Source organism: Spongiactinospora sp. TRM90649 (assembly GCF_029382225.1).
Classification (GTDB): domain Bacteria; phylum Actinomycetota; class Actinomycetes; order Streptosporangiales; family Streptosporangiaceae; genus Spongiactinospora.
In genome coordinates, this window is record NZ_JARLTC010000020.1 from 114,290 (window position 1) to 171,960 (window position 57,671).

47 protein-coding genes and 1 tRNA gene (2 of these 48 running past the window's edge) are annotated in these 57,671 nt (G+C 69.3%); 30 read left to right on the top strand and 18 right to left on the bottom strand.

All coding sequences use genetic code 11. From position 1 onward, the window contains the following. Positions 1 to 1,022, bottom strand: partial view of a zinc-dependent metalloprotease gene (locus P3X83_RS23340; RefSeq protein WP_277307309.1) — the 5' portion only. 292 nt of this gene lie to the left of the window's left edge; 1,022 of the gene's 1,314 nt are visible here — the first part of the coding sequence; it begins with the start codon at positions 1,020 to 1,022; its stop codon lies beyond the left edge, outside the window. A 79-nt stretch (positions 1,023 to 1,101) separates the two neighbouring features. Here P3X83_RS23340 and P3X83_RS23345 point away from each other — a divergent pair, with 79 nt between their 5' ends. The 5 genes from P3X83_RS23345 to P3X83_RS23365 all read left to right on the top strand — a co-directional run bounded on the left by P3X83_RS23345 (position 1,102) and on the right by P3X83_RS23365 (position 7,118). Further along, positions 1,102 to 2,175, top strand: coding sequence for an NAD-dependent epimerase/dehydratase family protein (locus P3X83_RS23345; protein ID WP_277307390.1), 1,074 nt, complete (start codon positions 1,102 to 1,104; stop codon positions 2,173 to 2,175). Positions 2,176 to 2,184: 9 nt separating this feature from the next. Beyond that, a complete protein-coding gene (locus P3X83_RS23350; protein WP_277307310.1) occupies positions 2,185 to 2,610 on the top strand; it encodes a molybdenum cofactor biosynthesis protein MoaE in 426 nt (141 codons plus the stop codon). Positions 2,611 to 2,639: 29 nt separating this feature from the next. Next, a complete protein-coding gene (locus tag P3X83_RS23355) occupies positions 2,640 to 3,686 on the top strand; it encodes a PDZ domain-containing protein (RefSeq protein WP_277307311.1) in 1,047 nt (348 codons plus the stop codon). A 385-nt stretch (positions 3,687 to 4,071) separates the two neighbouring features. Then, on the top strand, positions 4,072 to 6,960 hold the full coding sequence (locus tag P3X83_RS23360) for a UPF0182 family protein (RefSeq protein ID WP_346742738.1): 2,889 nt from the start codon (positions 4,072 to 4,074) through the stop codon (positions 6,958 to 6,960). An 81-nt stretch (positions 6,961 to 7,041) separates the two neighbouring features. Then, positions 7,042 to 7,118, top strand: a tRNA-Met gene (locus P3X83_RS23365). Positions 7,119 to 7,216: 98 nt separating this feature from the next. Here P3X83_RS23365 and P3X83_RS23370 read toward each other — a convergent pair. Next, positions 7,217 to 7,666, bottom strand: a complete 450-nt coding sequence (locus P3X83_RS23370) for a nitroreductase family deazaflavin-dependent oxidoreductase (protein ID WP_277307391.1) — start codon at positions 7,664 to 7,666, stop codon at positions 7,217 to 7,219. Positions 7,667 to 7,780: 114 nt separating this feature from the next. Further along, on the bottom strand, positions 7,781 to 8,176 hold the full coding sequence (locus P3X83_RS23375; RefSeq protein WP_277307392.1) for a RidA family protein: 396 nt from the start codon (positions 8,174 to 8,176) through the stop codon (positions 7,781 to 7,783). 135 nt (positions 8,177 to 8,311) lie between these two features. Between P3X83_RS23375 and P3X83_RS23380 the strand changes: the two genes are divergently transcribed. The 5 genes from P3X83_RS23380 to P3X83_RS23400 all read left to right on the top strand — a co-directional run bounded on the left by P3X83_RS23380 (position 8,312) and on the right by P3X83_RS23400 (position 13,257). Further along, positions 8,312 to 9,283, top strand: coding sequence for a WYL domain-containing protein (locus P3X83_RS23380; RefSeq protein ID WP_277307313.1), 972 nt, complete (start codon positions 8,312 to 8,314; stop codon positions 9,281 to 9,283). Between the two features lie 142 nt (positions 9,284 to 9,425). Then, the gene (locus P3X83_RS23385) at positions 9,426 to 10,802 is read left to right on the top strand and encodes a hypothetical protein (protein WP_277307314.1); all 1,377 of its coding nucleotides are present in this window, start codon (positions 9,426 to 9,428) and stop codon (positions 10,800 to 10,802) included. 667 nt (positions 10,803 to 11,469) lie between these two features. Then, positions 11,470 to 12,324 carry an NPP1 family protein gene (locus tag P3X83_RS23390; RefSeq protein WP_277307315.1) on the top strand — a complete coding sequence of 285 codons (855 nt, stop codon included), beginning with the start codon at positions 11,470 to 11,472 and terminating at the stop codon, positions 12,322 to 12,324. Positions 12,325 to 12,425: 101 nt separating this feature from the next. Beyond that, positions 12,426 to 12,842, top strand: coding sequence for a hypothetical protein (locus tag P3X83_RS23395; RefSeq protein ID WP_277307316.1), 417 nt, complete (start codon positions 12,426 to 12,428; stop codon positions 12,840 to 12,842). A 31-nt stretch (positions 12,843 to 12,873) separates the two neighbouring features. Then, a complete protein-coding gene (locus P3X83_RS23400; RefSeq protein ID WP_277307317.1) occupies positions 12,874 to 13,257 on the top strand; it encodes a nuclear transport factor 2 family protein in 384 nt (127 codons plus the stop codon). A gap of 30 nt (positions 13,258 to 13,287) precedes the next feature. Here the strand turns inward: P3X83_RS23400 and P3X83_RS23405 are convergent, their stop codons facing one another. After that, on the bottom strand, positions 13,288 to 15,390 hold the full coding sequence (locus P3X83_RS23405; protein WP_277307318.1) for a UvrD-helicase domain-containing protein: 2,103 nt from the start codon (positions 15,388 to 15,390) through the stop codon (positions 13,288 to 13,290). 131 nt (positions 15,391 to 15,521) lie between these two features. Between P3X83_RS23405 and drmD the strand changes: the two genes are divergently transcribed. Together drmD and P3X83_RS23415 are read left to right on the top strand one after the other, a co-directional pair. Beyond that, a complete protein-coding gene (gene drmD, locus P3X83_RS23410; protein ID WP_277307319.1) occupies positions 15,522 to 18,701 on the top strand; it encodes a DISARM system SNF2-like helicase DrmD in 3,180 nt (1,059 codons plus the stop codon). After that, a complete protein-coding gene (locus P3X83_RS23415) occupies positions 18,698 to 22,975 on the top strand; it encodes a DNA methyltransferase (protein WP_277307320.1) in 4,278 nt (1,425 codons plus the stop codon). The genes drmD and P3X83_RS23415 overlap by 4 nt, the downstream gene beginning before the upstream one ends. Before the next feature lie 8 nt (positions 22,976 to 22,983). Here P3X83_RS23415 and P3X83_RS23420 read toward each other — a convergent pair whose 3' ends face one another. Beyond that, the gene (locus P3X83_RS23420) at positions 22,984 to 23,175 is read right to left on the bottom strand and encodes a DUF397 domain-containing protein (protein WP_277307321.1); all 192 of its coding nucleotides are present in this window, start codon (positions 23,173 to 23,175) and stop codon (positions 22,984 to 22,986) included. Continuing rightward, positions 23,166 to 23,993: a helix-turn-helix transcriptional regulator gene (locus P3X83_RS23425; protein ID WP_277307322.1), complete on the bottom strand. Its 828-nt coding sequence runs from the start codon at positions 23,991 to 23,993 to the stop codon at positions 23,166 to 23,168. The genes P3X83_RS23420 and P3X83_RS23425 overlap by 10 nt, the downstream gene beginning before the upstream one ends. A 271-nt stretch (positions 23,994 to 24,264) precedes the next feature. On the opposite strand from P3X83_RS23425, the gene P3X83_RS23430 reads away from it, so the two are divergent. Both P3X83_RS23430 and P3X83_RS23435 read left to right on the top strand, forming a co-directional pair. After that, complete coding sequence (locus P3X83_RS23430) at positions 24,265 to 24,537, top strand: hypothetical protein (protein ID WP_346742739.1); 273 nt, start codon at positions 24,265 to 24,267, stop codon at positions 24,535 to 24,537. Further along, complete coding sequence (locus P3X83_RS23435; protein ID WP_277307323.1) at positions 24,530 to 25,213, top strand: DUF6879 family protein; 684 nt, start codon at positions 24,530 to 24,532, stop codon at positions 25,211 to 25,213. Before P3X83_RS23430 ends, P3X83_RS23435 begins: the two co-directional genes overlap by 8 nt. Before the next feature lie 198 nt (positions 25,214 to 25,411). On the opposite strand, the gene P3X83_RS23440 is transcribed toward P3X83_RS23435, so the two are convergent. Both P3X83_RS23440 and P3X83_RS23445 read right to left on the bottom strand, forming a co-directional pair. Further along, positions 25,412 to 25,603, bottom strand: coding sequence for a DUF397 domain-containing protein (locus tag P3X83_RS23440; RefSeq protein WP_277307324.1), 192 nt, complete (start codon positions 25,601 to 25,603; stop codon positions 25,412 to 25,414). After that, complete coding sequence (locus P3X83_RS23445; protein ID WP_277307325.1) at positions 25,594 to 26,421, bottom strand: helix-turn-helix transcriptional regulator; 828 nt, start codon at positions 26,419 to 26,421, stop codon at positions 25,594 to 25,596. The genes P3X83_RS23440 and P3X83_RS23445 overlap by 10 nt, the downstream gene beginning before the upstream one ends. Positions 26,422 to 26,903: 482 nt before the next feature. Between P3X83_RS23445 and P3X83_RS23450 the strand changes: the two genes are divergently transcribed. Together P3X83_RS23450 and P3X83_RS23455 are read left to right on the top strand one after the other, a co-directional pair. Continuing rightward, a complete protein-coding gene (locus tag P3X83_RS23450; protein ID WP_277307326.1) occupies positions 26,904 to 27,191 on the top strand; it encodes a hypothetical protein in 288 nt (95 codons plus the stop codon). Positions 27,192 to 27,259: 68 nt separating this feature from the next. Continuing rightward, the gene (locus tag P3X83_RS23455) at positions 27,260 to 27,745 is read left to right on the top strand and encodes a hypothetical protein (RefSeq protein ID WP_277307327.1); all 486 of its coding nucleotides are present in this window, start codon (positions 27,260 to 27,262) and stop codon (positions 27,743 to 27,745) included. Positions 27,746 to 28,051: 306 nt separating this feature from the next. Here P3X83_RS23455 and P3X83_RS23460 read toward each other — a convergent pair whose 3' ends face one another. After that, the gene (locus tag P3X83_RS23460) at positions 28,052 to 29,812 is read right to left on the bottom strand and encodes a hypothetical protein (RefSeq protein ID WP_277307328.1); all 1,761 of its coding nucleotides are present in this window, start codon (positions 29,810 to 29,812) and stop codon (positions 28,052 to 28,054) included. Positions 29,813 to 30,174: 362 nt separating this feature from the next. On the opposite strand from P3X83_RS23460, the gene P3X83_RS23465 reads away from it, so the two are divergent. From P3X83_RS23465 to drmC, 4 genes are read left to right on the top strand one after another with little or no spacing between them, the layout of a single operon-like run. Next, positions 30,175 to 30,540, top strand: coding sequence for an ATP-binding protein (locus P3X83_RS23465; protein ID WP_277307329.1), 366 nt, complete (start codon positions 30,175 to 30,177; stop codon positions 30,538 to 30,540). 51 nt (positions 30,541 to 30,591) lie between these two features. Beyond that, positions 30,592 to 34,095, top strand: coding sequence for a DISARM system helicase DrmA (gene drmA / locus P3X83_RS23470; RefSeq protein ID WP_277307330.1), 3,504 nt, complete (start codon positions 30,592 to 30,594; stop codon positions 34,093 to 34,095). Beyond that, positions 34,092 to 35,930 carry a DUF1998 domain-containing protein gene (locus P3X83_RS23475; RefSeq protein ID WP_277307331.1) on the top strand — a complete coding sequence of 613 codons (1,839 nt, stop codon included), beginning with the start codon at positions 34,092 to 34,094 and terminating at the stop codon, positions 35,928 to 35,930. Before drmA ends, P3X83_RS23475 begins: the two co-directional genes overlap by 4 nt. 9 nt (positions 35,931 to 35,939) lie before the next feature. Continuing rightward, positions 35,940 to 36,716 (top strand): DISARM system phospholipase D-like protein DrmC, encoded by a 777-nt coding sequence (drmC, locus tag P3X83_RS23480; protein WP_277307332.1) that lies wholly within the window; start codon positions 35,940 to 35,942, stop codon positions 36,714 to 36,716. 2 nt (positions 36,717 to 36,718) lie between these two features. Here the strand turns inward: drmC and P3X83_RS23485 are convergent, their stop codons facing one another. The 7 genes from P3X83_RS23485 to ctaD form a co-directional block, all read right to left on the bottom strand. Then, a complete protein-coding gene (locus tag P3X83_RS23485) occupies positions 36,719 to 37,870 on the bottom strand; it encodes a hypothetical protein (RefSeq protein ID WP_277307333.1) in 1,152 nt (383 codons plus the stop codon). Next, the gene (locus P3X83_RS23490) at positions 37,867 to 38,478 is read right to left on the bottom strand and encodes a DUF4365 domain-containing protein (protein ID WP_277307334.1); all 612 of its coding nucleotides are present in this window, start codon (positions 38,476 to 38,478) and stop codon (positions 37,867 to 37,869) included. Before P3X83_RS23490 ends, P3X83_RS23485 begins: the two co-directional genes overlap by 4 nt. A gap of 36 nt (positions 38,479 to 38,514) precedes the next feature. Next, a complete protein-coding gene (locus tag P3X83_RS23495; RefSeq protein ID WP_277307335.1) occupies positions 38,515 to 38,907 on the bottom strand; it encodes a hypothetical protein in 393 nt (130 codons plus the stop codon). A gap of 76 nt (positions 38,908 to 38,983) precedes the next feature. Then, the gene (locus P3X83_RS23500; protein WP_277307336.1) at positions 38,984 to 39,733 is read right to left on the bottom strand and encodes a class I SAM-dependent methyltransferase; all 750 of its coding nucleotides are present in this window, start codon (positions 39,731 to 39,733) and stop codon (positions 38,984 to 38,986) included. A gap of 65 nt (positions 39,734 to 39,798) precedes the next feature. Then, positions 39,799 to 39,927: a hypothetical protein gene (locus tag P3X83_RS23505; protein ID WP_277307337.1), complete on the bottom strand. Its 129-nt coding sequence runs from the start codon at positions 39,925 to 39,927 to the stop codon at positions 39,799 to 39,801. Beyond that, positions 39,914 to 40,417: a ribonuclease E activity regulator RraA gene (gene rraA, locus P3X83_RS23510; RefSeq protein WP_277307338.1), complete on the bottom strand. Its 504-nt coding sequence runs from the start codon at positions 40,415 to 40,417 to the stop codon at positions 39,914 to 39,916. The genes P3X83_RS23505 and rraA overlap by 14 nt, the downstream gene beginning before the upstream one ends. A gap of 76 nt (positions 40,418 to 40,493) precedes the next feature. Further along, the gene (gene ctaD, locus P3X83_RS23515) at positions 40,494 to 42,101 is read right to left on the bottom strand and encodes a cytochrome c oxidase subunit I (protein WP_277307393.1); all 1,608 of its coding nucleotides are present in this window, start codon (positions 42,099 to 42,101) and stop codon (positions 40,494 to 40,496) included. A gap of 444 nt (positions 42,102 to 42,545) precedes the next feature. Here ctaD and P3X83_RS23520 point away from each other — a divergent pair, with 444 nt between their 5' ends. The 10 genes from P3X83_RS23520 to P3X83_RS23565 all read left to right on the top strand — a co-directional run bounded on the left by P3X83_RS23520 (position 42,546) and on the right by P3X83_RS23565 (position 56,803). Next, complete coding sequence (locus P3X83_RS23520) at positions 42,546 to 43,412, top strand: class I SAM-dependent methyltransferase (RefSeq protein ID WP_277307339.1); 867 nt, start codon at positions 42,546 to 42,548, stop codon at positions 43,410 to 43,412. Positions 43,413 to 43,519: 107 nt separating this feature from the next. Further along, positions 43,520 to 44,188, top strand: a complete 669-nt coding sequence (locus P3X83_RS23525; RefSeq protein WP_277307340.1) for a response regulator transcription factor — start codon at positions 43,520 to 43,522, stop codon at positions 44,186 to 44,188. Continuing rightward, positions 44,160 to 45,224, top strand: a complete 1,065-nt coding sequence (locus P3X83_RS23530) for a HAMP domain-containing sensor histidine kinase (RefSeq protein WP_277307341.1) — start codon at positions 44,160 to 44,162, stop codon at positions 45,222 to 45,224. Before P3X83_RS23525 ends, P3X83_RS23530 begins: the two co-directional genes overlap by 29 nt. A gap of 171 nt (positions 45,225 to 45,395) precedes the next feature. Next, positions 45,396 to 50,288 (top strand): hypothetical protein, encoded by a 4,893-nt coding sequence (locus P3X83_RS23535; protein WP_277307342.1) that lies wholly within the window; start codon positions 45,396 to 45,398, stop codon positions 50,286 to 50,288. Beyond that, positions 50,288 to 51,511 (top strand): multicopper oxidase domain-containing protein, encoded by a 1,224-nt coding sequence (locus P3X83_RS23540; protein ID WP_277307343.1) that lies wholly within the window; start codon positions 50,288 to 50,290, stop codon positions 51,509 to 51,511. The genes P3X83_RS23535 and P3X83_RS23540 overlap by 1 nt, the downstream gene beginning before the upstream one ends. Beyond that, a complete protein-coding gene (locus P3X83_RS23545; RefSeq protein WP_277307344.1) occupies positions 51,504 to 53,192 on the top strand; it encodes a multicopper oxidase domain-containing protein in 1,689 nt (562 codons plus the stop codon). The genes P3X83_RS23540 and P3X83_RS23545 overlap by 8 nt, the downstream gene beginning before the upstream one ends. A gap of 7 nt (positions 53,193 to 53,199) precedes the next feature. Further along, positions 53,200 to 54,108: a multicopper oxidase domain-containing protein gene (locus P3X83_RS23550; RefSeq protein ID WP_277307345.1), complete on the top strand. Its 909-nt coding sequence runs from the start codon at positions 53,200 to 53,202 to the stop codon at positions 54,106 to 54,108. Next, positions 54,105 to 54,584 (top strand): hypothetical protein, encoded by a 480-nt coding sequence (locus tag P3X83_RS23555; protein ID WP_277307346.1) that lies wholly within the window; start codon positions 54,105 to 54,107, stop codon positions 54,582 to 54,584. The genes P3X83_RS23550 and P3X83_RS23555 overlap by 4 nt, the downstream gene beginning before the upstream one ends. Then, the gene (locus P3X83_RS23560) at positions 54,568 to 55,875 is read left to right on the top strand and encodes a S8 family serine peptidase (RefSeq protein ID WP_277307347.1); all 1,308 of its coding nucleotides are present in this window, start codon (positions 54,568 to 54,570) and stop codon (positions 55,873 to 55,875) included. The genes P3X83_RS23555 and P3X83_RS23560 overlap by 17 nt, the downstream gene beginning before the upstream one ends. Before the next feature lie 25 nt (positions 55,876 to 55,900). Next, entirely contained in the window at positions 55,901 to 56,803 is a 903-nt protein-coding gene (locus P3X83_RS23565; protein ID WP_277307348.1) for a threonine/serine dehydratase, read from the top strand. A 6-nt stretch (positions 56,804 to 56,809) separates the two neighbouring features. Here P3X83_RS23565 and P3X83_RS23570 read toward each other — a convergent pair whose 3' ends face one another. Together P3X83_RS23570 and P3X83_RS23575 are read right to left on the bottom strand one after the other, a co-directional pair. Beyond that, entirely contained in the window at positions 56,810 to 57,481 is a 672-nt protein-coding gene (locus tag P3X83_RS23570) for a response regulator transcription factor (protein WP_277307349.1), read from the bottom strand. Then, positions 57,478 to 57,671, bottom strand: the end of a protein-coding gene (locus P3X83_RS23575; RefSeq protein ID WP_277307350.1) for a sensor histidine kinase. The gene runs 973 nt beyond the window's last position; only the last 194 of its 1,167 coding nucleotides appear in the window; the start codon falls outside the window, past its right edge; the stop codon is at positions 57,478 to 57,480. Before P3X83_RS23575 ends, P3X83_RS23570 begins: the two co-directional genes overlap by 4 nt.

The window sequence follows — 57,671 nt, forward strand, 5'->3', positions numbered from 1 at the left end:
AACGTGCGCTCCGCGGGCCCGCCGGAGGCTCTGCGCCGCCGTACCGTCTCGGCCAGCGCCGCCGCGGACGGCAGCTTGCCCTCGGCCGCCTTGTCGACGACGGTCGCGACCCAGCCCTCGACGAGCGCGAGCGTGGTCTCCAGCCGCGCCAGGGCGGCCTTCTGACGCTCGGTCTCCTCGGGCTTCAGCAGCGCGCCGCCGCTCAGCGCCTGCTGGAGCTGCTCGGGGTTGCTGACGTCGAGGCCGCGGAGCTGCTCTTCCAGCGCCGATGCGTCGAGCGTGATGCCCCTGGCGTACTCCTCGACCGCGCCGAGCAGGTGCGCCCGCAGCCAGGGCACGTGGTGGAACAGCCGCTGGTGGGCGGCCTCACGCAGCGCCAGGTAGAGGCGGATCTCGTCGGAGGGCAGCTCAAGGCCGTCACTGAAGGAGGCGATCCCGCCGGGCAGCAGCGCGGCGGTGCCGGACAGCGGCAGCCCGATGTCGGTGGAGCCGACCACCTCACGGGCGAGTGACCCGAGGGCCTGCCCGATCTGGCTGCCGACCATCATGCCGCCCATCTGCTTCAGCATGCCCATCAGCGGACCGGCCATGGACTGCGCCTCAGCGGGCAGCCCGGCCGAGCCGAGGGTGCCGCCCATGGTCTCGACCATGCGCGCGGCGATCGGGTCGCAGAGCTTTCGCCAGACCGGAACGGTCTTTTCGATCCACTCGGATCGGCTCCACGCCGCCGGCGCGTCGACCCCGCTCGGCAGGGTGGTCGCCTCGTTGAGCCAGAGGTCGGCGAGGTTGAGCGCCTCCACGATCTGTCGGCGCTCACCCTCCATGACGCTCGGGTCACCTTCGGCGACTACGGCGTGTCGGGCTATGTTCTTGGCCATGTCCCAGTTGACTGGGCCTGAGCTCGGCGGTGCGGAGAGCATGTCGGCGAACTGGCGCATCGCCGCGGCGATCTGCTCCGGGTCACCGAACATGGCGAACGGGTTGTCGTTTGGGTCGTTTTCACGACCTGGCAGGTCAGTCACCGGTCTACCTCATGCAGGATGGAGGAGTCCACAACCGCCACGTTATCCGTCGAGGGGCGGATCAGTGCAAAGTGAGGACCTGGTGCCTACCTCGAAACGCCACCGGTCACCGGTCATAGCCGTCACCGGCGCGGCCGCCGGACTGGGCAGGGCATTCCTCGCCCACGTGGCCTCGTCTGCGGATTTCCGCAGGGTCGTGGCCATTGACGAACAGCGCGGCGATGTGTCAGATGTCACGTGGAGGGTGATCGACGTCCGGGATCCGCTTCTGGCGAACCGGCTCTCCGACATCGACGTCCTCGTCCACTTGGCCGCCGACTACGCCCTCGACGCCGACCCCGCCGAACGGCGCGCCTACAACCTGCGCGCGGCCCAGACCGTCTTGACGGCCAGCGCCGCCGCACGGGTGCGCCGGGTCGTCGTGGTGACCAGCGCGATGGTGTACGGCGCCGCCCCCGACAACCCCGTGCCCCTGCCGGAGGACTCCCCGGTGACCGCCGAACCCGACACCGGGATCGTCGGCGACTACCTGGAGATCGAGGCGCTGGTGCGCCGCTCCCTGCGCAGTCACCCCGGCCTGGAGGTGACCGTGGTACGGCCGGCGGCCGTGGTCGGCCCCGGCATCGACACCGTGGTCACCCGGCACTTCGAGGCCCCCCGGCTGCTCACCGTGAAGGGCTGCGCGCCGCGCTGGCAGTTCTGCCACATCGACGACCTGGTGACGGCTCTGGAACTGGCCGCGCTCGGCACGGTGAGCGGCACCCTCGCCGTGGGCTCGGACGGATGGCTGGAACAGGAGCAGGTCGAGGAGATCTCCGGCCTGCGCCGGTTCGAGCTGCCCGCCGGGCTCACCTTCGGCACCGCCCAGCGCCTGCACCGCCTCGGAGTGACTCCCGCGCCCGCGACGGACCTGCATTACGTGGTCTACCCGTGGGTGGCCGACTGCACCTCCCTGCGCGCGGCCGGCTGGAAGCCCACGTGGACCAACGAGGCGGCTCTGGAACGGCTGCTGGAGCTGCGCGAGGGCAGACACGCCGTGGTCGGCCGCCGCCTGTCCGGCAAGGACGCCACGATCACCGCCGCGGGCGCGACCGTGGCCGTGATCGGCACGGCGGCGATCGTGCGCAGGGCCAGGCGCAGGAGACGGTTGTAGGCTCAGGTCGTGGAAGCCATCCGGTTGCTGGGTATTCGCGACGGCGCGTTGTCGGTCGACGAGGTACTGGCCGTCGTCGGCGATGTGACCGCCGGCGGCACCACGATCTTCGTCGGCACGGTCCGCGACCACGACCACGGGAAACCCGTGGTCAAGCTTTCGTATTCGGCGCACCCGTCGGCGGAGGCCGAACTGCGGCGGGTCGCCGAGAAGGTCGCCGCCGATTTCCCGGTCACCGCGCTGGCCGCGGTGCACCGGATCGGCGACCTCGCGCTCGGCGACACCGCCGTGATCGTGGCTGTGGCGTGCGCGCATCGCCAGGAGGCGTTCCTGGCGTCGCGCCGGCTGATCGACGATCTCAAGGGCGAGGTGCCGATCTGGAAGCATCAGGTGTTCGCCGACGGCACGACCGAGTGGGTCGGCGCCTGCGAATGACGCGACGTTTCAGCGCATAGGCTGCGTTCATGTCCCGACGCTCGCTGACCTTGATGGTGGCGGCCATGCTCACGCTGATGCTCGGCGTGGCGGGTGCCCTGCTGCCGGTGCCGTACGTGGTCCTAAGCCCGGGGCCCACTGAAGACACCATCGGCCAGGTCAAGGGCAAGCCGGTGATCTCGATCGACGGGCGCGAGACCTACCCCACGACGGGCCGGCTCAGCCTGGTCACCGTGGCCTACCAGGGCGGGCCCGGCACCCGCATCGACCTGCTCACCGCGCTCCGCGGCTGGATCGATCCCACGATCGCCGTGGTGCCGGAGGAGACGATCTTCCCGAAGACCAGTACGGCCGAGCAGGTCGAGGAACAGAACGTCCAGGACATGACGAACTCCCAGGACGACGCCACGGCCGCCGCCCTGACCCAGTTGAAGATCCCCTACTCGTCGGTCGTGGGGGTGCTGTCCACGGAGAAGGCCAAGCCCGCCGACGGCAAGCTGAAGCCCGGCGACGAGATCGTGAACGTGGACGACAAGCCCGCGGGCGACGTCGAGAAGGTCGCCGCGACGGTCCGGGCGCGCAAGCCCGGCGACGAGGTCGTGTTCTCCGTCAGCCGTGACGGCCAGAAGGTCTCGGTCCCGCTGACCACGGTCAAGGGCATCGACGGCAAGCCGATGGTCGGCGTGGTCATGCAGTCCAAGTTCAAGTTCCCGTTCAAGGTCTCGATCAACGTCGGCGACGTGGGCGGCCCCAGCGCCGGGCTGATGTTCTCCCTCGGCATCGTCGACAAGCTCACCCCCGGCCCGCTCACCGGCGGCAAGTCCATCGCCGGCACCGGCACGATCACTCCCGAGGGCCGTGTCGGCCCCATCGGGGGCATCTCGCAGAAGATGGTGGGCGCCCGCAAGACCGGCGCGACCGTCTTCCTCACCCCCGCCGAGAACTGCGGTGAGGCGGTGAAGGCCGTTCCGTCGGGTCTTCGGCTGGTGCGGGTGGAGACCCTCAAGAACGCGGTTGACGCGCTCGACATGCTGCGCACCGGGAACGGCACGCCGCCGCCCTGTTCGGCGAACTGAGCGCCCAACCGGCGGATGCCCAGGAAACGGACGAAGTTTTTACGTTTTCCACAGGCCAGGCCAGGCAGGGTTGATCGCGCCCCGGTTTTCCACAGGAGCCGATTCCGGAACGCTAGCGCTCGGTCGCATGCCGTACGGTTTTTTGCGGGCCCCGCTTCGCGCTCGTCACGGGCACTCATGGCGAGGTCGGTGCGTTGGGCCATGTGGCGGGGCTCTGTGCCCGGACCGTGCCCGAGCGGCACACCGCGCACACGGCCCCTCCGGTGTAGGTTGCCAGACACGGACCGTTGCATTTGACGACAAGGGGTTGGCCTTGAGCTTCCGGACCCCCGGAGCCGGCAGGGCGGTGCGCCTGCCCCGTCGGCCGCGCCTTCTGCTGCCCGTCGTGATCGCGATCGTCGCGATCGTGGCGGTGTTCTTCCTTTTCTCCGGTATTTACACCGACTTCCTGTGGTACGACTCCACGGGGTACACATCGGTGTTCTCCAACGTGTTGCTGACCCAGGTGCTGATGTTCGTGGTCGGCGCCCTGCTCATGGTGGGCGTCGTGGGCGGCAACATGATGCTGGCCTTCCGGATGCGCCCGATGTTCGGGCCGTCGATGTTCGGAGGGTCGAGCGGAGCCGACCGGTACCGCATGGCCGTCGATCCGCACCGCAAGCTGATCTTCCTGGTCGGCATGGCGGTGCTCGCGCTGTTCGCCGGATCGACGATGGCCGGGCAGTGGAAGACCTGGCTCCAGTACATCAACGGTGCGTCCTTCGGGCAGCGAGACCCGCAGTTCGGCATGGACGTCTCGTTCTTCATGTTCACCTTTCCGTTCCTGCGGATGGTGCTGACGTTCCTGTTCACCGCCGTGGTGATCTCCGCCGTGATGGCGGCGATCGTCCACTACCTGTACGGCGGCTTCCGCCTGCAGTCGCCGGGCGTGCACGCCTCCCGCGCGGCCCGCGCCCACCTGTCCGTGCTGGTCGGCATCTTCGTGCTGCTCAAGGCGGTCGCCTACTGGGTCGACCGCTACGGCCTGGTCTTCTCCGACCGCGGGTTCGTCCACGGCGCCTCCTACACCGACGTCAACGCGGTGCTTCCGGCCAAGACCATCCTGGCCATCATCGCGCTCATCTGCGCCGCGCTCTTCTTCGCGGGAGTGGTGCGCCAGGGCGGCATGCTGCCCGGCGTGGCCTTCGGCCTGCTCGTGCTCTCGGCGGTGCTGATCGGCGGGGTCTACCCGGCCCTGGTCGAGCAGTTCCAGGTCAGGCCCAACCAGCAGGCCCGCGAGGCGGAGTTCATCAAGCGCAACATCGAGGCCACCCGAACGGCCTACGGAGTCGATGACAGCGAGGTCATCGGCTACAACGCGCAGGGCGATCCGAGCAAGGTCGACTTCAACGCCGACTCCTCGATCTCCGGTGTCCGCCTGCTCGACCCCAACCTGGTGTCCAAGACCTATCAGCAGCGCCAGCGCATCCGTGGCTTCTACGACTTCCCCGACCAGCTCGACGTCGATCGCTACCCCGACGCCTCCGGCAAGATCCGCGACACCGTCGTGGGCGTGCGAGAGCTGCTCGGGCCGCCGCCGGAGCAGGACAACTGGATCAACCGGCACCTCGTCTACACCCACGGCTACGGCCTGGTCGCCGCGCCCGGCAACGAGGTCGACTCCGAGGGCCTGCCCGCCTTCGAGGCCAAGGACATGCCGGTGACCGGCCCGCTGGTCGACCGCACCGGGCTCAAGGAACCCCGGATCTACTTCGGTGAGAGCTCCGACACCGAATACGTGATCGCCGGTGGCGACCCGTCGAAGAACCGGCAGGAGCTCGACTACCCGGAGAGCGGCGGCACCGGCCAGGAGAACACCACCTACCAGGGCAAGGGTGGTGTCCCGATCGGGTCGTTCTTCAACCGGATGCTCTACGCCGCGAAGTACAGCGAGATCAACATGCTGCTCTCCGGCGACATCAACGACAAGTCGCAGATCCTCTACGTCCGCAACCCGCGTGAGCGCATCGCCAAGGTCGCGCCCTTCCTCCAGATGGACGCGAACGCCTACCCGGCGGTCGTCGACGGACGCGTCCAGTGGATCGTCGACGCCTACACCCTCTCCAACGACTATCCCTACTCCCAGAGCCGCAGCTTCGGCGACATGGTGCGCGACACCGCCACCAACACCGGGGCCATCGCCCAGCAGCCGCGCGACCAGATCAACTACATGCGCAACTCGGTGAAGGCCACCGTCGACGCCTACGACGGCACGGTCAACCTCTACGCCTGGGACTCGAATGACCCGCTGCTGAAGACCTGGAGCCGGACCTTCCCCGGCATCCTCAAGCCGGTCAGCGCGATGAGCAAGGACCTGACCTCGCACCTGCGCTACCCGGAAGACCTCTTCAAGGTGCAGCGCGACGTTCTGGCCCGCTACCACATCGAGGACGCCGGGGCCTTCTACGGCGGCCAGGACTTCTGGAACGTCCCCAACGACCCGTCCCTGCGCGAGGGCGACGTCAAGCAGCCGCCGTACTACCTGTCGGTCAAGATGCCCGGCACCCAGGCGTCGTCCTTCTCGCTGACGACCACGTTCGTGCCCCGCCAGGGGCCCAACCTGGCGGCCTTCATGGCCGTGGACGCGACGGCCGGTCGGGGGTACGGCAAGCTGCGGATCCTGCGCATGCCGTCCAACACGACCATCCCCGGTCCCGGACAGGTGCAGAACAACTTCACCAACAAGTTCTCCGGCGAGCTCAACCTGCTCGGCCTGGGCAACGCGCAGATCCGCTACGGCAACCTGCTCACCCTGCCCTTCGCCGACGGCCTGGTCTACATCGAGCCCGTCTACGTCCAGACCGCGGCCGCGTCCGGCCAGGAGCCGTACCCGATCCTGCGGCGCGTCCTGGTCTCCTACGGCAACAAGGTCGGCTCGCACGACACCCTCGAAGGCGCCCTTGAACAGGTCTTCGAAGGCGCCAACCTGCAGAAGCCGAACAATCAGCAGCAGCAGCCCGCGGAGACCAGCAAGACGGGCCAGCTCAACTCCGCCATCGACGAGGCCCGCAAGGCCTACGACGACGCGCGGAAGGCCCTGTCCGCCAACCCGCCCAACTGGGTGGAGTACGGAGCGGCCCAGCAGCGTCTCCAGGACGCCCTGAACCGCCTCCAGTCGGCCCGTCCCGCGGACGTCGCCCCCACGCCGGCTCCGAGCCCCACGGGCTCATCGGCCCCGACTCCCGCGCCGACACCGACCACGACCAGCACCACATCCGCCGCGCCCAGCTCCTGAGCCAACTGATTTGCGTCCACCCCAAGTCCCGGATAGTCTTTAGACACAACGCAACGCGGAGTGAAAAACACCGCAGCGGGACGCGGGGTGGAGCAGTTCGGTAGCTCGCTGGGCTCATAACCCAGAGGTCGCAGGTTCAAATCCTGCCCCCGCTACCAGAGGAAACGCCCTCCGGGATTATCCCGGAGGGCGTTTTCGTTTGTTCGGTAACCGAAATGGCTACACGGCGGCCTGTAATCAGGCCGCCGGTAGCCGATCAGTTCCCGGTCGCCGGCTCCAGCACGAAGACCGGGATCACCCGATCGGTCTTCTCCTGGTATTCGGCATACGGCGGAAACGCGGCGACCGCGCGCTGCCACCACGCCGCCCGCTCGTCTCCGGTGATCTCACGGGCGGTCATGTCCTGGCGTACCGGCCCGTCCTGGAGTTCCACGTGCGGATCGGCCTTGAGGTTGAAGTACCAGACCGGGTGGCTCGGGAAGCCGCCCTTCGAGGCCACGGCCGCGTAGCGCCCCTCGTGCTCCACGCGCATCAGCGGGACCTTCCGGAGCTTGCCGCTCTTCGCCCCGCGCGTCGTGACGATGACGACGGGCATTCCCGTGTCCCAGAGCGTCGTCCCCTGCGTGCCGCCCGAGGTCTCGTAGAGCTCGACCTGCTCGCGCACCCACTGTGCCGGACTCGCCTCGTACTCGCCCTCAAGAGGCATCGCGTCCATCCCTTCGCCGCCTACGGATCATGCCGCGTAGCTCAACACCGCCACCGCGCGGATTCATCCTCACCGAAGGCCGACATGACGACACCGGCGACCTTCCCGGCGGCGTCACGCGACGGCGGTCCCCTCAAGCTCGACCATCAGGCCGGGGAGCGCCAGCCGCGTCACGCCGAGCATCGTGGTGGCCGGCGCCACCCCGGCCGCGCCCAGCCGCGACGCCAGCACGCCGTAGTGCTCGAAGAGCCGATCGACGTCGGTGGTGTAGACGTTGAGCCGGACGAGGTTCGCGAGCGACATGCCGCCCTCGCCGAGCACGGCCTCCAGGTTGTCGAGGCTCAGCGCCAGTTGCGCCGCCATGTCGTCGGCATGCAGGGGCTTGCCGTCACCGCTCATCGCGGTCTGCCCGGCGCAGTACAGGGTCCGGGTGTGCCCGGAGACGATCTCACCCTGGTTGTAGCCCAGCTCCATCGACCACGGCCACGGGTTGACCGCGGTTCGCTGCACTGTCATATCGGCTCCATTCGGTTCGTCGGAATCACGTGCGTCCATCGGCCCGGTGGCCACCGGCTCCTTGGACGCGGTTCTAGCCTCCCGGCAAATCACGACATCCTGTGTCGTGTATTCAAGTAGCGTTTTCGTATGCGCGCCGACCGGTTGGTCTCGCTGGTCCTGCTGCTGCGGCAGCACGGCCGGCTGTCCGCGGCCGCGCTGGCCCGCGAGCTGGAGGTGTCCACCCGTACCGTGCTACGCGACATCGAGGCGCTGTCCGCGTCCGGTGTCCCGGTCTACGCCGAACGCGGCCGGCACGGCGGTTTCGCGCTGCTACCCGGTTTCCGTACCGAACTGACCGGACTGAACCACGACGAGGCCCTTGCCCTGCTGGTCGCCGGATCACGGCGCGGCGCGCAGGCGTTCGGCCTCGGCTCGGCGCTCGCTTCGGCGATGCTCAAGGTGGTCGACGCGCTGCCAGAGAGCTATCGGGACACCGCGGCCGGCGCGGCCGAGCGACTGCTCATCGACCCGGAGACCGACCTGCTCTCGCGCCGCCTGGCCGCCGAGGAGGCGCCCGACACCGTGATGGCGGAGGTCCTGCGCGCGGTGCTCGCCGGGCGCAGGCTGCGCATCCACTACGCGGCCACCGGCCAGGCCGCGGAATGGCGCACGGTGGACCCGATCGGCCTGGTCACCGTGCGCGACCGGGGCTACCTGCTGGCCACGAGGTCCGGCGAGGACCGCACCTACCGGCTGTCCCGGATCTCGGCCGCCGAGGAGCTCGCCGAACCCGCGCAGCGCCCCGACCGCGTCGATCTGGACGCGGCCTGGCAGGAACGCAGCACGCGCTTCCGGACCGGCGGCGACCAGGTCACCGTGCTGCTCCGGCTGAACCCGGCGCGGCGGGAGGAACTGGTGGCCACCGCGCTGACCGTCCGCACGGAAGAAGCCGACGCGGACGGCCGGCTCCGGCTTGAGGTGACCTTCCAGGATCCGAGACACGCCGTATGGGCACTGTGGCAGCTCGGCACGGGCGCGGAGGCCTTGTCCCCACAGTGGTTGCGCGACTCCCTGCGCGACCGCGCCACCGCGATCGCGGCCCGCTACGGAGACGGCTGAGGACGCCGACCGTCGCTGGTCGTAGGACGGCGGGCGGGTCATACCAGGGTGGCAGGGGCGGGCCGGTCTTGAGAATGATGTTCTGGATTGGGCGGGTCGGCACGATGGGCGCATGGCTGTGGTGGCCTTTGGGCTGAATCCCGTGGAAGTCGTCGTGCTGGTGGCCGCCGTGCTGCTGATCATCGGGCCGTGGCTCCCGTACGGCGTGCGGCGCCCCGTCGTGCTCGGCGCGGGGGCGGTCTTCGTTCCGGCCGCCGTGGCGCTCATCGTCATGGGCATCCGCTGGCAGTGGCTGCCCGTGCTCGCCGGAGGAGCGATCGGCCTGGCGTTCGCCTTGCCGAAGCGGCAGCGGCAGCGGCGACGGCGGCTACGGACGATCGTGGGGTCGGTGACGGGCCTGCTGCTCGTGCTGGCGGGTGCGGGGACGGCATGGGCGTTGCCCGTGCCGGTGTTCCCCGCCCCATCCGGCCCCTACGCCACCGGCACCACCGTCGTGGAATGGGCGGACCCCGACCGTGAGGAGACCGCCACGGCGCGCCGCGACGATCGGCGGACGGTCGTCGTGCAGTTCTGGTACCCGGCGGCCGAGAGCCTGCCGGCCACCGAGCGGGCCTGGTACCTCGGCCGTACGCCGGAGGAGGCCCGCGTCGTCGCGCAGGGCGTCGCGGGCTACCTGGGCGCACCGGGCTTCGTGCTCGACGGGCCCGTCCGCGCTCGCACCCGTTCGGTGTACGACGCCCCGGCGGCCCAGGGCGCGGCCCGCTTCCCGGTGGTGCTCTTCTCGCCGGGGCTGGGCGGCGTGCGCACGCAGAACACCGCCTGGGCCGAGGAACTGGCCGCTCGCGGGTACGTCGTGGCGGCGCTCGACCATCCGTACGACTCCGCCGTGGTCGTCATGGGGGACGGCCGGGCCGTCCGCACGAAGGTGGCGGCCACCGGTGACGCGGCCGAGGACGAACGGCGGGCCGCCCGGTGGACCGCCACCAGGGCCGCCGACCTGAGCTTCGTCCTGACGCGTCTGGATCGCGGTGCGGCCCCGAAGCCACTGGCCGGGCGGCTCGACACCCGCCGGGCCGCCGCCACCGGGCACTCGCTCGGCGGGGCGGCGGCGCTGCTCGCCGTCCGGCAGGACACCCGATTCACCGCCGCCGTCGACCTGGACGGTTTCCCCCGGGACCCCGCCCCACGACCGTTCCACCGGCCGGTGCTCGCGGTCACGCACGAAATCACCCCCGGACAGGAACGCGAGTATCTCGACCGGCTCGCCCGCGTGCTCCGCCTCAGCACCGCCGCCGGCTACCTCCTGAAGGTCCCGGACACGGCGCATCTCACCTTCACCGACGCCCCGCTGTACCTGCCGCCCCTCCCCGGCCTGGTCGGCACCACCGGCCCACACCTCACCGCCCAGATCACGGGCGCCTTCCTGGACGCCACCCTCCGGGACGCCCGCGGCGACCTCCCGGCCCTGCTCGCCGGATACGGCGACCTGGAGGTCTTCGCCAAATCTCCTTTCGGATGATTTATCTCGAATGAGCGCGTGATATCCGGAAGAATGGCATCCGCCTCACCCCGCTTCGTCGAGCCAACGGGAAATGGGAAGAGACGGGATGCCGGACGACGACGGCGAGCTCCTGCGTGTCATCAAAGAGCTGGCCGAGATGACGGGAAAGTCCACCCAGGACGCCCAGGCCAGGCACTTAGGGATATCCGACACTTCCTTGGCGGGCTACCTCGCAGGGCGCCAGATTCCTCGCGAAAGCACCCTTATCCGGATGCTGGCCAGCGTGGGGATTCCAGCTGCGGAGCACGGAAAATACCTCAAAATACGCGAAACCATAGATAGTGCACCGCGCGACCGCGTGAACGGGCATGCTCCGGAAGAACCACCGCCCGCCGTCCCGCCCCGTCGGCTGGATGCCCGCGGCCGACCTGGCGCCGGACCCGCAACCGTGCGCCCGCCCAGGCGAACGCCGATGAGCGCACATTTCCGGCTTTCCCCGCTTCCCGCTTCCCGCTTCCCGCTTCCCGCTTCCCTTCCCCTGACCGGAAGCCGCAGGTCAGGCCGAGGCGGAATTCCGGTTTCCCGTTTCCCCTCCCCGCCGTACGGCCCGCCATGGACCCTTCGTTCGGTACGCCGAGTCACCGCAAGAACGCAGTTCGACAACCCCGACCAGGAGAGAGAACGCGTGGACAAGCACTCGTTATTCGGACACACCGACCGCCGGACCCGATCCAGCACGCACCCCCGGACGTCGCGGAGGATCCGGAGATCGGCGCTCGCGCTCGGCGCGGGCCTGGCACTCGCCGCCGCGTTCCCGGGAAGCGCGCTCGCGGCCCCATCGGTGGCGGCGTCCACCAATACGCTGGCGGCTCCGCCCCAGGCCCTTCCCGGCAACGCCGACGCACTGGCGCAGCGGTTCCAGCCCGCCTATGACTACGACAAGGACGGCTGCTACCCGACCCCCGCCATCGGCCGCGACGGCACCGTGGCCCCCGGCCTGAAGACCAGCGGCGCGCTGAACGGCCACTGCCGCGACCGCTGGGACCTGCGCAACACCAACGGCTACGCCCGCTACAAGTGCGACAACGGCTGGTGCGCCATCATGTACGCGTTGTACTTCGAGAAGGACCAGGTCAGCGTCCTGGGCGGCGGTCACCGTCACGACCTGGAGCACGTGGTGGTGTGGGTCCGGAACAACCAGGCGCGCTATGTCGCGACCTCTGCCCACGGGAAGTACACCGTGCGGCGTAGCGACCAGATCCAGTGGCAGGGCACCCACCCCAAGATCGTCTATCACAAGGACGGCATCGCCACACATGCCTTCCGGTTCGCGACACCGAACGACGAGCCCCCGGAGAACCACGACGGCCGGTGGCAGTTCCCCGCCCTCGTCGGCTGGAACGGCTTCCCGCCCGGCATCCGTGACCGGTTGGTATCGGCCGACTTCGGATCGGCGCGACTGGACCTCAAGGACGGCCGGTTCGCCCCCAACCTCGCGAAGGCCATGCCGTCCGGCATCCGCTTCAACCCCAACGCGTAACACCTGAGCCGGGGGAGGCGAGCCGACGGGGTTCGCCTCCCTTCCGTCGTGCGCACCATGGGCATGTCACGAAATTTGTAGTTCACAATGTCCATGTCTGCATGAGCGATGAAATCCGAGACAACCGAAAGAGCGGCGCGCGGCTCACGGCCAACGTGATCGCGGGCCTCGGGGCGGCGTTCTTCGTCATCAACGGCCTGTGGTCGTTCTTCTGGCCGGAGAGCTTCTACTCGACCATCGCCACCTACCCACCCTTCAGCCTGCACCTCTTTCACGACCTCGGCGCCTTCCAGTTGGGCATCGGCGCGAGCCTGGCGGGGGCCCTCCTGTGGCGGGACGTACTGTTCGTCGGCCTCTTCGGCGGAGTCGTCGGCGCGGTGGTCCACGCGATCTCCCACGTCATGGATCGCGACCTGGGTGGACGGCCGGGCGACCCCTGGACGGTGGGCGCGGTCGCCTTCATCCTGCTGGTCGGCATGGCGGCCCGGCTGCGCTTCCGGAAGATTCATATACGATGACGCATACAATCCTGTGAGGGGAGATCGACACATGGATCACGCCACGGCGAGCACGCCCGAGGAACTCGCCAAGCTCTTCATGGCCACCATGAACTCCGGCGACCTGGAGGGGCTGGTCTCGCTCTACGCCCCGGACGCCATCTTCAAGCCCGACCCCGGCACGACCGTGCGCGGCACCGACGAGATCAGGAACGCCCTGCGCGTCTACATCGACCGCGGCGCCCAGATCACCCTCACCCCGCGCAACATCCACAAGACCGACGACCTCGCGGTCATCGCCAACGACGCCACTGTCACCGGCTTCACCGACGACGGCACCGACCTCACGACCACCACCACCGAGGTCGTCCGCCGTTCCCCCGAGGGTCACTGGCACTACGTCGTAGACGACCCCTTCTTCTCCGCCACCCCATAGCCCTGCCGTCTGCCGTGACGAGGGCGCGCCCTAGCGGGGGAGGAAGGCGCTCGGGTCGCCGTGGTAGGACACGTACAGTGAGTCCCGCGCTCGCGTGCACGCCACGAAGAGCAGGCACCGCTCGCGTTGGAGATCCTGCCTGTGAGTGGTGCCATCCTCCTCCGCGGGAGTCACCGCCGAGGGGGACGGCAGGACATCGTGGTTCAGTCCCACCACTGCGACACAGCGGAACTCCAGGCCCTTCATCCGGTGCATGGATCCGACCCTGACCGAACGCGGGGAGGCGTCGGTGGCCGCCAGCGGAATGGAGTCGATCCCGGCGGAGCGGAGAGCGTCGGACACCCTGCCCGCGAGTTGAGATGTCCGCGCGGTGACCCCGATGGCGTGCGGCTCCACGCCGTCGTTGATCCACTCCTGAACCTGGGTGCTCAGGGCGGCGAGTTCGGTGTGTTTGTCGCCGAACCTCGCCACCGCGGGACGTTGCCCGTGCAGTGTGGAGTGATATCCCGTGAGCGAATCGGGCTCGCCGGTCAGCGAGGGCACGGGGTCCAATCCGAGCACACGGACCGCCCAGGTGAGGATTTCCTGCGTCGTGCGGTAGTTGAGCTTCAACCGGTGGCTGCGCCCTCTCACTGCGATGCCGAGACTGGTCAGTGACACCCGGTTGTCATAGATGCGCTGGTGTGGGTCGCCGACGAGGAAGATGTCGTCCGGTCCCGGCTCCACGACGGCCCGCAGCAGGCGCCACTGGGCCGGATGAAGGTCCTGTGCCTCATCGACGATCACATGCCGGTACGGCTTGACCGGCGTGGCGGCCATGATCCGCGCCGCGGCTTCGGCCACCTGACGATGAGTGTGATAGCCACTGCGCCGCAATTCCCCGGTGAACGCCTCGATCGCGAGCCAGACGCGCCTCCGTTCATCGGCCGAGAGTCGCCCGCCTCGCCCGCGACGGTCACAGGAGAGGTAGGTCCGCTCGTCGCGGATGTCCTGGCCGAGCACGATCTGGTCCCACTCCCACCGCAGGAAGGCCGGTCGGTGGTTCAGCCGCGCGTGCGCCGAGGCCGCGGCCCAGGTCGCCGCTTCCTCCGTGGGTCCAATGATCTTGATCGGCCGCCCCTGATCGGCGGTCGCGATGGAGTTGGCCAGCTTGTCCACGTGCGTCACGGTGATCTTTTCGCGCAGCCCCGGGTCGTCGACGAGCAGGTCCAGCTGCTGGGCCAACGTGGCGGCCAGGGTCTTGGTGAACGTGGTCACCAGGATCGGACCGTTCCCGTGGGCGGCCAGGTGCTTGGCGCGGTGCAACGCGGTGACGGTCTTGCCGGTTCCCGCTCCTCCGGTGACCTGGACCGGGCCCGAGTAGGACTCCCGGTAGGCGATCTTCCGCTGCGCGGGATGCAGGAAGACGCGCCACGCGGTGAAGGGGTGCTCCAGAATCCAGGCCAGTTCCTCGGAGCCCGAGACGAAGGCGATCTCGCCGGGCGTGCGCTCCATGGCCGCCACCAGGTCGCCGGCATCGACCTGCCGAGGCGGTCTGTCCGAGACGAGCAGTCTGCCGATCTCGGCGAGGGCTTCGTCCACGCTCATCCCGCTCGCCAGGGCAATGAGGGCGTCGCGTTGAGCGGCGGGGAGGATCCTTTCGAGGGCCATTAGATGTGCCTCCTCGGTCAGCAGCCGGACAAGGGGCATCAGGTCGTCGTCGATACCGAGCCGCCGCAGGTCTGCGTCGCCAATATGTGCGAACAGGCGGTCCGGCATTTTCCGGGCGGTCTCTTCCAGTGCCGGGCGCACCTGGTTCAGCGCGACCTCGTTGCGGACCTCCAGGACGCCGAGGGCCTGGTTGACGGTGAACCTCCGGCCTCTGGCGTATCTGATCGCCTCGTCGTGCGGCAGGACGGCGAGCATGCAGTAGACGTCGCCCTGATCCGGCTTGAGGATGACACCTCGCCAAAATCGGTCAATTCGGATTGTGCGGACATTCGGATCGACGGCGTTCTCCAACTTCTCCAGATGGAGGCCGGCGAAGGTATGCTCGCCGAACTTGGAGATCGTGGCTTTGACCAGCTTTCGCACGCGCTTCTCCAGTTTGTCGTATCCATCGAGGAACTCCCTGGAGAGTGCGAGCTCGGCCATCTGACCACCTTTCGCGGGGCGATTTGCAACACCGTCATCCGATGCGCCGATAGAGCATCGTAGAACGTCATCATGCCCAGAGCTCTATACGGCAAGATGACCGGGAAGAGATGAAGATATGGGGAGCGGCGATGACACAGGCGCCGGTTGAGGCATCGGCACCACCCGCGATCGGTCAGGTGGTGACCGTCCGGAACCGGCCCTGGGTGGTGGCCGACGTCCGCCAGGGCAGCGTGGCCAGTTCCGACGACAGATCGCTGGCGGCGCGGGCACCCCATGTGGTGAGCCTGGTCAGCATCGAGGACGACGCCCGTGACGAGCGGCTCCGGGTCGTCTGGGAACTTGAGCCGAACGCCACCGCCTACGAGCAGCACACGCTCCCGAGTCCCGCCCGGGGCTTCGACCCTCCAGGGCACCTCGACGCCTTCCTCGACGCGGTCCGCTGGGGCGCGATCGCCTCGGCCGACACCACCATGCTCCAGGCGCCGTTCCGATCCGGGATCAAGATCGAGGAGTACCAGCTCGACCCGGTCGTGCGCGCGCTGTCGATGCCGCGCACGAACCTGCTGATCGCAGACGATGTCGGCCTGGGCAAGACCATCGAGGCCGGTCTCGTCATGCAGGAGCTGATGCTGCGGCATCGGGCCCGCACCATGCTGATCGTCTGCCCCGCCGGGCTGACGCTGCAGTGGCGCGACGAGATGCGCGACAAGTTCGGGCTGGACTTCCGGATCGTGGACAGCGGGCTGCTCAAGGAGCTACGCCGCACCCGCGGTCTCTACACGAACCCCTGGACGCATTTCCCCCGGCTGATCGTGAGCGTGGACTGGCTCAAGCGCGACCGCCCCCGGCGGCTGCTGCGAGACGTGCTGCCGCCGGTGCCGAAGTATCCCCGGGCATTCGACCTGCTGGTCGTCGACGAGGTGCACACCTGCGCGCCCACGACCCGTGGCCAGTACGCCGTGGACTCCCAGCGCACCGAGGTCATTCGCGAACTCGCCCCGCACTGTGAGCATCGGCTGTTCCTGTCGGCCACCCCGCACAACGGTTTCCAGAATTCCTGGACGGCCCTGCTCGAACTGCTCGACGACCAGCGTTTCGCGCGCGGCGTCCCCCCGAAGGACGAACAACTCGCCCGGGTCATGGTCCGGCGGCTGAAGAGCGAACTGCCCCGCCGATGGGACGGCTCACAGCGTTTCGCCACCCGGGTCATCCACGACGTCGATGTGCGTTACTCCGAGCTGGAACGCCACGCGCACAGGCGATTAGCGGAATACGCCGCCTCCCGCCGGCACACGGCCGACGGCAGCGCTCAACGCACCGCCGCCGATTTCGTCACGATGCTCCTGAAGAAGCGAATGTTCTCCTCCCCGCACGCCTTCTTCACGACGGTGGACAAACATCTGGAGACCATGGCCCGCCGGGAGAACGGCGAGCGCCCCCTGCCGCCCAAGGCCAGGGAAAGCGTGCTCCGCCCCTTCGTGCAGCGCTTGGAGGAGACCGCCGAGGACGACGCGGCCTACGGCGAGGCGGAGGCCGGCGCGCTCACCGCCGCGCGCAGGCTCCTCCCGCCGCTGACCGCCCGGGAGAAGGAACTGCTCGGCGAGCTGCGCACCTGGGCGAGCGAGGCGAAGAACCGCGCGGACGCGAAGTTCGACGCGCTACGTGCCTGGATCGATCCTTTCGTCCGCCCCGGCGAGAAGGAGGACGGCGAGCGCGTCATCATCTTCACCGAATACCGCGACACCCAGAATTGGCTGCGCGACCGGCTCCTCCACGCGGGCTACCGCGCCGAGCAGATCGCGACCCTGTACGGCGGCATGGACGACAAGGAGAGAGACCGCGTCCGCAAGACCTTCCGCGACTCCCTGGACCTCGACCCGATGCGGATCCTGCTCGCCACCGACGCCGCCAGCGAGGGCATCAACCTCCAGGACCACTGCCACCGCCTGCTCCACTGGGAGATCCCCTGGAATCCCAACCGGCTGGAGCAGCGCAACGGCCGCATCGACCGGCACGGGCAGCCCGCGCCCCAGGTGGACGTCTTCCACTTCGTCCCCGACGGGTGGCAGGAGACGCCGGAGGGGAACTCTCTGGAGGACGAGCTGCACTTCCTCGCCGTGGCGGCCAGGAAGGTGGACCAGATCCGGGAAGACCTCGGCAGCGCGGGCGACGTGATCGCCGCCAACGTCGAGAACAAGATGCTGGGGCGTCCCGCCGACTGGAAGGCGGCCGAAACCGAGATCGCCAAACGGCGGCGAACCGCGGACATCAGGATCCGGCGTGAGCTGGCCGCCGAATTGGAGAAGCTGAGCGAGACCCTGCGCGGCAGCCGTACGAAGCTGAACCTCTCACCGGCGACGGTGGAGCGCGTGGTCCGCACGGCGCTGCGGCTGGCCCACGACAAGGACCTGATCGACGCCCAGCCGCCCAAGGGGGTGAGCGCCCGCTGCTTCCGCCTGCCCCCGATGTCGGGCGCGTGGGCGGACGCCCGAAACGACGGGCTGCTGCATCCGGTCACCTACGCCGAGCGAGTGGTGACCTTCGACGAGGCCGCCGCGGCGGGCCGTACCGACGTGGTGCTGCTCCACCTCGGCAGCCGGTTGGTGCAGATGTGCATGCATCTGCTCCGGGCCGAGCTGTGGAACGCCGGGGACGGCGGCGGCCAGGCGAAGCTGTCCAGGGTCACGGCACGGGTCGTGCCCGGAGATCTCATCGCCTCGCCCGCCGTCGTCGCCCACATGCGCATCGTCGTCACCGGAGACGAGGGCACCCGGCTGCACGAGGAGGTCATAGTCGGCGGCGGCTCTCTCGACGAAGGCAGGCTGGCACGCGTGAGCGCGGAGAACCTGGAGACCTGGCTAGCCGCCTCCAGCGACGAGGCGCCCCCCGGGCATGTGCTGGATCGGCTCGCGGCGGCCTGGGAGCGCATCGAACTGGAGCCGAAGATCGCCGCGATCCTCGCCGACCGGGCCAGACGGCGCACGAACCGGCACGCCACCGACCTGGCGAACCGTTGTCAGGAGGACATCGCCGCCATGACCGCCGTGCTGGAGGAACTGCGTCGCACCATCACCGCCGCGCTGGACGACGAGGGGTACTGGCAGCCCAGTCTGTTCGAGGGCGATGAGGAGCGCACCCAGCTCAGCAAGGACCGCGAGGCGCTGATCGAGCGCCGCGAGTCGATCCCACGCCAGCTCGCCGACGAGACCGAGGCCATCAGACGCCGCTACGCCAACCCGACCGTCCGGTGGTTCCCCGCCGCGATCACCTTCCTCGTGCCCGCCTCGATCGCCCACCAGGGGGCATGATGCCGCCGCGCCGCAGGTCCACCAGCCCGTCGATCGCCCGTCAGCACGCCGACTGGCTCGGCCTGCTCAGGCCCGACGGCCCCTTCGTCTCGGTCGGCGTGCTCGCCGACGCGCTGCCGCATGGCCTGGACACGCTGCCCGAAGGACGGCTGGCGCGTCTCATGCAGGCGTGGGGCGAGGTGCGGGCCGTTCCGGGTGAGCTGAACTTCGCCTGGCAGGAGTTCGTCCTGCGGGAGGTGCTCGGCCTGACCGGTCCGCTGCTGGCCGAGGGGGCGAGTCTGCCCGCCGAGCTGCGGGCGTTCGGGCCGAACGACACGCGGGCCCGGCCCGACGCCGTCGCCTTCGGGCCGGACGGTACGGGCGGCAGGGCCGAACGGTTGCACATCTACCGTCGAGGCTGGGACGAGCCGCTGACCAGGGCGGGCAAGGACCGCCGGTCGGCGGTCGAGGAGGCCGCCGAGCTGTGCCGCAGGCGCGGGGTGCCGCTGGCGTTGCTGACCAACGGCAGGCTGTGGATTCTCGTGCACGCCCGGGTGCAGGAGCCGTCCACGGTCGCGACCTTCGACGCCGATCTGTGGCTGGAGGAGCGTGACCTGCTCCGCGCCTTCACCACCCTGCTGGCCGCGACCCGCGTGCTCAAGCCCCCGGTGGACGCGGCCGGCAGGCCCACCGACAGCCTGGCCGCGCTGTTCTCGCGCAGCGCCGACGCCCAGGCGGAGATCACCGACACGCTGGGCAGGCAGGTGCTGCACGCCGTCGAACTGCTGGTCGGCGAGGTGGCCAGGCTCGACCGGGAGTCCGGTGGAGAACTGCTCGTGGGGGTGCCCGAGCGCCAGCTCCACCGGGGCGCGCTGACCGTGATGATGCGCCTGGTCTTCCTGCTCTACGCGGAGGACCAGCGGCTGCTGCCGGTCGATTCCGACCTCTACGCCGGCTCGTACTCGGTCGGCGGGCTGTTCGACGCCCTGGAGGAGGATCGCAGCCGGTACGGCGAAGCCGTGGGCGACCGGCGGCGGGCGGCGTGGCCCCGGCTGCTGGCCCTCTTCGGCGCGGTGTACGGCGGATGCGAACACGACGACATGCGCATCCCGCCCTACGGCGGCACGCTGTTCGACCCGGACAGGTTCGGCTGGCTGACGGCCGTCAGGATCACCGACCGGGTGGTCCACCAGATCCTCTCGGCGCTGCTGGTGCTGGTGGGCGAGAGCGGCGCGCCGGAACGGCTCAGCTACAAGGGCCTCGGGGTGGAGCAGATCGGGCATGTCTACGAAGGACTGCTGGAGTTCTCCTGCGTCCGGGTGACCGAACCGTATGTCGGGTTGTTCGGCAAGCTTGAGCCGGAACTGCCGCTCGCCGAGCTGGAACGCGCTCGTCAAGAGGAGCCCGACTTCGCCGCGTGGCTGGTCAAGGCGTGCGGGGCGACGGCGAACCGGGTCGCCAAGGCGCTGGCCGCCGAGCCGAAGCAGGCCGACCTCGAACGGCTGCGCACGGCCTGCGACAACGATGACGCCCTGGCCGGCCGGGTGGCCCCGTTCCTCGGCTTGCTTCGTCTCGACCTGCGGGGGTGGCCGACGGCCTTCCCTCGGCACTCGCTGATCATCACCCAGGTCGACGACCGGCGCTCCACGGGCACGCACTACACGCCGCGCAGGCTGGCGGAGGAGGTCGTGGAGCACACTCTCGCTCCGCTCTGTTTCACGCCGGGGCCCGCCGAGGGGGCCGAGCCGCATGAGTGGCGGGTCAAGCGCTGGGACGAACTGCTCGAACTGAAGGTGCTCGACCCGGCGATGGGGTCGGGGGCGTTCCTGGTCGCGGCCTGCCGATACCTGGCGGATCGGGTGGTCGAGGGCTGGGAACGGGAGGGCGTGCCGCGGGTGATCGTGGACGCGGTCGGCCCGGACTATGACCGTGACGGGCTGCTGCTGGAGGCCCGGCGCAGGGTCGCGGCGAGCTGTATTTACGGGGTGGACCGCGACGAGCAGGCGGTCGAGCTGGCCAAGTTGTCGCTGTGGCTGTTCACGCTGGCCAAGAACAAGCCGTTCTCGTTCCTGGACCACACGTTGCGGCACGGTGATTCGTTGGTCGGGCTCGTGGAGGACCGGCAGCTCACGGCGTTCCATCTCGATCCGAGGGAAGGGCGCTTCAGCAACGCCCGGCTGACGAACGCGCTGTGGGAGACGACGGAGACGATCCTGCGGGAGGCGGAGCGCCTGCGCGTGGAGATCGAACGGGAGCCGGTCCGCGACGCGGCCCACGGCCGGGAGCTGGAGGCCAAGTTCACCACCGTGCGCGGGCTCACCGAGCAGTTGCGGTTCGCAGCCGACGCCGTGGTCGCCGCCGCGCTCGCCGCCGTGGGAGACAAGAAGCGGAACCGCCCTCCGCACTGGGCGGAGCAGGAGGAGGGGGACGAATACGGCAGGCTGCTGGCCGAGCTGGCGGAGGACGTAGAGAAGGTCCTCGCCCCGCTCGCGGGGGCCATCGCGCTCGCGGGTGAGCCGGGGGAGGAGGGATACGGTACGCGCTTGGCCGCGCTGGTGGCCGAACCCGAGTTCATCGATGCCGAAGCGGTCATCGAGGCGCGGGAGGCGGAGCGGCGGGTACGGCGGTTGATCACGCCGATGCTGACGGGCGGCGGGCGCAGGCCAGAGCCGATCAGACCGTTGCACTGGCCTTTGGAGTTTCCTGAGGTCATGTTGCGCGGTGGGTTCAACGCGGTGGTGGGCAACCCGCCGTTCATCGGAGGTCAGCGGCTCACCGGGGCAATCGGAGAGGACTACCGAGAGTTCCTTGTCACGTATGTCGCTGAAGGGAAGCGGGGGAGCGCGGACCTATGTTCGTACTTCCTGCTGCGTGATTTGGCGGTGGCTCCGAAGGGGCGGGTGGGGATCATCGCCACCAACACGATCTCCCAGGGGGACACGCGAGAGGTCGGACTCGACCAGGCGTATGAGCGGGGTTGGCGGGTCTACCGGACGGTGAAATCTCAGCCGTGGCCGGGTACGGCGTCGCTGGAGGTTTCTCTGCTCTGGGCCGGATGCCCGGGGGAGCGGGAAATAGCGCTTCGAGACGGGCAAGAGGTCCCGGCGATCACGTCTTCACTCGACCCCGAAGGGCGGATGGATGGCCTGCCGTTTCGGCTCGCCGCTAACGCCGATCAGTCCTTCATCGGCTCGTATGTGCTTGGTTTGGGGTTCACCATGTCCCCAGCGGAAGCTGAAAGATGGATTGAGAGAGATCCGCGGAACCGTGAAGTACTATACCCCTATCTTAATGGAGAGGATCTGAACTCCCGCCCCGACTGTTCGGGTCGTCGCTGGGTGATCAATTTTCATGACTGGTCGATGGCGAGAGCGAAAAGTTATGCGGATCTATTCGCTATCACAGAACGCGAAGTGAAACCTTTTCGAGAGAAAAATAAGCGTCAGGCTCGTCGAGAAAGGTGGTGGCAGTATGCGGAGCGAGCGCCTGGATTATATGCAGCTATTACAGGCCTTGGGCGACTTCTGGTTATTGCACGTGTCAGCAAGACCGGACTGCCTGTGTTTGTGTCGACTGGTCCAGTGATAAGCGAGGCAACTGTTGTCTTTGCTACTGACCGCCATGCGGACATGGCTCTTTTGTCTAGCAGTTTTCACTTCACATGGTGGACAGTAAAGGGCCAGTCCACTTTGAGGAATGACACTCGATACACGCCATCCGATGGTTTTGAGACCTTTCCTCAGCCTGGGCGGACCAGGCGGATGGACCGAGCGGGGAGGGAACTGCATGAGTATAGGAGCAGCCTGATGCTGGAGTGTGAACTCGGTCTGACCAAGCTTTACAATATGGTAAATGATCCCGCTGAATCTGCCCCGGCGATTCAGCGCATCAGAGATCTGCACACCGAGATCGACGAAGCGGTCCAAGAAGCGTACGCGCTGGACGAGCAGAGCGAGCCTGCCATCCGCGGTTACGAAGCTCGGAAGGCCAAGGCTCCCTTGCCCGCCTGGTCCGATGTCGTTCTCGATCACGGGTTCCACGACCACGGCCAAGGGATGCGTTGGACGGTCGGGCCTCAGGCGCGTCTCGACATCCTCGACAAGCTTCTGGCCCTCAATCACTACCGCCACCAACAGGAGTCGGAGACGGGCACTCAAGGCACCGCGAAGGCCGCCAGGCGGGCGAAGGCGCGCCCGTCGGCGACCTCCGCCACCGCAGGTGTGGAGAATAAGGGGGACGAGGAGGACACGTTTCTCGGAGACGGTCTGTTCCCTCCGGACGGTGCCCTCTTCTGAGACTCCTGCTACAGAGTGGACTTGAGGGTGGTCACAAATGCCGCCCACTCACCGGGGCTGAAGACCAGTTTCGGGCCCTCAGGGTCCTTGCTGTCACGGACGGCGACCATACCTGGCAGGTTGGTGGCTACTTCCACGCACTGGCCACCGTTTCCTGATGATCGTGATGACTTCTGCCACGCTGCGTTACTCAGGTCCATTCGTGCCTCGCCTTCTCGACCATTTGGAGGGACGTCCTTTCAGGATAGGCCCATAGTCGAATCGTTTCATAGCGCTCCTGAATGGCAGCGACGTGCTCGTAGTCGGTGGTGACATGTCCCTGGGCTGGTGAATCCGCATTGACGGTGATCGGTCGGCCATCGGGGAGTTCGGCGATCATGAATGCGCCCGCCAAGCCGGGAAGACACTCCGGATCGACGAGCTGTATGGAAATCGACGGCGAAGATGCCGCTTCCAGCAGACGGCCGAGTTGTTCGCGCATTACTTCAGGGCCACCCACGCTGCGCTGTAGGACACCCGCCTCGAAGAGCACGATGACACGCGGAGGGTTGTCGCGAACCAGGATTCGCTGTCGTCGCATGCGAGCCTCGACGCGTTGCTCCACAGTCTCGAACGTGGCACGGGGTTCCAGCGTGAAGATGGCCCGCGCGTACGACTCGGTCTGGAGGAGTCCTGGGACCAGCATCGGATCCCAGGATCGGATGACTCGGGCCGTCGGCTCGATCTCCTCGGCCCAGTCACGGAACCAGACCGGGCCGCCCGGCTGAGCGTGGATCTGCTGGTACATCCTGATGAAGGACACGCCGTCGGACTCGCCGAACAACCGCTCCAGCCGTTCCGCGTCGGACCTCGACGGGCTGCGGGTCGCCTTCTCCAAGCGGCTCACCTGAGTCTGCGTGCACCCGAGCCGCGCCGCCACAGCGGACTGCGAGAGCTGCGCGGCCTCGCGGAGCCGACGCATCTCCGCACCGAACCGCACCCGAGGAGATCCCGGATCGAGAGACGGCACGATATTCATGACATTTCCTCTCGATCCAGAGAAAATGGCCGGCTCACCATGGGATCACCCATTGGGTCAGCGTCCGATCACCAGTCTAGGCATGCGCATGGCATGGGCGACTCCGAACGGAAAGATGGTCCGACGCCTTGGCGTAAGTGTAAATCCGGCAAATGCGGATCAAATAGTGAGATGACCTGCAACCGGTAGATCGATCCGACGCTATTGGTCATGGAATTCGGTGTTCCGGAGCTATCGTAGGGAGACTCATCGGCAGACCGAACTTTAGGATGTGCTATGGATCGAAAATATGATTCAAATGCCCTGTATCCATTTTATGTCGAATCGGGAAGTCTCCAGCGGAGCTCGGCACACCGGCGGTCGCGATGACCGCCCAGACATCTGGGAGCTCGACATCGGCGACATTGCCGTGATCGGACGCGATCTCACGTTCACATACGGGGACCGCCTGCCGGCGGATGTACGGGTGGCCGCGGGCGAGCGAGTAGTGATCACCCCCCGTCGCACGCTCATCGCTGCCAAGCCGGATATTCCCGATGCCTGAGCCGTATCAGCTCGATGACTCGGCCGGTATCCGGCTCATGCGAGATGACTATCGAGCCGACTTCCGTACTCGCCAATGGACGATCAGCGGGCAACCGTCCTGGAAGCTGGAACGGCGACAGCACTTCCGGGAGCTAGGTTTCGCGAGCTGGGAGGCGTTCGCAGTCGGCGACTGGGACGAGGCTCTGCGTCTGATCGAAGCCGAGCGGGATTTCCTCATAGAGTTCTCCTCCGAGGCGGAGAGCAAAGAGATTCCCCTCTACCGGCTCCGGGTGGTCGAGCGACCGATCGACCCCTATCTCCAATGGGAGTTGCACCTGCTCAATCTGCGAGCGGAGTGCGGGGAGCTCATCCGGGTAATCGAAGCGGAGCAGATCCGCGAACAAGAAGCGGAAAGGCCGCTTCCAGAGTTAGTGACGCTGGGACGATCCACCCTGTACCGGGTGCTTTACAACGACGAAGGCGAGTCGGCGGGTGCCGTCCGCTTCTCAAGTCCCGATGTTGTATGGAAAGCCGAGCGGTTCATCCGTGAACTCTACGAGCAAGGGGAAGACCTGACTGTCTTTTCCAGCGTGAGATCGTGTCGCTGCCACCACCGCTGGGAGAAACGACGCACAAAGCCTGACGGACAACCAACCAAAGTAGAGACCTGGCCAGATCTCTCCGGGTGTCCGTGATGTCGTCAAGGCGGGCAACTCTCGGCAACAGCAGGATCGAAGACGCCCGCCCACGGAGCTGCGAAGGCCGCTAGGCGGGCGAAGGTATGCCCGCCGGGCGGCCTTCGCCAGCCGGATCGGCGATAGGAGTTATGAGGAGGGCGTGTTTCTCGGAGATGGTCTGTTTCCTCAGGGTGGTGCCCTCTTCTGAGGCTCTTGTTACTGAGCGGGCTTGAGGGAGGTCACGAATGCGGCCCACTCGCTGAGGCTGAAGACCAGTTTCGGGCCTTCGGGGTCCTTGCTGTCGCGGACGGCGACCATGCCTGGCAGATTGGTGGCCACTTCCACACACTGGCCGCCGTTTCCGCCAGAGCGTGATGACTTACGCCAAGCGGCGGTGCTCAGGTCCAATTCCGCCTCGCTTCCTCGATCATGTGCAGGGATACGTGCTCAGGATATGCCCAAAGTCTTATTGCTTCATAGCGCTTCCAGATAGCGCTCACGATCTCCGGGTCTGTGGTGATCTGCCCATGGGCCGATGAATCAACGTGGATGACATCGGGCTGTTCGCCTGAGAGTTCGGCGATCATAAACGCGCCCATGAGCCCCGATAGGCTCTTCGGGCCGACGATCTGGATGGAGACGGCCGGACGTGTGGCGGATTCCAGCAGGTGGGTGAGTTGTTCATGCATCACTGCGGCACTGCCTACCTCGCGTGCTAGAACATACGCCTCGATGAGGATGAGCAACGTGGGAGGGGCGTTCCGGTCGAGAACCCGCTGTCGTCGCATCCGTGCCTCCGCTCGTTCGGTCACCTCGTCAGGGGTGATCTGAGGCTCCTGATTGAAGATGCTTCGGGCATAGGACTCGGTTTGGAGCAGTCCTGGAATCAGCAGCGGATCCCAGGAACGAAGGATGCGCGCGGTCGGCTCAATCTCCTCCGCCCAGTCACGGAACCAGACCGGGCCGCCTGGCTGGGCGATGATCCGCTCGTACATCTTGGTGAACGACACCCCCTGGGCGTCGCCGAACAACCGATCTAGGCGTTCCGCGTCGGACCTCGACGGGCTGCGGGTCGCCTTCTCCAAGCGACTCACCTGAGTCTGCGTGCACCCGAGCCGCGCCGCCACAGCGGACTGCGAGAGCTGCGCGGCCTCGCGGAGCCGACGCATCTCCGCACCGAACCGCACCCGAGGAGATCCCGGATCGAGAGACGGCACGATATTCATCACATTTCCCCTCGATCCGGAGAAAATGGGTCGCTTGGCGTGGCATCGCCAATCGATCTTACGTCCAAAATCCAGTTTAGGGGTCACATGCCATTGGTTGACTCCGAACAGGAGGTGCCTGGACGCCTTGGCTCAGGCGTAAATCCGGAAAATGCTGATTGGGTGATGGCAGATCCCGTGTGGCTCGGTGCGCCGGATTCCGTGTCCTCCGCTGGGCGGAAACCGTGATCGACCGCACGGCCGGGATGCCGGGGGAAAACCAATGAATACCAATGCCAGGCGTCGGCCGATCTCGACTGGATTGCCTAGCCGATCGCCGTTGGAGCGCTGAACGGGCAGGGTGAGCACACGGCCTTCTCGATCGAGATGCCACTGAAAGGAGCTCGCCCGCCATTTCCGCGAACAGAGATATGTCCGCTTGGTGGACTTGGTGGTGTCTCCAAACCTGGACAATGCCCGCGAAACCTCAGGAGGCGGAATTCATGTCGCCGGACAAGCAGTACGAAGGCTTCGATCATCTGGTCCGGCTGACCCGGGATCTGCACGGGCTCGGTCACTCGACCATGCTCGTCGTCCCCGCCGTCGGGCCGCCCATCCTGGAAGTCGTCTCGGCGGCCGGGACCTCGGTACGCATCGCCGCCGTGAATCGCCGCTGCGGCTGGGTGTTCACCTGGCGGCCGTGGTGGGCACTGCGGTGGCCGCGCAACCGGTGGGTGATCGCCCACGCCGACAACGCCGCCGCGCTGATCATGACACGAGTGCGGCTATGAGACGTCGGCATTAGAACACCGGTCGGCTTCGGAGCACAAAATCAGGGGAATTGGGTAGGCTTCGGGATGTGAATCTCGTCGTGAGGGTCGCGGTGGTTCTGGTCTGTGTCGCCACGTTGACAGCGTGTTCGGAGGCCGCACCCGAACCTCCGAGTTTTGATACGGCGAAACAAGCCCTGATGGAGGACGCCGCAGCGATTCTCGCATCGGCCGAGGTCAAGGCGTCTGCCATCATGGAGATAACCGATCGAGCGGAAAAGGATGACACAGGTGATTGCAGGCCGGGGAAGGTCCAACGATTCTTTCGCGCTAAGGGGAACCTGCGCGAGCCTGCCCGGCAGTCCCCTGGCATGGTCGTTGGCTGGATAGGCTCCCGGTTGGGCCTGAAGTATTACGATCCAGTGGTCGATAACCTTGACCTCTGGGACGATAATCTTTCCGTTGAGGTGCTCCGTAAGCCATCGGTTGCCGTGACGTTCGTGATCGCCGCCCGTACCACCAAGCCGAATCTCCTGATCGTGGGCAAGACCGACTGCTTCAGTCTAAAGAAGTGATTTCACTGGGTCAGGCGGGTGCCTGTGCTGCTTCTTTACGAAGCAACTGCGCAGTCCTGCGTAGGTTGTGCGCAGTCGCGGAGCAGTGCTCAACAAGGTCGGCGACCCCTTTGTGAAGCGCGCCTGCCTGTATGACAAACCGAGTCGCTGCCTCTCCCGTCCAGTAATTGGCGCATGCTTCTGGTCGGGTGGGAATAGCTTCGAAGGTGTCGGAGAGTCGCCGTGCATACTGATCGAACTCCGCGGCAAGGAGTTCCTTTTCCGCTGCCTGCCGAAGAAGAACCTGTCGGCGGTCCAAAGCGGACATCATCCTCCACGCGCCTTCAGTGCGTCGGTGAGTGCGCTGGACAACTCCCCCATAAGGGCATCTCGTAACAGTTTCAGCTCCTCGTTGGTAAAGGGAGGATGACCGTTGATCGCATAGGAGTTCTGGACCCATTCCAGTTGGGCCCTGACGAGCCGGTCCGCAACGGTCTCGGCGTCGTCCGGCGTCTTCTTGTCGAAGTAGTCCTGGATTATTTCGCCAAGCTCACCCTTGGGGCGGTCGCCCAAATAGCCTGCACCCGTCGTCAGCGCCGCACCACCAGGGAGCTTGCCTAGCACGAAGTCGATGGGAAGGAGTATGACTTCCGCCATGAAGGCAGCTTTCTCATCGTGGTGCAGCTCAGCGTAGGTCGATCCGCCGAGCAGCAGGTTGGCGTGGGCCCCTGCCAGAGTCAGGGAGCGGATGAATTCGGCTCGTTCTTTGCTGTCAGTGCTGAACAGATACGCCTTTCCGATATCGATCTTGAGCAGATGATCGCGAAACCCCTTTTGCAGGGTGTTCATCGCGGTGCGATTCTGTATTACGGCTCCGAGGAATCGGGCCATCACATCTGGATGCAGGCCGGTCCACGGTTTCTGTGGGCCCATGCCGAGTTCGGGGTTCTTGGCGTGCACTTGGGCGAGCGTTAACTCGTCGAGGTACGGCACCAGTCGCTTGGCGAGCACCCGGTTGATCGGGCTGTTCTCCAGTGTCGAGAAGTATCCGGTCAGCCTCTCCGAGCCCGCAGAGCCCAGACCTTTGATCAGGTTGACCCAGGCGGCCTCCCTGGTGAACGCGGTGCCGGTGTTCTCACTCAGCGCCTTGTCCAGCAAGCCGGACAGTGTCTTCCCGTACTCCGGCGTCGCCTTGGCCAGGTCGGGATCGAACAGCAGCGCCGGAACTTCCGCCTGCTCCGCGAGGAGCCGTTGCAGGCCCTCGGGGTCGGATTCATAGCTTTTCAGCAGCCAATAGGTGTTCCAGTCCCGATCGACGGAGTCGGCTCGATAGCCGGCCGTGGGCAGCTTGAGCAGATTCGTGGCGACGAGGTTGCGGAAGGACTGCGACTGCCTGGCCAGTGCGACGACCGCCGACAAGGTGGCCGGATTGGCCTTCTCCAGCAGTTCCTTCCGCCACTGCGACGCGAGCCGCCCGGTGCGGTCGGCGGCGGCGAACGCGGCGGCGAGCGGCCCGAGCGATGATTTCGCCTGTGCCATCTCCTTCGGGGGCAGGCCGCGGCGTGGACCGCTGGAAGTGGCCGACATGTACTGGCCAAAGATGGTGCGGAAGGCGGCCGGGCCTCCGATGGCACCCAGGAGGGCCGCCGCGTACGCCGGGTCGTTGACACCGGCTCCGCCGGCCTTGAGGGCGGACTCCACCGCTCTCCAACTGTCCGGTGTCCCGGTCGCCTGGTGGTCCTTGACGGCCGACGCGACCGCCGTCCCGGCCTTGAGTCCGGCGGCGGTGGCCGCTTCCTCACTGGCGAAGGGGAACTTCGCCGTCAGCAGGTCGTCACCGGCCCCCGGCGCGGCATGGATCTGAGTGATGGCGTCGATTCGCCATTTCAGGTCCCGCTGGGAGTCCTGGAGGAAGGCGTAGGCCCTGTGCATGGCCGCGACGCCGCCGGATCCCTCCCAATCCGCCTCGGCGCGGGTGATCGCCGATTCAAGGCCGGGACGGGTGGCGGCGAGGGAGCCTTTCGACGTCTCCATATGCCGGATGAGTTCGTGCGCACCGCTCGGATCGAGCCCGACGAACTCTCCCATCGTGCCTCCACGGCATTTGGCCATAGAACGCAGTCATCCAGGTAAATCATCATAAATCACATTGACCGGTTCTTGGTGGCGAACTTGCTCTTCCAGCCGGACGGCTCAGCGCTCCCGGCTATACCGGCCGGATGCCGGGCGCAGTCCAAGCCAGTCCGATGCCGGGCATCAGCCGTGCTCCGCTGGATTGCCGAGCCGGTCACCGATCCGGATCCCGCGAGGCAGTCTGAGGCGCATCTGCCTAATACTCTCGGGAGGGTGTCCGCATGACCGATGTTTTTCGCGTCTGGCCATACGCAGGGATTCCACACCAGGTATCTCCGAACGCCCCGCACCGCATTTGGGAACGCAGCTTTTCCGGCGTGGACGAATCCGTCCCCATCGCCCGAATGTGGGCGCGTACGGCACTGGCCGGACGGGTTCCGGTCACCGTCCTCGACGACACCCTGCTCCTGCTCAGTGAGATCGCCACGAACGCCGTCGCCCACTCCGACTCCGGGCCCAGCGGACACATCACCCTGCGCCTCACGCTCACCCCGGAAAGCGTCCGCGTCGAGGTGGCCGACGCGGGGTCGGCCACCAGCGTGCCCGCCGTACGTGTGGCGGAGATCGAGGACGAGAGCGGCCGGGGCATGTGGCTCGTGGACCGGCTCGCCGGCGCCTGGGGATTCGACCGCACGCTGGGCCGGGGATCGGTATGGTTCCGCATCTCGCTGTCCGGCCGATGAGCTACGCGCATGCGCTGCGGAATGTCATCGACACTCCCTAAAGTGAGCGCCATGAGCGGTGAGTCGGTGCTCGAACGCCCCAGCGAGGCCCGGATCCGGCGCGAGCTGGAACAGATGGTGATCCAAGATCTCCACGGCCCCTTCGGCGAGGAGGCCGAGGAGTTCAGGGAGCGACCCACCGACCGATACATCCTGGGACGGCTCGCTCCCGACGGCGAGATGATCGAACCTGACCTGCTCGACGACGGCGCGGAGACCGACGACGCCGACGTGGGGGAGGACGAGGCGGAGCCGTCCGCCCTCACCATGGCCAGCATGATGCCCTCCGCCCTGGGCTGCACGGTCCTCGTGACGGCGGACACCGCCGAGCTGAAGGTGACCGTGCACTGGGCGCGTTACAAGCGGGTCGAGCCCGCGGAGGGCAAACGTGTGTGGAAGCGTCTGCCCTTCTCCGATGAGGTTCGGCTCCCACTGCGCGAAGGGCGTCTCGAACCACGGCCGATGCCCCTGGACGAGCACGTGGTGGTCCGGGGCCGGGCACGTCGCCACGGCGGTGACTGGCTGATCTCCGTCTTCGTCGTCAACACCACCCCGAAGCCGGCGAACCTGGAGGGCGGGGCCTGGTTGTTCCAGGTGCGGATGAGCGTCACCGCCATGGACGGCGAGCCGATCTTCCTGCCTCGTCCCGACACCTTCAGCGGTGGCGACGAGATCGACCGGGGCGAGCAGCGGCGTCTGGCCATGGCCTACCGGTTTCGCCCGGAGTTCGCGACCGGTCACGGCGTGGCGGTGACGTCCGTGTCGGTCCCCGGCGATCCGACCAGGGCCGTCCGGGTCGAGACGCGGGCGGTGCCGTCCCACGAGATCCCCGCCACCGACGTCCCCGATCCCGAGAGCGATCCCGACCTGCCGGAACTGGCCGACCTGGTGCTCGACATGAAGGTGCTCGCCGAGCTCCCGGCCGATGCGCTCCGCGCGGGGCTGGTGCCCCTGGTCACCGGCTACCGGGCATGGATCGACCGGCAGGAACGGCGCCTGTCCGACCCGGCCGAGCTGCTGGAGCCCTATGACGGCACGCCGCAGGAGGTCCTGGCCGCGGCCCGCCGCGCGGCCGACCGGATCGAGGCCGGAATCGGCCTGCTCGGCGACGACACCGACGCGCTGCGCGCCTTCCGGTTCGCCAACGAGGCGATGTGCCTCCAGCGGGTGCACACCATGGCGGCGGCCTTACGCCGCAAGTCACCCGACGTGGCGCTCGACGAGGCGCTGCGGCGGGTCGATCTGCCGCGCAACCATCGCTGGCGTCCGTTCCAGTTGGCTTTCGTGCTGCTCAATCTGCCCGCTCTCGCCGATCCCGGACACCCGGAGCGCGGCGCGGGCGAGAGCGGCGGCGACGCCGTCGCCGACCTCCTGTGGTTCCCGACCGGTGGTGGCAAGACCGAGGCGTACCTCGGCCTGACCGCGTTCACCCTGGCCATCCGCAGGCTCAGCCCCGCGCACGGCGGTTACGACCCCTGCTCGGGCGTCGCGGTGCTGATGCGTTACACCCTGCGACTGCTCACCATCCAGCAGTTCCAGCGGGCCACCGCCCTGATCTGCGCCTGCGAGCATCTGCGTCGCCGCGACGAGTCACGGTGGGGCTCGACGCCGTTCAGGATCGGGCTGTGGGTCGGCGCGAGGGTGACCCCGAACCGCACCAAGGACGCCGACGAGTGGCTCAAGCAGCACCGGCAGGCGGACCGGCGCGGCCCCGTCCGCGCCACCGGCTCCCCGCACCAGCTCACCGGCTGCCCGTGGTGCGGCGAGAGCCTGGACGCCGGGGTGAGCATCGCGGTCGATCAGATCCGCCGCCGCACGCAGGTCTTCTGCGGCAACCTCTACTGCGAATTCGGCAGGCTCACCGACCCCGAGGGCCTGCCGATCGTGCTCGTAGACGAGGAGATCTACCGCCTGCTGCCCAGCCTGGTCATCGCGACCGTGGACAAGTTCGCCCAGCTTCCCTGGCGCGGTGAGACGCAGGCGCTGTTCGGCCGGGTCAGGCAGTGTTGCGAGCGGCACGGATACGTGACCGAGGACACCATGGCCAACGACTGGGAGCTGTCGTCGGCGTCGGCCCGCCATCCCGCCAAGGGGGCCATGCCGTCCGCCCGGATCACCGACGTGGCGACGATCCGCCCACCCGATCTGATCATTCAGGACGAGCTGCACCTGATCTCCGGCCCGCTCGGCTCCCTCGTGGGCCTGTACGAGGCAGCCGTGGACCGCCTGGCCACCTGGGAGTTGTCCGACGGCAGGCGGGTCCGGCCCAAGGTCATCGCCTCGACCGCGACCGTCCGCCGGGCGGGGCAGCAGATCGGCGCCCTCTTCGATCGCCAGACCGAGACCTTCCCGCCGCCGGGCCTCGACATCGCCGACACGTTCTTCTCCCGGCAGCGCCCCACCGACCCCGCCGAGCCCGGACACCGTCCCGGCCGCCGCTACATAGGCATCTGCGCGCACGGCACTAGAAACAGGTCCGTGCTGATCCGGGTCTACGTCGCGGTGCTCGGCGCGGCCCAGACCCTGCACGAGAAGTACGGTCGCAGTGCCGTCACCGACCCGTACATGACCCTCGTCGGCTACTTCAACAGCCTGCGCGACCTGGGCGCGATGCGCCGAATGGTGGAGGACGACGTCTCTACCCGCCTGTCCAAGGCCGACGACCGCGGTCTGTCCCGCCGCTGGGATCCCGTCGTGAAGGAGCTGACCTCCCGGCTCTCGTCATCCGACATCCCTCTCGTGCTCGACCATCTGGAACAGGCGTTCACCGACGACGACCGCAGGCGCCGCCCGATCGACATCCTGCTCGCCACCAACATGATCGCGGTGGGTGTCGACGTGTCCCGGCTCGGCGTGATGGTCGTGTCCAACCAGCCCAAGTCCACCGCCGAGTACATCCAGGCCACCAGCCGGGTCGGCCGTGCCGCCCCCGGCCTGGTCTTCACGGTCTTCAACTGGGCCCGCCCACGTGACCTGTCGCACTACGAGACCTTCGAGCACTTCCACGCGACCGTGTACCGCCATGTCGAGGCACTGTCGGTGACGCCGTTCGCCGAACGGGCGGTCGATCGGGGGCTCGCCGGGGTCCTGGTCGCCCTGGTGCGCAACCTGGAGCCCACCTACAACGGCAACCTGCGCGCCGGGCACTTCGACCGGGCCGGTGAGCTGGCCGACCACGTGGTGCGCCACCTCAAGCGCCGGGCCCAGATGGTCACGGCCGACAACCGGGTGGGCGTCGAGGTCGAGCGCCACCTGGACGCACGCCTCGACCAGTGGCACAACGAGCGGCGGGTACCCGGCCGGCGGCTCGCCTACAGCAACCGCGGCCCGGGGGCGTCCGGAGACGTCAACGGGCTGCTGCGCCGTCCCGAGGATGACGGCAGCTGGAAACCGATGACCTGCCCGACCTCGTTGCGCGACGTCGAGCCGGGGGTACGCCTGTTGCTACTGCCCGAGGGCGACCACCTCGACATCACCCAGGAGCCTCCCTTCACCTCCGCAGGAGCGTCGTCATGAGCGGATCGAGCATGCGGGTGGGCGAACTGCGGCCCAACCAGCTCCTGCACACCTACGGCGTGGGTGCGGTGGCCGACATGCCCAACCTGTCGGTCATGGTGTGCGGGCTGGACGACTGGAGCCCGAACGCCGGTCAGGCCATCCCCGAGGAACGCCTGCTGGCGGCCGTCCGGGCGAAACTGGGGCCAACGGTGCAACGGTTGCTGCCCCCGCCTTACGTACCGGAGACGGCCGACCCCTTCGGAGAGTGGACGCGCGTCGGTGTGCCCGTGACGCTGTTCCCGCGCTGGCTGCGTTGTACCAACTCCAAGTGCGGTCTGCTCGCCCCGGTGGAGACCGGCCTGTTCGAACTGCTGCCGCACGCGTTCTCCCCGGATCGGATCCGCTACGTGCACGGCTGCCGGGGGCGGGGCGGAAGCCGTCCCACCGCCGTGCCCGCACGGTTCGTCCTGGCCTGCCGTCGCGGGCACCTCGACGACTTCCCCTGGCTGTACTTCGTCCACCTGGGGGGTGTCCCCGAGTTCGGCGGGCACACGCTCACCCTTGAGGAGCAGAGCACCACAGGTGACGCCGCGAGCCTGTGGGTCATATGCTCGTGCGGCGCCCGGCGGTCCATGGCGCAGGCGATCGGCGAGACGATGGTCGGCAACCTGCCGCTGTGCCGGGGCCGGCACCCGCACTTGCGCGCCGAGCAGTTCCGGGGATGCGGCGAGGAGACGCGCACGATGGGCCTCGGCGCCACCAACGGCTGGTTCGGCATGCAGCTCAAGGCGTTCACCCTGCCGCGGGCCGACATCGAGATCGACCAGCGGGTCGCGGAGCTGTGGAACATGCTGGAACTGGTCTCGATGCTGCCGGAGGAGCAGGGCAGGCGGCTGCTGACCGACCTCCGTTGCTGGGGAGAGCTGGAACACTTCGGCGTGGACGAGGTCTGGAAGGCGATCCGCCGCCACACCGAAGACGGCACGGACACCGCCCAGCACGACGAACTCGACCTGATGACCCCCGAATGGAACGCGTTCACCCGCCCCGGCGCCGTCCGGCTGGACGACTTCACGACCGAGAAGGAGCGCCCGCCTGGCGAAACACGGCCATGGTTGCAGGAGGTGATCCTGGTCACCCGCCTGCGCCAGGTGTCGGCGCTGTACGGGTTCACCAGGATCGACGCGCCGGAATGGGGCGACGACACGGCGAGCCCCGACTTCGCGCCGCTCTCCGTCGCACCTCCCACCTGGGTGCCGTGCGCGGAGCTGCGCGGCGAGGGCATCTTCCTGCGCTTCCGGGAAGACGAACTGGCCCGGTGGGAGAGCCGCCCCGATGTGCGCGAGCGAGGTGCGCTCCTACGTGCCGGCCACGACCGGTGGCGGGCGCAGCGACGGCTCGAACCCGGACACTGGCCGGGGCTGCGCTACATCCTTCTGCACTCCTTCGCCCATGCCCTCATCCGCGAGTTCGCCCTGGAGAGCGGGTACAGCGCGGCGGGAATCGGTGAGCGGATCTACTCCGGCACCGGGGCCGACCCGATGGCGGGGGTGCTTCTCTACACCGCCGCCCCGGACAGTGAGGGCACCCTCGGCGGGCTGGTGACCCTGGGCCGCAGAGACCGTCTCGGCACGCTCATCGGCCAGGCGCTGGACGCGGCTCGGCTGTGCAGCTCCGATCCGCTCTGCTCCGAGCACGACCCGCGAGAACACGGACACCTCTACGGCTCGGCCTGCCACGCCTGCCTGTTCGCGTCGGAGACCTCGTGCGAGCGGGGCAACCACTATCTCGACCGGGCGCTGCTCGTGGACACCGTGCGAGACCTCGGCATCGCCTACTTAGCCGCCTCGTAGCCCGGCCCCATGGATCTCCCCGATGTCATCGCCACCCTCGGCAGGGAACTGCCCGACACCCATGTCCGCTCCTGGGCGCGGGTCCTCGGCGATTGTCCCGCTCCGCACCCAGCCGTACGGGGGCTGCTCACCGGGGCTCGCCCGGGAGCGTGGCTGGCGGCGAGAGCGGCCCGGCTGGTCGCCGCGTGGTCGGCGGCCGAACCGCCGCCGCCAGGACCCGCGCTGGCACTGGCGCTGGAGACGGCCTCCCGGATGCACGCCGAAACCCAGCGCCACCGCGCCGACATCGTGGTCAGCGGGCCGCGCAGCGACGCGATTCCGGTGCGCCTGACCGGTTCGGTCATCGTGCAGGTGATCCGTGCCAGCCGGGCGTCGCTGCTGGTGGTGAGCTTCGCCGCGTTCGGCGTCGCCGAGGTCGTGCGTGAGCTGGTGGCCGCCGCCGGGCGAGGAGTACGGATCGATCTGGTGCTGGAGGGGGCCGTCGAAGACGGTGGCACGTTGCGCGCGAAGACATCGCCGTTTCAGGTGTTGCGTCCATTCGCCACGTTCTGGGCCTGGCCGGACAGACCGGCGGTGGGCGGCTCGATCCCGGCTCTGCACGCCAAGGTCGTCGTCGCGGACGAGAGCGTCGCGCTGCTCGGCAGCGCCAACCTGACCGATCGGGCGCTCGCCCACAACCTGGAGGTCGGCGTGGTGCTCCGCGATCCCGAAGCGGTGGGCAGGCTGGCGCGGCATTTCCGGGCGCTCATGCGACCCGACACCGGTCCGCTTCGCCCCGCCGGGTGAGGTCAGCCGTGTTCCAGCACCCTGAAGTTCCCCACCTCCTCCAACTGTGTCCTGCTGGCCGTGCGCACCAGCAGCCCCCTCATGCTCACCCGCAGGCCGAAGTCGTGCGCACGGGTCGCCGCACTGTAGTCGTCACCATGCAGGCTCACCCAGATTCGGCGACGTCGCCCACGCCGCTCGGACTTCAGGACGGTGGCGACGCCGTCGATCACCGCCCAGCCGAAAGCCTCGGGTGTGGCCCGCTCCAGTTTGAAAATGGTCCCGGTGACATGGGCCCACTCCTCCTCGTGCCGCTGCTGTCCGAGGTCTTCCTCGGCTTGGGTCAGCATCGCGACCTCGGGCTCGGAGAAGCGGATCGGTGATGTCCGCACACCGGTGGGCAGCGTGCTCGCCCACGAGAACTGAAGCTTGAACGGGCGGTCGCGGTCCGCCCCGCCAAAGAGCGCCAGTGCGCGGCAGAGCGTGATGGATATGCCCTCCCCCACCCGATCGGTGAAGGGGGACAGATCAGAGGTCTCAGAGGCTTCCGCGGCGGCGGCCTTGGCGGTTCTTATCGTGTCGTAGAGACGGAGCAGGACCCTGCGGGCGAAGGGCAGGCCAAGGGAGAACAGCGCCCCTTCGGGCGGTCGCAGGGCGAGCGGCACCTCGGCACTGATCACGTAGCTGCCATCCCGAGGCGGACGCAGCCGTACCTGACGGGGGAACTCCTCGACGACACGGGACTTGCGGTTCGGCAGCACCAGCCTGGGCTCGCCGTCCACGGCGTACGCTCCCGAGAGGTACAACCAGCGGAGACCCTCGTAGGCATCGACGGCGTCGGCCACGGACGTCGTACCCGGAGGGCCCTCCGGGTAGGTGGTGAAGTGCTGGGAGTCCACGCCGGTCGCCGTCACGTCGCGGAGGATCTCGGACTGTGGTCGTTGTTCGATCTCGCTGAGCGTCTGGAAGAGGCTCAGCATGCGCGGCACGTAGTCACGGATCGCGGTGTCGCCCGGAAGGAGGACCTCGAACTCCTTGTCGTCCTCATCGAAGACCCAGAGCTGCGAGCGGCCGATGACATCGACGTCCTGCCAGCCGCCGTTCGTGAGGTACGTGGAGATGTCGATAGGACGCAGCCCGCTCAGGGCCTCCAGGTACTCCTGCCCCAGGGTCATGCGGCCTCCCGCATCATGAGCGTGAGCAGGGCGGCGGGGGTCACCACATTGGCGACCGGCAACCGCACGGTCATACTTCCTTGGCCGTTCCCCGGAAGCGGGTCGTGATCCTTGAGCGAGACCCAGTAACCGCGGTGCCGGACCCTGATCTCGTTCTCTTCCATCACCCAGTGGATGTAGTCATCGCGAACGGTCGGTACGTGGACGACGATGAGGTAGCGCGGGGTATCGAAGCCCTTCCCGGCGAGCTCGTTGAAATGCCGGGCCGGGAGGGTGAAGGACAGCTCAGCGCCGTTCCTGACGAAGTCCGGTGTGCACACCGTCTTGACCTGCACATCGATTTGCGGGCGATAAGGGGTGCTGCGTGCTTTCGGGTAATTGACGAACAAGTCGATGCCGTCCACATCGGGAAAGGGCTTGGCCACCGTCAGGCCCGCGCTCGCGGCGATCAGGCTCACGTACGACTCGCCATACCATCCCTGCATGATGTTGCGATCGACGTGCAGAACCGGCTCCCTTGCCGAACGGACCAGCGTCACGACATCACCGGTCACGGTACTCCGCCGATCACTCGTTGAAAAGATCGAGACGATGGCGAACGGGGTCACCACGCCGATGGCACTCGCGCCTTGGCGTCGGTGGCGTCAGCGGTCGAACCAGGCTGCCGCGTCACGGCGGGCGAGTAGGACGATCACGGGGATCGACAGGGCCAGGTACAGCAGGGTGCCGATGTTCGGGCCGGTGAGCAGTTGGATCGCCCGGTCGAGCACGAGCAGTGCCTCGACCACGATGATCGCGATGCGGACCCACTTGCGGCGGGTCTTGCAGGCCAGGATCAGCGCCACCAGCACGCCCGTGGAGATGATGCCCACGGCGAGCAGCAGGGTGGCCGTCGCCATGGCGCCGCCGCCGATGTTGGCCAGTGCGAGGAGGATGATGAGGATCCCCAGCACACCCAGCACCACCTGGCCCCACATGAGCCGCCGTGCGATGACGACCGGCTGCGGCGCACTGTCAAGGCGATGTGACTCGTACATCGAGAGCGTCTCCCATGCGTCGGGTGTCACAGGTCTGCGAAGCGAACATCACCATCATGGTCGAAACCACCGGCGGTCACCGTCGCACGCCCAGGACGAACGCGACCGGTTCGGCGAATCGGATGTCGGGACCGGGGTAGCGGCCGCGGATCTCGTCGATTCCCCGCTCCAGTTCGGCGTCGCTGAAGGTGGAGAGTATCGACATGTACCGGCCGCGCACCATCTCGATGTATCGCTCGCGCGTGAACGTGACGGGGAAGCCGTCGTAGGAGATCTCGACGTCGAGGCCCGCGTCCGTGAGCGCTCCGGCGACCGTGCCGGGGTCCGGCTGGAGGCGCCGGAAGAGGCGCAGCGCGGCGTCGAACAGGGGGTAGCCGAGGTCCTGGGGGAGCATGCTGACCAGGAATCTGCCGCCCGGCCGCAGCAGGCGGGTGAGTCCGGCGAGCGTCGCCGGGAGGTCGGGGAGGTGGTGGACGACCTCTTTGAGCAGGATCGCGTCGTAGGAGTCGTACGGGAGCGGCACCCTCCCGGCGACGATGTCCTCGGCTCCGGCGCGGAGCGGGACGAGCCGTTCGTCGGCGGGCAGGTGGCTGAGCATGCCCTCGGAGGGGTCGGCGCAGACCACGGCCTTCGCGTGGACGGCGAGCCCGCGCGAGTAGAGCCCGGTGCCGCAGCCGACGTCCAGGACGACGGTGGTGCTGGTCGGCCGGAGCCGCTGGACGATCCCTTCGGTCGTCCATTCGATGAGGGCCGGACTGTAGATCCAGTTTTCCTCGTATGTACCGGCGAGCCGGTCATAGTGCGCCCGTGTTGCGTCGCTACGCACCAGGCCGTCCTTTCACGACACGGCGACAGGACAACCCTTAGCGTTCATGAAAAATCCCGGAAGGTCTACACAAAGCGGGCGAGGAGTTGGCGGAGGAGGGTGAGGTTGTAGTCGCGGAGGGAGGTGGCCGGGGTGGTGGGGGTGTAGTTGATGTAGGAGATGTCGAGGACGATCCGCCGGTCAGGCCGGGCCACAGGGTGACGTCGCCGGGCACGCGGTCACCAGGATGCCGTCCTCGTCGCTCCACAGTTCCGCCCCCGGACGGAAGGTGACGCCGCCGAAGCTCACCGGCACGTCGCGCTCGCCCTGCCCGGTCTTGGTGCCCTTGCGCGGGTTAGAGCCGAGCGCCTTCAGGCCCAGGTCGAGGGTGCGCAGCATGGCGACGTCGCGGACCGCGCCGTTGACGACGACCCCCGACCAACCGGAGGCCATCGCGATCCCGGCGATGACGTCGCCGACCAGCGCGGTGTGCAGGGAGCCGCCGCCGTCCACGACCAGCACCCGGCCCTCGCCCGGCTCGGACAGGACGGCCTTGAGCAGCGCGTTGTCCTGGTGGCAGCGCACGGTGGCGATCCGCCCGGAGAAGGCTTGCCGCCCGCCGTACTGGCGGAACTGCAGGTCACAGGAATCGAGCGCGTCGCCGCGCTCGTCGTAGAGGTCGGCGGTCGCGATGTGCGCGGTCATGTGCGGCCCTTCGGTGGGGGACGGCTCGGCCGTCCCATGCAACCAGAGCGCCGTGCGACCCGGTCGCCGGGCCGGTTCACTCCACTTCGGCGGCCGGAGGCCGGCGCCCCGTCGTGAGCCTCGGGTAGTGCAGGTCGAAGGCCGGTCGCTCGGAGCGGATCCGCGGCAGCGAGGTGAAGTTGTGCCGGGGCGGCGGGCAGGACGTCGCCCACTCCAGCGAGTTGCCGAACCCCCAGGGGTCGTCGACCTCCACCTTCGGGTACTTCCTGGCGATCCAGATGTTGAAGAGGAAGGGCAGCGTGGACAGCCCGAGCAGCAGCGCGCCCGCCGAGGAGATCGCGTTGAGGGCGGTGAACCCGTCGCCGGGGGCGTAGTCGGCGTAGCGGCGCGGCATCCCGATCACCCCGAGCCAGTGGTGCACCAGGAAGGTGGCGTGGAAGCCGATGAACAGCATCCAGAAGTGCACCGCGCCCACCCGGTCGTTGAGCATCCGGCCGGTGAACTTGGGCCACCAGAAGTAGAACCCGGCGAACATCGCGAACACCACGGTGCCGAACACCACGTAGTGGAAGTGGGCCACCACGAAGTAGCTGTCGGTGACGTGGAAGTCCAGCGGCGGCGAGGCCAGGATGACGCCGGTCAGGCCGCCGAGCAGGAAGGTGATCAGGAACCCGACGGCGAACAGCATCGGGGTCTCGAAGCTGAGGTGGCCGCGCCACATCGTGCCGGTCCAGTTGAAGAACTTGACCCCGGTGGGAATCGCGATCAGGAACGACATGAACGAGAAGAACGGCAGCAGCACCTGTCCGGTGGCGAACATGTGGTGCGCCCACACGGTCATCGACAGCCCGGCGATCGCGATGGTCGCGCCGATCAGGCCGACGTACCCGAACAACGGCTTGCGGGAGAAGACCGGCAGCACCTCAGTGATGATGCCGAAGAACGGCAGCGCGATGATGTAGACCTCGGGATGGCCGAAGAACCAGAACAGGTGCTGCCACAGGATGGGCCCGCCGGTGGCCGCGTCGTAGATGTGGGTGCCGAGCTTGCGGTCCGCCGCCAGCGCGAGCAGCGCCCCGGTGAGCACCGGGAAGGCCATCAGCACCAGCACCGAGGTCAGCAGGACGTTCCACGTGAAGACCGACATCCGGAACATCGCCATGCCGGGGGCGCGCATGCAGATGATGGTCGTGATGAAGTTGACCGAGCCGAGGATGGTGCCCAGGCCCGACAGTGCCAGCCCCATGATCCACAGGTCGCCGCCCGGATAGGGCGAGTAGTCGACGTTCGACAGCGGGGCGTAGGCGGTCCAGCCGAACGACGCGGCCCCGTTGGGCGTGAGGAACCCGCTCAGCACCATCAGCCCGCCGAACAGGAACAGCCAGTAGCTGGCCATGTTGAGCCGGGGGAACGCCACGTCGGGCGAGCCGATCTGGAGCGGCATGATCACGTTCGCGAACCCGGTGAACAGCGGGGTGGCGAACAGCAGCAGCATGATCGCGCCATGCATGGTGAAGAGCTGGTTGTACTGCTCGCGCGTGACGAGCTGGAGGTCGGGCGCGGCCAGCTCGGCCCGGATGATCATCGCCATGATCCCGGCGATCAGGAAGAACACGAACGAGGTGATCAGGTAGAGGTAGCCGATCACCTTGTGGTCGGTGGTGGTCATCCAGGAAACGAGCAGATCGCCCTTCGGCCTGCGATGGCGCGCAGGCGCGAGGGCGAGGTCATCCTGGGACGGGTCGACCCTGGTCACGTTCATCTCCCGGCGGACGGCCATCGCGTGCGGCGCTCATGCCCACGCTGACCTGCGGAAAAACGGCGGATCAAGCCGTCGCGGGCATTTTCGGTCGTCACATGGCAGTGAACGGACCGGCGCTATACCTCGTGGCCCCGCGCAACTCAGGGGAGGGTGAGATCGGTGACGGTCAGCCGGTGGTCGTCCGAGGGCATGGTGATCGCCCGGAACCCGCGCACCGCGATCCGCCCCGGGGGAGCAGGAACACCGCGAACAGCCCCACGCTTGACCGGGTGGGTAGCGTCGTTGCGGGGGCTGGACGGTGGCGCTCGGGACGGCAGGGGTGGTCAGGTCCTATATTGGACACGTTCGCTGGGAGAGGATCTGCAGATGGCATCGGCTCTCCGTCGAGTGCTGGTCATCCGCGCGGGCGAGCAGGCGTCTCTTGCCGCTGGTCCGTTGCGTGTCGCCGGGCTCGATGTGCACGAATACGAGACCGCCGCCGACCTCGACGGCTACAGCGGCCTGCTGGCCGTCGACGCCGAGGCGGTGCCGCACCTGCTGAGTCAGGCGCGGGCCGCGGGGCTGCCGCTGCTCACCGGGCCGTTGAGCCCCGAGCGGCTGGCCGCGTTCGCGGCGCTGGTCGCCGACTCGCCCGCCTATCGGTCGGCCGAGGGCACCCGGGCGTTCTTCTCGGCGCGTGCGGCGACCTGGGAGGAGAAGTTCCCCGACGACGGCCCGGCCTTCGCGGCGGCGATCGCCGAGCTGGCCCCGGTGGCGGGCGGCACGGTGCTCGACGCCGGGTGCGGCACCGGCAGGGCGATGCCGCTGCTGCGCGAGGCCGTGACCGCCGAGGGGCGGGTGATCGGCGCCGACCTGACGCCGGAGATGATCGCCTCGGCGCGCGAGCGGGGCCGTGCCGCCTGGGGCACGCTGCTGATCGCCGACGTCGCCCGGCTGCCGCTGCGCGACCGGGCGGTCGACGCGGTGCTCGCGGCGGGCCTGCTGTCCCACCTGCCCGATCCGGCCGCCGTGCTGGCCGAGCTGGCACGGATCGCCGCTCCTGGGGCACGGCTGGCACTCTTCCACCCGGTCGGGCGCGCCGTGCTGGCCGCCCGTCACGGCCGCCGTCTCACTCCGGCCGACCCCCGCGCCGAGCGCAACCTGCGTCCGATGCTCACCGGCTCCGGCTGGTCCCTCATCGCCTACGACGACACCGACACCCGGTACCTGGCGCTCGCCGTCCGATCCCGCTGACCCGCCGGAGCCGCCGAACCCGCGTGCTCTGACAGGGAGTCGGTTGCACGGTAAGTGGTCCTGTGGTCTCTTGTGATCGTGGTTCCTCCCTTTGGAGGCGATTTCAAGTGGGACGTGTGCTGGTCGTCGAGGACGACGACAAGATCGCCCGGCTCGTCGCCCGTGCGCTCCGCGACAACGGGCACAGCGTGGACATCGCCGGGAACGGTCACGACGGCCTCGGAGCCGCCCTGGCGGGAGACTTCGACCTCGTGGTGCTCGACCTGATGCTGCCCGGCCTGGGCGGCGGTCAGGTGCTCGAACGGCTGCTGGAGAGCAGGCCGGAGCAGCGCGTGCTGGTGTTGTCGGCCATGTCGGAGATCGCCGTCCGGGTCGCCTGCCTGGACGCGGGCGCCGCCGACTTCGTCGGCAAGCCGTTCGCGCTGGCCGAGCTGGTGGCGCGGGTGCACACCCGGCTGCGGGCGCAGGCGCCCGGCGCGGCCAGGCGGTGGCTGTCGGCGGGGCCGGTGCGGCTGGACCTGCGGATGCGCCGGGCGGTCGTGAACGACAGGCAGGTCGAGCTGTCGTTCCGGGAGTTCCTGCTCGTGCAGCACCTGATGCGGCGCGCGGGGCAGGCGTGCAGCCGGGCCGAGCTGCTGGCCGACGTCTGGGGGATGACCTTCCACCCGGGCAGCAACGTGGTGGACGTCTGCGTACGGCGGCTGCGCACCAAGCTCGACACCCCCGACCGAGTGGAGACGGTACGGCATGTCGGTTACCGGTTCGTCACGGACTAGCCGCCTGCTCACCGTCGGGTGGGCGGCGAGCGCGGTGATCAACCTCGGGCTCATGTACGCCTTCCCCGACAGCGGAACCGTCCCGTTCCACCTGGTGTGGATAGGTCTGTCGCTGATCTATGGCTTCGTCCTGTGGAGCCCGCTCGCCATGATCCTGGTGCTGTGCTCGGTGACGCTCAGCACCGGCGCGGTCCTGGTCCGGCAGGCCACCGACGAGCTGGTCCACTGGGAGGAGGTCACCGAGGTTCCGCTGATGTCGGCGGTCTTCGCGGTGATGGTCTGGCACGTGCGCAGCCGTCAGGTGGCCCTCGACCAGGTCCGCCGGATGGCCGAGGCGGAGCGCAGGCACGCCGAGCGCAGGCACCTGTTCGTCCGGCTGGCCTCGCACGAGCTGCGCACGCCGATCACGGTGGCGCGCGGCTACGCCGAGCTGGTCTCCGGGGCGGTGGACGACGCGGCGCGGGCGGACCTGGCGATCGTCGTGGAGGAGCTGGACAAGCTCGCCAGGATCAGCCAGCGCCTGGTCACGCTCATGCGGGTGGACGACGAGCACCGCCTGACCGTGGGCGACGTGGACGCGGCGGTGGCCAGGATCGTGCGGCGGTGGGAGCCGACCGCGCCCCGGGACTGGTCGGTGCGGACGTCCGTGGGGCGCATGCCGTTCAACGAGGAGCGGCTGGAGGCCGCGCTGGACAGCCTGCTGGAGAACGCGGTGCGCTTCACCGGGGAGGGCGACTCGGTGGCGGTGGCCGCGTTCGTCGAGGGGACCGACTGGGTGGTGGAGGTCGCCGACTCCGGCGTGGGCATGACGCCGGAGCGGGCGGCCGAGCTGACCACGGCCCTGGAGCCGCCGCTGCCCACCTCCACCGGCAGCGGCCTCGGCCTGGCCATCGCCCGGACGGTCGTCGAGGCGTGGGGCGGCGAGCTGCTGGTGTCGGGACGCCCGGGAGCCGGGACCGTCGTGACGCTGCGCGTCCCGATCCCCGGCGACGGCCGTGACGGCCTGTCCACCTCCGCCGCGTCCATGTCCGCATGACACCGGGATGACGGGCGGGATGACGGCGCGACTCGACCGCACAGCGGCCCGATCAATGCTCTGACCTGCGCACCCGGCCGAATCACCGGCCGAGCCGGCAGATGACAGTCAGATGACAGGCCTGTCATGATGCGTGGCCGACCCCCGGCCCCCGGCCGGATGATCCTGCGCATGCGAGGTCGAAGGATACGCCGCACGTCCCGCACCGCGCTGTGGGCGGCGGTGTTCGCGTTGCTCGCGGGCCTGCTGCCCGCCGTCGTCGAACTCCCGGCCGCCGCCGAGCGGCGGTCCGGGACCGGGGCCGGGTCGATCACGGTCGAGGCCCGGGATCTGACCACCGGGTCGGTGCTGCCGGAGTTCCAGTTCCTGGTGAACCAGGACAACACCCGGCTGCCCAAGGACCCCGACCCGGCCCTGCGGACCGGCCTGGCCGCCACCGAGAGCCACAGCGCCCTCGTGGCCAGGGGAGACCAGGACTCGCCGTCGCTCACACTCCCCGACGGCCGGTACCTCATCTCGATCCGGGCCAAGGGCCACAAGATGTGGGGACGGCACATCACCCTGCCCAGGGACGCGGGCACGGTGCGGATCGACATGTCGGAGGCGAGCGAGGCCAAGCCGCTGCCGCTGGGCAAGATCCGGGTCTTCGTCTTCAACGACGATCAGTGGACCAACAGCGCCCCCGACGTGGGCGAGGCCGGCCTCGAAGGGTTCCAGATCACCCTTGAGGAGCAGACCAACAGCCAGGTCACCGTGGACTACCACAACCGGCCGCTGTGCGGGGGCGTCTGCCGCACGGCCGCCGACGGGTTCGTCCAGGTGGACGACCTGGGGCCGGCCACCTACTTCGTGTACGTGACGCCGCCCGACAAGTGCGGTCCCGGCGGCACCGGAGAGTGGCTGCAGACCACCACCTTCGACGGCGGGTTCGGCGTGCAGGCCGGTGTCGAGGAGGGCAGCGACGGCACCGGCGCGCCCGGCGAGGCCCTGTGGGAGCCCCCGGACCGGCGCACCGGCTACTGGTTCGGGTTCGTCTGCTCGGCCACCGGCTTCGCGAACCCGGGCACCGGCACGATCGAGGGCACCGCCAGGAACTGGAAGGCGTGGCCGCCGTTCGAGGTGCTCACCACGGCCGAGCCGGTCGGGCGGCCCTACGTCGCGCTGACCGACACCTCCAACGACACCACGGTGCACGTCGGCCGGGGCGACGAGGACGGCGGCTTCAGCATCCCGCGCGTCCCCGCGGGGTCGTACATCCTGTCGATCTGGGACGAACAGCTCGCCCACATCATCCGCTTCCTGCCGGTGACGGTCGGCAGGGGGCAACGGGTGCGGCTCGGCGACGTCGGCGTGTCCCGCTGGTTCGGCTGGCTGTCCGGCCACGTCTACCAGGACGGCGGGCTCTCCTCGAACGGCGCTCCGCTGCCCCCCGGCAGCAAGGGCAATGGCATACGCGACTGCGCGGACCTCGCCGACGAGGCGAGCTGCGAGCCGCCCATCCCGAACACCGACGTGGACCAGCGCTGGCGGGACGGCTCGATCAAGGAGACCACGTTCACCGACCCGCACGGCCGCTACGAGTACACGCTGGCCGAGGGCGGCCCGCTGGGCAAGTGGTTCATCGGCGAGGTGGGCTTCTCCCGCTTCGGCACCACCGGCGCGTCCGTCCGCGACGAGTACGACCCGGCCAAGGTCACCCGCGTGCCGTCCGATGTGGGCGGCGGCCTGCTCACCAACCAGCTTCTCGTGGAGGGCCACCGGGGCGAGGTGGACTGGGGCAAGTACCAGTACGCGCCCGACGAGACCGGCCAGATCGTCGGCATCGCCTACCTGGCCACCACCCGCAACGAGTTCGACGCCAGGCTGCAGGCCCACGAGAACTACGAGCCGGGGATCCCGGGCGTGACCGTGCGGCTGGAGGGGCTCGGCCCGGACGGGAAGCCCAACACCGCCGACGACCAGGTGCTCAACGAGTACGTCACCGACCGCTGGCGGGCGTCGGCGGGCTGCGACGTGCGCGACAAGGACGGCACGGACGTCAGCGCCGAGCTGAACCCCATGATCGGCCCGCACTGCGTCGAGGTGCCCGCCACCGGCGTCGAGACCAGGGACGCCGCCTTCGACGGCGGCTACGCCTTCGCCGACCACTGCCCGCCCGCCACCGGCGGCTTCGGCCACCGCGACGAGGACGGCGAGACCGTGTGCGCGGACGGCAGCGCCCCCGTCCCGCTCACCGCCGGCACCTACATCACCCACGTCCTGATGCCCACCGCTCAGGGCGACACTCGGCCGTGCAACCCGGCGGGCGAGAAGTTCGTGAGCGGCACCGGTGGCACCGGCTGCCTGTACCGGCCGGTGCGCGAGGAGGACGTCAACGTCGATCTCGGCGCGCAGTTCCCGCCCGCGCTCCCGCCTCCCGCGTGCACGGGCGACCAGCACGTCATCGACCAGTCCACGCTGACCCCGCGCAGTCCCTACCACGGGGTGGAGCCCAGTCCGCAGCGCCCGCTGTGCGACAAGCGGCTGGTCGTGCTGCAGAGGCGGCAGAACGCCAACGCCGACTTCTTCCTGATGAGCGACTTCAAGAACGGCCCCGACGTGTCGCCGCCCGGCCGGATCGTCGGCCTGGTCGCCGACGACCTGCGGTTCGAACCGGACAACAAGTCGCTGTGGTACGGCGAGGAGCGTCCGCTCAGCGACATTCCGGTCGGGATCCGCGACTACAACTGGCGGCTGATCACCACCGTCTCGACCAGCGAGCACGGCGCGTACGAGGCGCTGCTGCCCTCGACGGAGACCTACAACTGCCCGATCCCGCAGGGGCCGTGCCCGGGGATGTACGTGGTGGTGGTCAACGACCCGGGGGACAAGAGCGCCCCGAACCCCAACTACGACCCCGACTACCTGACCGCCGCCCTCGCCTGGGACGTCTGGCCGGGCCTGACCACCCAGCTCGACACCCCGCTCGACCCGATCTCCGGCGTGGCCTGCGAGCTGCCGCCGAACACCCCGGAGCTGCTCCAGGTGAGCAGGCCGTACACCAGCGCCGGTGACTCCGCCGCGACGCGGGAGATCACCGTCCAGGGCGACTTCTTCGGCGCGGCCCCGGGCTCGGTCACCCTCACCGACCGCGCGCCCGGCCAGACGCGCACCCTCACCCGGGCCAACGGCGGCATCCTGAGCTGGGAGGACCGGCGGATCGTGATCCGGGTTCCGGCGGTGGGCGGTGGCGCCGCGGCGATCCGGCCAGGGGCCAAGCAGCTCGCGATCCGCAACGCGGCGGGCCTGTCCACGCCCAACGGGCTGACCTTCCACGTGCGCGGCGACGCGGGGGGCGTGGACTACCGGCCGCCCGTGGTGGACGTGGCCCCGCCGAGCACGCCGGGCGCGATCCAGCGCGCGATCGACGCGGCCGAGCCGGGCAGCCTGCTGGTGCTCAAGGCGGGCGTCTACCACGAGAACGCGCTGCTGTGGAAGCCACTGATCCTGCAGGGGCTCGGCCCCGGCGGCATCGTGGGCGCCAGGGAGGCGGGCACCCGTCCACCGGAGGACCCGCGTTACGCGATCGGCGGCAGCGTGATCGACGGGCGCTTCTTCCACGACAACCGGCCGGTCTGGGACGCGGCGCTGCGCACCGCGGGTGCGCTGGCCGGGGTCGACGACGACCATCCCGTCCTTGAGGGTGCGGGCATCACCGTCGTCGCCAAGACCGCGACCGCCTATCCGACCGGCCAGCGGGCCGCCAGGATCGACGGCCTGGCCGTCACCACCGCCCAGGGACAGGGCGCGGGCGGGATCCAGCTCCAGGCCCACGCCCGGGGCATGCAGATCACCAACAACGTGTTCGAGAACGACGGCGGCCTGTTCGCCGGGGCGATCGGGCTCGGCCAGCCGTACTTCGACGCCCACAACACCGGCGTGCGGATCTCGGCCAACCGGGTCATCGGCAGCGGCGGGCTGGCCCGCGCGGGCGGCATCGGCGTCTTCCGCGGCTCCGATGACTACGAGATCGCCGGCAACGTGGTGTGCGGGAACTACGGCTCCGAGTACGGCGGCGGCATCTCGCACTGGGGCCTGTCGCCGGGCGGCGCCGTCCACGACAACCGGGTCTACTACAACGAGTCGTTCGACTCCGGCGCCGGGATCACCGTCGCGCAGGAGTTCCCCCGCCCGCGCCCGGACGGCACGACGCCGCTCGGCGACGGCACCGGCCCCGTCGACCTGGACCGCAACCTGATCGAGGCCAACTTCTCCGGCGACGACGGAGGCGGGTTGTTCGTGGAGAACGCCCAGAAGTCCAGGATCAACATCCGGAACAACATGATCGTGGACAACGGCGCGGCCGACCTGGGCGGCGCGCTGCTGCTGGACGACTCGGCCAACGTGGCCGTGGTCGGCAACACGGTGACCGCCAACGTGTCCACGGCCTCCTGCGAGACCTGCGCCGACGTGCCGCACTCCGCCGGGCTCGCCACCGAGGCCAACGACCCGCTCTTCCAGGAGACGCTCCCGCCGGGCGCGCCGCGCTTCTCCGATCCGGTGGCGCTGTTCGGCAACGTCTTCTGGCAGAACCAGGCGTACACGCTGAGCACCAAGGGGCCGGGCGCGACGCTGGTGTCACGCGGGTTCATCGACATGGAGGTGCACGGCACCGGCGACCCCGCCGACACCTTCACCCCCCGGTACTCCATGCTCACCAACGGGCAGATCAGGGGACCGGACGGCGGTGACCATCCGTTGCCGGGCGGGCAGGGCAACATCGTCGGGCAGAACCCGGGGTTCGTCCTGCCGTACACGTTGCGGCTAGCCGTGGCGGGCTCGCGACTGGACCCGCAGGCGGCCACCGTCACGATCACCGGGCAGGACCCGCCGGTCGGGCTGACCGGGAACTACCATCTGACGCCGGGCTCTCCGGCGATCAACCGAGGGCCGCTGTACTCCAACTACCCGGCGCCGCCGGGGTCGGGGACGGTGTTCGCCTCACTGGTCGACATCGACGGTCAGATCCGGGTGCCGCTGCCGCTGCCCACCCCGATCGACCTCGGCGCGGACGAGGCGCGGTGATGGGCGGTGACCGGCGGCCGGGCCGCAGGAGCGTGCTGCGGGCCGGAGCGCTCGCGGTGGGATTCGCCGTCGGCGGGCAGGCGCTCGCTCCAGCCGCCGGGGCGGCCCGCGCCGCGACCAGGGTGGCGCTGGCGGGGACCGACGGGCACATGGTCCTGCCCGGCCGGGAGCCGCTCTACGTGTTCGGATTCGCCAGGGCGCCCGTGGGCGCGTCCGCCGGCGAGGTGATCGCCGCGCTGAAGGGCCGGGCGCAGCACGTGGCGCCGATCATCGAGGCCCGCCAGGACGACGACCTCTACCTCACGCTCACCAACGCGGGCCTGGTCATGCGCCCCGACCTGGCCGACTCCCACACCATCCACTGGCACGGGTTCCGGCTGCCGCCCGTGTTGTTCGACGGCGTGCCCGAGATGTCGGTCTCGGTGCCGATCGAGCGGCAGCTCACCTACTTCTACCGCCCGCACGACCCGGGCACGTACATGTACCACTGCCACTTCGAGGACGTCGAGCACGTGCAGATGGGCATGGCCGGGATCGTGTTCGTCCGGCCCGCCCAGGACGGCGACGCCGCCCTCGACCCGCTGCGCCGCACCACCACGTACGCCTACAACGACGGCGACGGCTCCACCGCCTACGACCGGCACTTCGCGATCCTGCTCAATGAGATCGAGGAGCGCATGCACGACGCGGACGAGCAGATCCAGGAGTTCATCCCCACCGACTACGAACCCACCTACTTCACCCTCAACGGCCGGGTCTACCCGCAGACCGTGCTGCCCAACGACCACCCGTCGCTGCCGCGCCAGCCGGTGTCGTCGCTGATCCAGCTCAACCCCGGCGACCGGGCGCTGCTGCGGCTGGCCAACCTCGGCTACCGCCAGCACGCGATGCAGCTCCCCGGGATCGAGTTGAAGGTCGTCGGCGAGGACGCCACCCTGCGCCGCGCCCAGTCGGGGGCCGACACCTCCTACCGCACGGGCACCCTCTACCTCGGCCCGGGTGAGGCGCGGGACGTGCTGTTCACCGCGCCGCCGTTCGACCCGGCCGCGCCCGCGACCCAGGACGCCAGGGGCGTCTGCAACGTCTACCTGTTCAAGAACCGCGACTTCCGGAGGCTGGGCAACCCGGGGTCCACCGGGCTCGGCGGCATGGCGACGGAAGTGCGCGTCTACCGGGGCTCGCCGCTGCCGCCCCAGACCGTCGTGGGAGAGACCTATGCGTAGGGCCGTCGTGGCGCTGATCGCGCTCGTTCCCTTCCTGACGCCCGTCGCGCCGGCGGCGGCGCGGGCCGTCCCCCGGCTGGGGATGGTCTGCACGCAGGGCCCGGAGTTCGACCTGACCGCCGACGCGGGCCACATCGAGACGCCGGACGGCAGCAGCGTGCTGATGTGGAGCTACCGCCCCACGGACGGCGACTTCCAGAGCCCCGGCCCGGTGCTTTGCGTGGAGCAGGGCGACCAGGTGACCATCCGCCTGCGCAACGAGCTGCCCGAGCCGGTGTCCATCGTGCTGCCGGGGCAGTCGGGCGTGCGGGGCGCCGGCGCGGAAGGGCTGCTCGCCCGCGAGGCCCCGCCCGGCGGCGAGGCCGTCTACACCTTCACCGCCTCCCAGCCGGGCACCTACCTCTACGAGAGCGGCACCGACCCGGCCAAGCAGATCGAGATGGGCCTGGCAGGGGCGCTGGTGGTGCGCCCGGCCGGGCACCCCGACCAGGTCTACGACGAGGCCACCAGGTTCGACCCCGCGAGGGAGTACCTGCTGGTGCTGGGCGCGATCGACCCCGACCTGCACCACGCGGTGGAGACCGGCGGTGGCTTCGACCTCGACCGCCGCAGGGCCCGCTACTTCTCGATCAACGGCAGGCAGTTCCCGGACACCATCCACGACAACGGGGCGCCGTGGCTGCCCGCCCAGCCGTACGGGTCGCTGGTGCGCGTCCGGCCGTACGACGCGGCGAGCAACCCGCTGCCCGCGCTGATCAGGGTGATCAACGCCGACGTGGACAACCACCCGTTCCACCCGCACGGCAACCACGTGCGGCAGGTCGGCAAGGACGGCAGGCCGCTGCGCACCCCGGCAGGCGCGGACGCCTCCGGCGAGCACTTCGCCCGCACGCTCGGCGCGGGCCAGACCGAGGACTACCTGTTCACCTGGCGCGACCGGGACGGCTGGGACCCCGGCCGCAACCCGCTGCCCGCCTCCGTCGCCGCGCCTGACTACCGCAAGCTGTTCTTCAGCGACGGCAACACCTGGTACAGCGGCAGCGCCTACCTCGGGGCCACCGGCACCCTGCCGATCGGCACGGCCTCGCAGAACCTGTGCGGCGAGTGGTACTTCCCCTGGCACAGCCACGCGCTGCACGAGTTCGCCAACTACGACGCGAGTTTCGGCGGGATGGCCACGCTGTTGCGGGTGGACCCGGCGAACGGCTGCGCCGCGACGCCCGCCGTCCTGACCTCCCTCGGCGGGACGGCGGGCACCGGTGCCGCGGACGCATTGGGGGCCATCGACGGCGCCTACTACGAGGCCACCGGCACCGGGGGCACCGACTGGCAGGCCGGGTTCGCCGGCGTGCCGTCCGGCGCGGGCGGGCTCACCATCACCTACACGGGGCGGAACTCGCTGTCCGCGCTCACGACCACGCTGTGGATCTGGAAGTGGTCCACCCGCGAGTGGGTACGGCTCGGCGAGACGGCCGCCTCCGTGACCACGGACGTCACGCTGACCCGCAAGCCGCAGGACGCCGCCGCCTTCGTCGGGACCGGCGCGGACCGGGGCAAGGTCCGCGTTCGGGTGCTCACCGAGGGCACCGAGGGCAGCGGGAGCAGCGGGAGCAGCGGGAGCACCGCCTCCCCGGTCGTCACCAGGGCCGACCTCCTCCGACTCACCTACGACGCACCGTGAGGGCCTGATGCGAGCGTTCCTCCTTCCCTTCCTGATCGCGACGGCCCTCGCCGCACAGCTCGTCCCCGCGCACTCATCCGTCCGTGCCGCGGACGTCTCCATCGACCTCTGCGTCACGGCCGGGACTTTGCCGCTGCCGGGAGCCGCGAACGCGGATGTCTGGGGGTTCAGCCGGTCGGACGGCGAGTGCGCGGGGGCGGCCCCCTCGGTCCCCGGTCCTGTGCTCACCGTGGACCAGGGGGACGCGGTCTCCCTGACCATCCGCAACACGCTGGCGACGCCGGTGACCCTGGAGATCCCCGGGATCGCCGTGCGGGGCGGGCCGCGGATCACCGCGCCGGGCGGCGGCACGGCCACCGCGACCTTCACCGCCGCCGCGCCCGGCACCTACCTGTACCAGGGCGTGGAGCGCCAGCTCCCGATGGGTCTGTACGGCGCGCTGGTCGTGCGCCCGCCCACCCCTGGCCGCGCCTACGAGCAGGCGTCCACGGCCTACGACCGTGAGGCCGTGCTGGTGCTGTCGGCCGTCGATCCGGCGTTCAACGCGGCCCCGGCGACCGCTGATCTGTCCGGATACGCGCCCACCCACTGGCTGATCAACGGGAAGGCATACCCGGAGACCGCGCCCGTGCGCGGCGGCGCACCCGGCTCGCGGCTGCTGGTGCGCTACCTCAACGCCGGGTTCGACCACACGTCGATGCGCCTGCTCGGCGCGTACGCGCGGGTCCTCGCACGGGACGCGTTCCCGCTGGCCGCCCCCTTCGACGCGACGTCCGAGACGATCGCGGCCGGGGCCACCGAGGACGTGCTGATCACCATGCCGGACGGCCGGCTCGCCCTCTACAACCGGCAGCTCCACCTCGCCAACGGCGGCACGGCGCCGGGCGGCATGATGACCTTCGTCGAGCCGTCGTGATCCGCCCCGCCCGCGCGGCCGTGGCAGCCGCGCTCGTGCTGGGGGTGCCCTCGGCGCTGCCCGCGTTCCCCGTGCCGGCGGCGGCCCCGATCCGGGCGGCGCCGGCGGCGGGGCCGGGGGCGGTGCTCGCGCGTCCCGTGGTCGAGGCGGGGGAACTGCCGGACCGGGTCGGGGTGCGGATCGTGCGGGTCGCCGTCAGCGGTGACGGCGGGCTGGTCGATCTGCGGTTCCGGGTCGTGGACATCGCGCGGGCGCACGGTGGCGTGCACGATCCGGCGAGGCCGCCCGCGCTGGTCGAAGAGGCCACCGGGGTCGTGGTCAAGGACATGCTGATGGGGCACCAGCACACCGGGACCTTCCAGCGGGAGGCCACCTACTACCTGGTGTTCAACAACCCGGGCAACCGGCTGCGGCGGGGGAGCAGGGTGAGCGTGCTGCTGGGGAACGCGCGGGTGCGCGGTGTCACGGTTTCGTAGCGGGGGCGGGCGGTGGGCGCTGGCCGCGCTCTGCCTGCTCGCGCCCGCCGTCCGGCCGCAGGTCCCGGCGGAGCGGGCCGTCATCGTGCTGCTGAAGGACCAGCCGGACCCGCGCGGCCTGGCCGGGTACGGCGGGGCGGCGGCCGAGCGCGCGCTGCGGTCCCACGCGGAGCGGGCGCAGCGGGACCTGCTGCGGCTGCTCGCCGCGCGGCGGGCGCGTGCCGTCGAGCCGCTGTGGATCCTGAACGGGCTGGCGGTCACGGCCGGGCCGTCCGTGCTCGCCGAGCTGGCCGCCCGCCAGGACGTCGGCGCGATCGTGCCGGAGCGCGTGGTGCGCGCGCCCGCCCTGGCGGCAGGGGTGGCAGAGGCCCCGCCCGAGCCCGGCGTGGCGCTGACCGGCGCGCCCGAGCTGTGGCGGCTCGGGCCACGCGGGCGGGGCGCGGTCGTCGCCGCGCTCGACACCGGCGTGGACGCCTCCCACCCGGACCTGGCGAGCCGCTACCGGGGCCGCCCGCACGACTGGTACGACGCCACCGGACGGCACCCGTCGGGGCCGATCGACGTCAGCGGCCACGGGACGGCCGTGATGGGCGTGATGGTCGCGGGCGAGCACGGCGGCACCGCCGTCGGCATGGCCCCGGAGGCCGTCTGGATCGCCGCGCGGATCTTCAATGAGCGCGGGATCGCCACCTCGGCCGGCATCCTGCGGGCCATGCAGTGGGCGCTCGACCCGGACGGCGACCCCGCCACCCCCGACCGGCCCGACGTGCTGAACAATTCCTGGACCGCCTCCGTCACCGGCTGCCTGCCGGAGTTCGGCCTCGCCCTGCGGACCCTGCGGGCCGCCGGGATCCTCCCCGTGTTCGCCGCGGGCAACCAAGGCCCGGACCCCGGCAGCGTCCGCGCGCCCGCCGACGACCCCTCGGCCTTCGCCGTGGGCGCGGCCGACCACGCCGACCGGATCGACGAGGCCAGCGGGCGCGGCCCCTCCCCGTGCACCGGCGATGTGGCCCCGCGTCTGGTCGCGCCGGGGGTGAACGTCCGCACGACCGACCTGTACGGGGACTACGTCATCGCCTCGGGCACCTCGCTGGCCGCCCCGCACGTGTCGGGGGCGGTCGCGCTGCTGCGCGGCGCCTTCCCCGGCCTGGGCCCCGGCACCCTGGTCACCGCGCTCGAACAGGGCGCCGCGCCGCTGGGACCGCCCGGCCCCGACGACGACGGAGGCCACGGACGGCTCGACGTCGCCGCCGCCTATCGATGGCTCGGAGGCGAAGGGCGGGTGCGGTGAGCGGCGATCTCCTAGAGTGGGGATCATGTTGGCTGAGATCGAGCGAGCCGCCGATCGGATCGGGCCGGCCGTGCTGCGTACCCCCCTCGTCCGTGCCGGGGACCTGTGGCTGAAGGCGGAGAGCCTGCAGCGGGTGGGGTCGTTCAAGATCCGGGGGGCGACCAACGCGGTCATGGCGTTGCGCCCGCGCGGTGTCGTCACCCACTCGTCGGGCAACCACGGGCAGGCCCTCGCCTACGCGGCGCGGGAGGCGGGAATCGAGTGCGTGGTCGTCGTGCCGGAGGGCACCCCGTCCGTGAAGATGGAGGCGATCAAGGCGTGGGGGGCCGAGCTGGCCGTGGTCCCGCGCGGTGACCGGCACTCCGCCGCCGCCGAGGTGGCCGCCGGGCGCGACCTCACCCTGATCCCGCCGTACGACCATCCGCTGGTGGTCGCGGGCCAGGGCACGATCGGCCTGGAGATCCTGCGCGACCTGCCCGACGTCGAGGTGGTGCTGGTACCGGTCAGCGGCGGCGGGCTCGCGTCCGGCATAGCCGCCGCCGTCAAGTCGCTCGCCTCCGGGGTGAAGGTGCTGGGGGTGGAGCCGGAGCTGGCCGCCGACACGGCCGAGAGCCTGGCGGTGGGCCACCTGGTGCGGTGGGACGACGAACGCCGGTTCCGCACCATCGCCGACGGCCTGCGCGCCGAGCCGTCCGAGCTGACCTTCGGCCTGCTGCGCGACCACCTGGACGGCATGCTCACGGTGACCGAGGACGAGATCCGGGCGGCGATGCGCCACCTGGCGCGCCGCGCCCGGTTGGTCGCCGAGCCCAGCGGCGCGGTGGCGACGGCGGCCTACCTGTCGGGACGCGCCCCGCGCGGGCGCACGGTGGCCGTGGTGTCGGGCGGGAACGTCGATCCCGCCCTGTTCAGCGAGGTCCTCGCCTGATCGGGGTCACGACGCCCCGCCCGGCCCCGGCGTGACCAGCCCCGACTCGTAGGCGTGCACCACGAGCTGGGCGCGGTCGCGCGCCCCCAGCTTGGTCATCGACCGGCTCACGTGGGTCTTGGCGGTGGCGTAGCTGATCACCAGGTGCGCGGCGATCTCGTCGTTCGACATGCCGGAGGCCACCAGCCGGACCACCTCGCGCTCGCGCTGGGTGAGCCGGTCCATGGCGGGGGAGGCCACCGGGCGCGGCGGGGTGGAGACGTACTCCTCGATCAGCCGCCGGGTCACGGCGGGCGACAGCAGCGCGTCGCCTCGCGCCGCCACCCGGACCGAGCGCAGCAGGTCCTCGGGCTCGATGTCCTTGAGCAGGAACCCGCACGCCCCGGCTCGCAGCGCGGCGAACACGTACTCGTCCAGCGCGTAGTTGGTGAGGATCACCACCCGCAGGTCGTTCAGCGCGGGGTCGGCCACGATCCGCCGGGTGGCGGCGATGCCGTCCAGCAGCGGCATCCGCACGTCGAGCAGCGCCACGTCGGGGGCGGTCTCGCGGGCCCGCTCGATCGCCGCGGCGCCGTCGCCCGCCTCGGCCACCACCTCGATGTCGGGCTCGGAGTCGAGCAGCGCGCGGAACCCGGCGCGGATCAGCGGCTGGTCGTCGGCCAGCAGCACCCTGATCACGCGGAGGCCCCGGTCAGCGAGCCGACGCGAGACGGGCCGCCGAGGGGCAGTTCCGCCCGCACGGTGAAGCCGCCGCCGGGGACGGGCTCCGCCGTGAGCGTGCCCCCGGCGGCCACGGCCCGCTCGCGCATCCCGATCAGGCCCATCCCGCCGCCCGTCACCTGGACGGCCTCGCCGGTGCCCGAGTCGT

Coding starts and splice junctions, on each gene's coding strand:
- P3X83_RS23380 (WP_277307313.1), top strand. CDS start 8,312: ATGCGCGCCGACCGGTTGGTCTCGCTGGTCCTGCTGCTGCGGCAGCAC.
- P3X83_RS23395 (WP_277307316.1), top strand. CDS start 12,426: ATGAGCGATGAAATCCGAGACAACCGAAAGAGCGGCGCGCGGCTCACG.
- P3X83_RS23520 (WP_277307339.1), top strand. CDS start 42,546: ATGGCATCGGCTCTCCGTCGAGTGCTGGTCATCCGCGCGGGCGAGCAG.
- P3X83_RS23485 (WP_277307333.1), bottom strand. CDS start 37,870: ATGACCCTGGGGCAGGAGTACCTGGAGGCCCTGAGCGGGCTGCGTCCT.
- P3X83_RS23565 (WP_277307348.1), top strand. CDS start 55,901: ATGTTGGCTGAGATCGAGCGAGCCGCCGATCGGATCGGGCCGGCCGTG.
- P3X83_RS23535 (WP_277307342.1), top strand. CDS start 45,396: ATGCGAGGTCGAAGGATACGCCGCACGTCCCGCACCGCGCTGTGGGCG.
- drmA (WP_277307330.1), top strand. CDS start 30,592: ATGAGCGGTGAGTCGGTGCTCGAACGCCCCAGCGAGGCCCGGATCCGG.
- P3X83_RS23425 (WP_277307322.1), bottom strand. CDS start 23,993: ATGAATATCGTGCCGTCTCTCGATCCGGGATCTCCTCGGGTGCGGTTC.
- P3X83_RS23475 (WP_277307331.1), top strand. CDS start 34,092: ATGAGCGGATCGAGCATGCGGGTGGGCGAACTGCGGCCCAACCAGCTC.
- P3X83_RS23495 (WP_277307335.1), bottom strand. CDS start 38,907: ATGTACGAGTCACATCGCCTTGACAGTGCGCCGCAGCCGGTCGTCATC.
- P3X83_RS23415 (WP_277307320.1), top strand. CDS start 18,698: ATGATGCCGCCGCGCCGCAGGTCCACCAGCCCGTCGATCGCCCGTCAG.
- P3X83_RS23400 (WP_277307317.1), top strand. CDS start 12,874: ATGGATCACGCCACGGCGAGCACGCCCGAGGAACTCGCCAAGCTCTTC.
- P3X83_RS23530 (WP_277307341.1), top strand. CDS start 44,160: ATGTCGGTTACCGGTTCGTCACGGACTAGCCGCCTGCTCACCGTCGGG.
- P3X83_RS23355 (WP_277307311.1), top strand. CDS start 2,640: ATGTCCCGACGCTCGCTGACCTTGATGGTGGCGGCCATGCTCACGCTG.
- P3X83_RS23405 (WP_277307318.1), bottom strand. CDS start 15,390: ATGGCCGAGCTCGCACTCTCCAGGGAGTTCCTCGATGGATACGACAAA.
- P3X83_RS23550 (WP_277307345.1), top strand. CDS start 53,200: ATGCGAGCGTTCCTCCTTCCCTTCCTGATCGCGACGGCCCTCGCCGCA.
- P3X83_RS23460 (WP_277307328.1), bottom strand. CDS start 29,812: ATGGGAGAGTTCGTCGGGCTCGATCCGAGCGGTGCGCACGAACTCATC.
- P3X83_RS23420 (WP_277307321.1), bottom strand. CDS start 23,175: ATGGACCTGAGTAACGCAGCGTGGCAGAAGTCATCACGATCATCAGGA.
- P3X83_RS23540 (WP_277307343.1), top strand. CDS start 50,288: ATGGGCGGTGACCGGCGGCCGGGCCGCAGGAGCGTGCTGCGGGCCGGA.
- P3X83_RS23545 (WP_277307344.1), top strand. CDS start 51,504: ATGCGTAGGGCCGTCGTGGCGCTGATCGCGCTCGTTCCCTTCCTGACG.
- P3X83_RS23370 (WP_277307391.1), bottom strand. CDS start 7,666: ATGCCTCTTGAGGGCGAGTACGAGGCGAGTCCGGCACAGTGGGTGCGC.
- drmC (WP_277307332.1), top strand. CDS start 35,940: ATGGATCTCCCCGATGTCATCGCCACCCTCGGCAGGGAACTGCCCGAC.
- rraA (WP_277307338.1), bottom strand. CDS start 40,417: ATGACCGCGCACATCGCGACCGCCGACCTCTACGACGAGCGCGGCGAC.
- P3X83_RS23450 (WP_277307326.1), top strand. CDS start 26,904: ATGTCGCCGGACAAGCAGTACGAAGGCTTCGATCATCTGGTCCGGCTG.
- drmD (WP_277307319.1), top strand. CDS start 15,522: ATGACACAGGCGCCGGTTGAGGCATCGGCACCACCCGCGATCGGTCAG.
- P3X83_RS23435 (WP_277307323.1), top strand. CDS start 24,530: ATGCCTGAGCCGTATCAGCTCGATGACTCGGCCGGTATCCGGCTCATG.
- P3X83_RS23445 (WP_277307325.1), bottom strand. CDS start 26,421: ATGAATATCGTGCCGTCTCTCGATCCGGGATCTCCTCGGGTGCGGTTC.